Annotated in this window: 57 protein-coding genes (1 of these 57 cut by a window edge); 1 reads left to right on the top strand and 56 read right to left on the bottom strand. The window is 41.2% G+C overall.

Annotated features, from left to right (window positions below):
• Positions 1–669: 669 nt before the first annotated feature.
• From P5G49_RS07730 to yneA, 11 genes are all read right to left on the bottom strand, one after another.
• Positions 670–1,074, bottom strand: coding sequence for a reverse transcriptase family protein (locus P5G49_RS07730; RefSeq protein WP_301242918.1), 405 nt, complete (start codon positions 1,072–1,074; stop codon positions 670–672).
• Between the two features lie 733 nt (positions 1,075–1,807).
• Positions 1,808–1,963, bottom strand: a complete 156-nt coding sequence (locus P5G49_RS07735; RefSeq protein WP_301242919.1) for a hypothetical protein — start codon at positions 1,961–1,963, stop codon at positions 1,808–1,810.
• Positions 1,964–2,032: 69 nt separating this feature from the next.
• Complete coding sequence (locus P5G49_RS17490) at positions 2,033–2,281, bottom strand: tyrosine-type recombinase/integrase (RefSeq protein WP_363322171.1); 249 nt, start codon at positions 2,279–2,281, stop codon at positions 2,033–2,035.
• 46 nt (positions 2,282–2,327) lie between these two features.
• Entirely contained in the window at positions 2,328–2,546 is a 219-nt protein-coding gene (locus P5G49_RS07740; RefSeq protein WP_301242920.1) for a tyrosine-type recombinase/integrase, read from the bottom strand.
• Positions 2,547–2,679: 133 nt separating this feature from the next.
• Positions 2,680–2,907, bottom strand: coding sequence for a hypothetical protein (locus tag P5G49_RS07745; protein WP_301242921.1), 228 nt, complete (start codon positions 2,905–2,907; stop codon positions 2,680–2,682).
• Positions 2,908–3,064: 157 nt separating this feature from the next.
• The gene (locus tag P5G49_RS07750; protein WP_301242922.1) at positions 3,065–3,289 is read right to left on the bottom strand and encodes a YneF family protein; all 225 of its coding nucleotides are present in this window, start codon (positions 3,287–3,289) and stop codon (positions 3,065–3,067) included.
• A gap of 124 nt (positions 3,290–3,413) precedes the next feature.
• Positions 3,414–3,860: a sporulation inhibitor of replication protein SirA gene (sirA, locus tag P5G49_RS07755; protein WP_301242923.1), complete on the bottom strand. Its 447-nt coding sequence runs from the start codon at positions 3,858–3,860 to the stop codon at positions 3,414–3,416.
• A 170-nt stretch (positions 3,861–4,030) separates the two neighbouring features.
• Positions 4,031–6,037 carry a transketolase gene (gene tkt / locus P5G49_RS07760; protein WP_301242924.1) on the bottom strand — a complete coding sequence of 669 codons (2,007 nt, stop codon included), beginning with the start codon at positions 6,035–6,037 and terminating at the stop codon, positions 4,031–4,033.
• Between the two features lie 109 nt (positions 6,038–6,146).
• The gene (locus P5G49_RS07765) at positions 6,147–6,380 is read right to left on the bottom strand and encodes a DUF896 domain-containing protein (protein WP_301242925.1); all 234 of its coding nucleotides are present in this window, start codon (positions 6,378–6,380) and stop codon (positions 6,147–6,149) included.
• A gap of 91 nt (positions 6,381–6,471) precedes the next feature.
• Positions 6,472–7,134 carry a YneB family resolvase-like protein gene (locus tag P5G49_RS07770; RefSeq protein WP_301242926.1) on the bottom strand — a complete coding sequence of 221 codons (663 nt, stop codon included), beginning with the start codon at positions 7,132–7,134 and terminating at the stop codon, positions 6,472–6,474.
• Positions 7,134–7,445: a cell division suppressor protein YneA gene (gene yneA / locus P5G49_RS07775; RefSeq protein ID WP_301242927.1), complete on the bottom strand. Its 312-nt coding sequence runs from the start codon at positions 7,443–7,445 to the stop codon at positions 7,134–7,136. Before yneA ends, P5G49_RS07770 begins: the two co-directional genes overlap by 1 nt.
• A 187-nt stretch (positions 7,446–7,632) precedes the next feature.
• Here yneA and lexA point away from each other — a divergent pair, with 187 nt between their 5' ends.
• On the top strand, positions 7,633–8,253 hold the full coding sequence (lexA, locus tag P5G49_RS07780; RefSeq protein WP_301242928.1) for a transcriptional repressor LexA: 621 nt from the start codon (positions 7,633–7,635) through the stop codon (positions 8,251–8,253).
• 50 nt (positions 8,254–8,303) lie between these two features.
• Here the strand turns inward: lexA and P5G49_RS07785 are convergent, their stop codons facing one another.
• From P5G49_RS07785 to rimP, 45 genes are all read right to left on the bottom strand, one after another.
• The gene (locus tag P5G49_RS07785; RefSeq protein ID WP_301242929.1) at positions 8,304–9,572 is read right to left on the bottom strand and encodes a methionine gamma-lyase family protein; all 1,269 of its coding nucleotides are present in this window, start codon (positions 9,570–9,572) and stop codon (positions 8,304–8,306) included.
• Between the two features lie 163 nt (positions 9,573–9,735).
• Positions 9,736–9,960 (bottom strand): RNA chaperone Hfq, encoded by a 225-nt coding sequence (gene hfq / locus P5G49_RS07790; RefSeq protein WP_301242930.1) that lies wholly within the window; start codon positions 9,958–9,960, stop codon positions 9,736–9,738.
• Positions 9,961–10,001: 41 nt separating this feature from the next.
• Entirely contained in the window at positions 10,002–10,952 is a 951-nt protein-coding gene (gene miaA, locus P5G49_RS07795) for a tRNA (adenosine(37)-N6)-dimethylallyltransferase MiaA (protein WP_301242931.1), read from the bottom strand.
• Complete coding sequence (locus P5G49_RS07800) at positions 10,936–11,868, bottom strand: alpha/beta fold hydrolase (RefSeq protein ID WP_301242932.1); 933 nt, start codon at positions 11,866–11,868, stop codon at positions 10,936–10,938. Before P5G49_RS07800 ends, miaA begins: the two co-directional genes overlap by 17 nt.
• A gap of 20 nt (positions 11,869–11,888) precedes the next feature.
• Positions 11,889–13,382, bottom strand: coding sequence for a glycerol kinase GlpK (glpK, locus tag P5G49_RS07805; RefSeq protein WP_301242933.1), 1,494 nt, complete (start codon positions 13,380–13,382; stop codon positions 11,889–11,891).
• 32 nt (positions 13,383–13,414) lie between these two features.
• Positions 13,415–15,250 carry a DNA mismatch repair endonuclease MutL gene (gene mutL / locus P5G49_RS07810; protein WP_301242934.1) on the bottom strand — a complete coding sequence of 612 codons (1,836 nt, stop codon included), beginning with the start codon at positions 15,248–15,250 and terminating at the stop codon, positions 13,415–13,417.
• A 15-nt stretch (positions 15,251–15,265) separates the two neighbouring features.
• A complete protein-coding gene (gene mutS, locus P5G49_RS07815) occupies positions 15,266–17,821 on the bottom strand; it encodes a DNA mismatch repair protein MutS (RefSeq protein ID WP_301242935.1) in 2,556 nt (851 codons plus the stop codon).
• 126 nt (positions 17,822–17,947) lie between these two features.
• Positions 17,948–18,499 (bottom strand): outer spore coat protein CotE, encoded by a 552-nt coding sequence (gene cotE, locus P5G49_RS07820; RefSeq protein ID WP_301242936.1) that lies wholly within the window; start codon positions 18,497–18,499, stop codon positions 17,948–17,950.
• A 131-nt stretch (positions 18,500–18,630) separates the two neighbouring features.
• Entirely contained in the window at positions 18,631–19,065 is a 435-nt protein-coding gene (locus tag P5G49_RS07825) for a YlbF/YmcA family competence regulator (protein ID WP_301242937.1), read from the bottom strand.
• Positions 19,065–20,600, bottom strand: coding sequence for a tRNA (N6-isopentenyl adenosine(37)-C2)-methylthiotransferase MiaB (gene miaB, locus P5G49_RS07830; protein ID WP_301242938.1), 1,536 nt, complete (start codon positions 20,598–20,600; stop codon positions 19,065–19,067). Before miaB ends, P5G49_RS07825 begins: the two co-directional genes overlap by 1 nt.
• A gap of 201 nt (positions 20,601–20,801) precedes the next feature.
• On the bottom strand, positions 20,802–21,071 hold the full coding sequence (locus P5G49_RS07835; RefSeq protein WP_301242939.1) for a stage V sporulation protein S: 270 nt from the start codon (positions 21,069–21,071) through the stop codon (positions 20,802–20,804).
• A gap of 88 nt (positions 21,072–21,159) precedes the next feature.
• On the bottom strand, positions 21,160–21,957 hold the full coding sequence (locus tag P5G49_RS07840; protein ID WP_301242940.1) for a TIGR00282 family metallophosphoesterase: 798 nt from the start codon (positions 21,955–21,957) through the stop codon (positions 21,160–21,162).
• A 78-nt stretch (positions 21,958–22,035) separates the two neighbouring features.
• Positions 22,036–23,601, bottom strand: coding sequence for a ribonuclease Y (gene rny / locus P5G49_RS07845; protein WP_301242941.1), 1,566 nt, complete (start codon positions 23,599–23,601; stop codon positions 22,036–22,038).
• Positions 23,602–23,836: 235 nt separating this feature from the next.
• On the bottom strand, positions 23,837–24,904 hold the full coding sequence (recA, locus tag P5G49_RS07850; protein WP_301242942.1) for a recombinase RecA: 1,068 nt from the start codon (positions 24,902–24,904) through the stop codon (positions 23,837–23,839).
• A 194-nt stretch (positions 24,905–25,098) separates the two neighbouring features.
• Positions 25,099–26,334, bottom strand: coding sequence for a competence/damage-inducible protein A (locus tag P5G49_RS07855; protein ID WP_301242943.1), 1,236 nt, complete (start codon positions 26,332–26,334; stop codon positions 25,099–25,101).
• A 12-nt stretch (positions 26,335–26,346) separates the two neighbouring features.
• Positions 26,347–26,925, bottom strand: a complete 579-nt coding sequence (pgsA, locus tag P5G49_RS07860; RefSeq protein WP_301242944.1) for a CDP-diacylglycerol--glycerol-3-phosphate 3-phosphatidyltransferase — start codon at positions 26,923–26,925, stop codon at positions 26,347–26,349.
• A 75-nt stretch (positions 26,926–27,000) separates the two neighbouring features.
• Complete coding sequence (locus P5G49_RS07865) at positions 27,001–27,855, bottom strand: helix-turn-helix domain-containing protein (RefSeq protein WP_301242945.1); 855 nt, start codon at positions 27,853–27,855, stop codon at positions 27,001–27,003.
• Between the two features lie 18 nt (positions 27,856–27,873).
• A complete protein-coding gene (locus tag P5G49_RS07870; protein WP_301242946.1) occupies positions 27,874–28,671 on the bottom strand; it encodes a YmfK family protein in 798 nt (265 codons plus the stop codon).
• A gap of 191 nt (positions 28,672–28,862) precedes the next feature.
• Positions 28,863–29,591, bottom strand: a complete 729-nt coding sequence (gene ymfI, locus P5G49_RS07875) for an elongation factor P 5-aminopentanone reductase (protein WP_301242947.1) — start codon at positions 29,589–29,591, stop codon at positions 28,863–28,865.
• 2 nt (positions 29,592–29,593) lie between these two features.
• Positions 29,594–30,892 (bottom strand): EF-P 5-aminopentanol modification-associated protein YfmH, encoded by a 1,299-nt coding sequence (gene yfmH, locus P5G49_RS07880; protein ID WP_301242948.1) that lies wholly within the window; start codon positions 30,890–30,892, stop codon positions 29,594–29,596.
• A 2-nt stretch (positions 30,893–30,894) separates the two neighbouring features.
• A complete protein-coding gene (gene yfmF, locus P5G49_RS07885; protein WP_301242949.1) occupies positions 30,895–32,160 on the bottom strand; it encodes an EF-P 5-aminopentanol modification-associated protein YfmF in 1,266 nt (421 codons plus the stop codon).
• A gap of 133 nt (positions 32,161–32,293) precedes the next feature.
• Positions 32,294–33,259: an ABC transporter permease gene (locus tag P5G49_RS07890; RefSeq protein ID WP_301242950.1), complete on the bottom strand. Its 966-nt coding sequence runs from the start codon at positions 33,257–33,259 to the stop codon at positions 32,294–32,296.
• 1 nt (position 33,260) lies between these two features.
• Complete coding sequence (locus P5G49_RS07895) at positions 33,261–34,307, bottom strand: ABC transporter permease (RefSeq protein WP_301242951.1); 1,047 nt, start codon at positions 34,305–34,307, stop codon at positions 33,261–33,263.
• On the bottom strand, positions 34,297–35,850 hold the full coding sequence (locus P5G49_RS07900) for an ABC transporter ATP-binding protein (RefSeq protein WP_301242952.1): 1,554 nt from the start codon (positions 35,848–35,850) through the stop codon (positions 34,297–34,299). Before P5G49_RS07900 ends, P5G49_RS07895 begins: the two co-directional genes overlap by 11 nt.
• A 261-nt stretch (positions 35,851–36,111) precedes the next feature.
• Positions 36,112–37,173 carry a BMP family lipoprotein gene (locus tag P5G49_RS07905; RefSeq protein WP_301242953.1) on the bottom strand — a complete coding sequence of 354 codons (1,062 nt, stop codon included), beginning with the start codon at positions 37,171–37,173 and terminating at the stop codon, positions 36,112–36,114.
• Positions 37,174–37,334: 161 nt separating this feature from the next.
• Positions 37,335–38,063 (bottom strand): GntR family transcriptional regulator, encoded by a 729-nt coding sequence (locus P5G49_RS07910; protein WP_301242954.1) that lies wholly within the window; start codon positions 38,061–38,063, stop codon positions 37,335–37,337.
• A gap of 163 nt (positions 38,064–38,226) precedes the next feature.
• The gene (locus tag P5G49_RS07915) at positions 38,227–40,602 is read right to left on the bottom strand and encodes a DNA translocase FtsK (protein WP_301242955.1); all 2,376 of its coding nucleotides are present in this window, start codon (positions 40,600–40,602) and stop codon (positions 38,227–38,229) included.
• 75 nt (positions 40,603–40,677) lie between these two features.
• Entirely contained in the window at positions 40,678–42,345 is a 1,668-nt protein-coding gene (locus P5G49_RS07920) for a ribonuclease J (RefSeq protein ID WP_301242956.1), read from the bottom strand.
• 243 nt (positions 42,346–42,588) lie between these two features.
• Positions 42,589–43,473: a 4-hydroxy-tetrahydrodipicolinate synthase gene (gene dapA / locus P5G49_RS07925; protein WP_301242957.1), complete on the bottom strand. Its 885-nt coding sequence runs from the start codon at positions 43,471–43,473 to the stop codon at positions 42,589–42,591.
• Positions 43,474–43,514: 41 nt separating this feature from the next.
• Positions 43,515–44,546 carry an aspartate-semialdehyde dehydrogenase gene (locus tag P5G49_RS07930; protein WP_435877198.1) on the bottom strand — a complete coding sequence of 344 codons (1,032 nt, stop codon included), beginning with the start codon at positions 44,544–44,546 and terminating at the stop codon, positions 43,515–43,517.
• Positions 44,547–44,645: 99 nt separating this feature from the next.
• Complete coding sequence (locus P5G49_RS07935; protein ID WP_301242959.1) at positions 44,646–45,233, bottom strand: dipicolinate synthase subunit B; 588 nt, start codon at positions 45,231–45,233, stop codon at positions 44,646–44,648.
• 13 nt (positions 45,234–45,246) lie between these two features.
• On the bottom strand, positions 45,247–46,026 hold the full coding sequence (locus P5G49_RS07940; RefSeq protein ID WP_301242960.1) for a hypothetical protein: 780 nt from the start codon (positions 46,024–46,026) through the stop codon (positions 45,247–45,249).
• Positions 46,013–46,288: a YlmC/YmxH family sporulation protein gene (locus P5G49_RS07945; protein WP_301242961.1), complete on the bottom strand. Its 276-nt coding sequence runs from the start codon at positions 46,286–46,288 to the stop codon at positions 46,013–46,015. The genes P5G49_RS07940 and P5G49_RS07945 overlap by 14 nt, the downstream gene beginning before the upstream one ends.
• Before the next feature lie 39 nt (positions 46,289–46,327).
• The gene (locus tag P5G49_RS07950; protein WP_301242962.1) at positions 46,328–47,566 is read right to left on the bottom strand and encodes a M16 family metallopeptidase; all 1,239 of its coding nucleotides are present in this window, start codon (positions 47,564–47,566) and stop codon (positions 46,328–46,330) included.
• 124 nt (positions 47,567–47,690) lie between these two features.
• Positions 47,691–49,814, bottom strand: a complete 2,124-nt coding sequence (gene pnp / locus P5G49_RS07955) for a polyribonucleotide nucleotidyltransferase (protein WP_301242963.1) — start codon at positions 49,812–49,814, stop codon at positions 47,691–47,693.
• A gap of 160 nt (positions 49,815–49,974) precedes the next feature.
• A complete protein-coding gene (gene rpsO, locus P5G49_RS07960) occupies positions 49,975–50,244 on the bottom strand; it encodes a 30S ribosomal protein S15 (RefSeq protein ID WP_301242964.1) in 270 nt (89 codons plus the stop codon).
• 155 nt (positions 50,245–50,399) lie between these two features.
• Entirely contained in the window at positions 50,400–51,344 is a 945-nt protein-coding gene (locus P5G49_RS07965; protein WP_301242965.1) for a bifunctional riboflavin kinase/FAD synthetase, read from the bottom strand.
• A gap of 11 nt (positions 51,345–51,355) precedes the next feature.
• Positions 51,356–52,267 (bottom strand): tRNA pseudouridine(55) synthase TruB, encoded by a 912-nt coding sequence (truB, locus tag P5G49_RS07970; RefSeq protein ID WP_301242966.1) that lies wholly within the window; start codon positions 52,265–52,267, stop codon positions 51,356–51,358.
• 64 nt (positions 52,268–52,331) lie between these two features.
• On the bottom strand, positions 52,332–52,679 hold the full coding sequence (rbfA, locus tag P5G49_RS07975) for a 30S ribosome-binding factor RbfA (RefSeq protein WP_301242967.1): 348 nt from the start codon (positions 52,677–52,679) through the stop codon (positions 52,332–52,334).
• 22 nt (positions 52,680–52,701) lie between these two features.
• Entirely contained in the window at positions 52,702–52,980 is a 279-nt protein-coding gene (locus P5G49_RS07980; protein ID WP_301242968.1) for a DUF503 domain-containing protein, read from the bottom strand.
• Positions 52,977–55,472, bottom strand: a complete 2,496-nt coding sequence (gene infB, locus P5G49_RS07985; RefSeq protein WP_301242969.1) for a translation initiation factor IF-2 — start codon at positions 55,470–55,472, stop codon at positions 52,977–52,979. The genes P5G49_RS07980 and infB overlap by 4 nt, the downstream gene beginning before the upstream one ends.
• Positions 55,420–55,797, bottom strand: a complete 378-nt coding sequence (locus P5G49_RS07990; RefSeq protein WP_301242970.1) for a YlxQ family RNA-binding protein — start codon at positions 55,795–55,797, stop codon at positions 55,420–55,422. Before P5G49_RS07990 ends, infB begins: the two co-directional genes overlap by 53 nt.
• On the bottom strand, positions 55,794–56,072 hold the full coding sequence (gene rnpM, locus P5G49_RS07995) for an RNase P modulator RnpM (protein ID WP_301242971.1): 279 nt from the start codon (positions 56,070–56,072) through the stop codon (positions 55,794–55,796). The genes P5G49_RS07990 and rnpM overlap by 4 nt, the downstream gene beginning before the upstream one ends.
• 19 nt (positions 56,073–56,091) lie before the next feature.
• On the bottom strand, positions 56,092–57,303 hold the full coding sequence (gene nusA, locus P5G49_RS08000; RefSeq protein WP_301242972.1) for a transcription termination factor NusA: 1,212 nt from the start codon (positions 57,301–57,303) through the stop codon (positions 56,092–56,094).
• 22 nt (positions 57,304–57,325) lie between these two features.
• Positions 57,326–57,671 carry the 3' portion of a ribosome maturation factor RimP gene (gene rimP / locus P5G49_RS08005; RefSeq protein WP_301242973.1) on the bottom strand. 131 nt of this gene lie beyond the right edge of the window, so only the last 346 of its 477 coding nucleotides appear in the window; its start codon lies off the right edge, out of view; its stop codon occupies positions 57,326–57,328.

Consider the following 57,671-nt stretch of genomic DNA (forward strand, 5'->3'; position numbering starts at 1 on the left):
CGCAATGTGGAAGGGGTGATATTCTTATACTCCTTTTCCACACGTTCCTTGATTCGCATACGGCTGGTACGGAGTATTGATTCAGCATACGGCTTATCGGGAATGTGTCTATAGGGAATCGTATAGGGGTCATGATCGTCACGCTGATAGTATTTCATCGTGTTCATAAACTTCTGTTGACCAATGGTTCTTTAATAACTGTCCTGATAATTGGAGAAATGAGATTAAGGTATCGGATGGGACTTCAAGTGTCGTTGTAGATGCAATGTAAAGGATGCATGGGAACGTCAGTATTTTGTGGAAGTCGATTATAAACAGTCAATGGCTGAAAACAGAAACAAGATAAATCGCTATAAAGAGCTGTTTTCCAACGGTTTAATAGAAGAAAGTCTTGGACATTTTCCCACTGTGATATTTTTATCGACTACAGAACTCAGACGAAAACAACTTATAAATGAATGTCAAAGTTTGCTTGCCGTCATGGTCTATACAATTGAAGACATTAAATAAGAGGAGGAAGATAAATGTTCGGTAAAAGAAATTATGAGGTCTAATACTTTTCCCTCTTCCATAAAGCCGGCTTTTAAAAACTGCTCGATTAGTCCCAATGTGGTCCTGTCCGAGATATATTTCTTCAAGACACCCATTAGTTTCTTATGTGGGATGTTATCAAAGAATGATTTGCAGCGCTCGTTTCACGCCCCGTCCGGGGCGATAACCGACAGACCAGTTATGAAACAGGGTTTCCTCGAACTTAGGTTGAAGGATGTTAACCAGACTTTGTTGAACAATCCGGTCCTCGATGGTCGGGATGCCCAACGTCCTTTTCTTTCCATCCTTCTTCGGGATATATACCCGTTTGACCGGACTTGGCTGGTACTCTTTATTTCGAAGGCTTTCCAGTAAGTTCAGTATGTTGTTTTCCAGATTAGCCTCGTAGCTTTCGATGGTTTCTCGATCTATTCCACCGGCTCCTTTATTGGCCTTCACCTGTTTAAAACTGGCTGTCAGTTTCCTGTCAAACAAGAGCTGTCCATAGACACTATGCAGCTTCATTTTCCATTCAATATTCATTCGGCTATTTCACACCTCTCCGGTTGTTCATTCAGTTAGTGTTACCGCAGTAGCTTTCCCGTTCGCATTACAAGCGGTCCGGTGTAAAACCATAAGGTGGTTCCCCTTCCGTTCATCCTGTGTTTGGTCACAGAACTACTTCCGTACTATGAGAACCTCTGACTTCTCCACTCATTCTCCTTCATTTCGGCTCAGCCTTATAGAAGGGAATCCCAGCCTGGCGGGTAAAATGGAGACCTCACGGGGTCATAAAAAGTGCCTTCCAGACATACCCTGCATCTTCACCAACAAAGCTATGATTCCCCGTTCTGACTTCTAAGGGATTCATCGGTTAGCGGACTTCCTCACTTTTCGAAGAGTCGTCAACTTTATCGGCCGCCACATGCTTCACGTTTTCACATTAGGGTCTGCCTGTTCATCTACGGGTCTCTCGACTATTCGCATCTCCTTCAGACACCGCCTCACGACGATGCCTTAGATTAGACTTCTCAAGTTAGGTCAGTCTCCTTGAGGATGGACTCTCACCACCTGGCATGAATCTTCCTTCCGCATTAACCCAACCGTTTCACCAAGGTGATGTCGTCAGTATCGGCCGAAAGATAAAAGACACGTACCCGTTGGGTACGCATCACTTTTTACTGCCCGTCGCACAAAAAGAAGCTGCTGTATTAGCAACTTCCCCTCATCAACTCAACATCATCTTCAGTTTCCCCAACCAGAGTCAATCTGTCCATTACATAATCCATAATTTCCAATTTAACAGTTGCCCCTGTTGCTGAATCATGTAGTGTAACCGTGTCGAATTGAAGTTTTGCAACGTGTTAGCCTGCGATGAATCATTTCCCATAAAGATTACTTCCATTTTCCCTGTCGGAATTAGTGTTGTCATTTCCCATTTCCCCCGATTGTAGTGCAGGAGCACCCTTTTTTTATATTTTTGTTGATGTTGCTAAGTGGACTAAATAAAATTGCTTTTCTCTTTTTCAGCTGTGGTCATGCTTCTTTGGTATTCCTCAGTGACAAGTACACTTGAATGCCCCAGGAGCTTACTAAGGGTGTTTAAATCCATCCCTGCATTAATTGTCTGCACGCTGTAAAAATGCCTGAATTTGTGAATGTGAGCATCTTTCACATTTACCTTCTGTGCAGTATCCTTGATGACATTGTGGAGCGCTAAATGTGAAAGCCCCCTACCTTGATATGTCAAAAACTAATAATCTTCTTGGATAATCTTGTCGCTGAAATACTGCTTTCTAAGTCGCGTATATCTGATTAGATTTTTTTAAGTGTAGGAGAAATGAAAACAACTCTTTCCTTATCCATTTTCCTTTAATGAGGATTGTGTTTTCTTTAATATCGTCAGGCTTTAAACCTCTAATTTCACCAGCTCTCATACCCGTATCAGCCAACATGGTAATGATTGCCTTGTTGCGTACATCCAAATAGTTTTTATATCCATAGACTCCGATCATTTTAATGACCTCTTTGTTTGTAAATCCTTTGGTTACACGTTTTGGAATTTAGGCAATTCAACCTTTCCCATTAGATTGTCTGTTAGATACTCCTCTCGAACGCACCAATTCATAAATGCTGCAACAACTTTTGCTATTGCCTCCAAGCTGGAAGGCTGTAATCCTGATTTTTGTCTATATCTGAATAAGCTTTCATATCAAATTCCGACATTGAATGAAGTTGACTGATGCCTCTCTTATCCGTCAAAAAATCATAGAAATTACTCAGTTCTTTACGTTTATTGAGCAAAGTCTTCTCGGTTAATCCTACAACCTGACAATGAACCATGTATTCATCCAACAAACCCTTTAAACACAACAAAAAAGCCACCCTCCCTATCAAGTTTCCTCGATAAGAAAGGGGCTTGTCCACTCTAAGTTAATTATGCCATGAAAGATATACCTAATTTGTATGAAGCATAACAATTTGACCGATTGAATAATACCTTTTAAAGCCCGTCATATCAACGTTTTCGGCATTATTTTTTATCATTCAATTTGTTCATCTGATTCATCATCTGGTTAATCTTCTTTTGTGAAGGTTTTTGTCCCATCTGCATCATCATCATACGTAACATTTGCTCATTAATCGGCGGGTTTTCTTTCAAATATTTCATCATATATTGGCGTGCGATGAAAAATCCGAGGGCCACACCAGCTATTAATGCAACGACTGCAATTAGGATTACCCAAGTCGTGCCCATCCGCTATTACCTCCTTCACTTCCCTAAATCAGGTTTACTCTACCAAGTTGGATTATACAACAAAGAGATGGAGGATAGCAATGACTGGCACCAAAATTATTCCATGACTTCCTACAGTTTCTTTCTAAAAAAGGATTGTCCCTTCTGTCATTAACCGATTATCCTGCTTAATCGGCTTTAACCATCCCCATTCTCCACGCTCGTCCATCACTGCGAAAAACCGATCTTCAGAACCGGATAACGCCACAAATAAATCAAGATCCAGCATCCTAGAGCCATCACAGTAAGCCTGGAGAGAATATGGAGTGAGTGAAATGTGAATGGATCCTTTCATTGGGTGGGATAACTTATATTCACCATCATCACTTTCCACTTTTGTAAAGCTTTTTCCCAAACTACCAAGGATTGCCTGGTCAATCGTTGATTCTTCAATTTCATCGCATAGGTATTTCACTTCCTGCAATGGATGCTCCTGTTCATAGTCCTTCAATAAGTTATACAGAAGTCCTTCTCTTCCAAGTATGAATGATTGATATCTCTTCTTCACTTTATAGATATCGTAAGTTCTCATGACCGCCACCTCCTTATTACATATAATACATCAACTTATGTGAAAAGTTTGTCAAAACACGTTAAAAAAAGGCACTATTATTGTCGGATGTTTCCCAATAGTTAAATTCATGGATAAAAAACGCTCCGGTGAAGGTTTTGATTCCTTTCCGAAGCGTTAAATCGAATTTCTTATTTTGTTAAAATATCTTTCATTTTTTTAACAACATTTTCTTCAGTGAAGCCATATTCTGCGATGACTTTTTCACCTGGCGCACTAGCTCCAAACATATCAATCGAAAGGCTCGCACCTTCGTCCCCAACATATTTATGCCAGCCGAGGGAAACACCCATTTCGATGGATAGTCGTTTCTTAACTGCCTTCGGCAAGACACTTTCCTTATAGGCTTCGTCTTGTTCTTCAAAAAGGTCCCATGAAGGCATAGAAACTACTGCCACATCGATTCCTTCTTCGCGAAGTTTTCTTTGTGCTGAAACAGCCAGGTTAACTTCAGATCCAGTTGCAATCAAGATACCATCCGCCAAGTCCTTTTCGGCAGGAGAAACTGTATAGGCGCCACGTTTAACTCCGTCAAAAGCAAGTTCTCCGGAGTTTTCCAGCACATCCAAGTTTTGACGAGAAAGGACTAAAACTGTAGGTTTGTTTTTAGACGTTACTGCAATATGCCATGCCGCTGATGTCTCATTGCCATCAGCAGGTCGAATGACAGTCAAGTTAGGCATAGCACGCAATGATGCAAGATGTTCGACTGGTTCATGTGTCGGACCGTCTTCCCCAACAGCAACGCTATCGTGTGTAAAGACGTATGTCACAGGCACGCCCATGAGAGCCGACAATCTGATTGCAGGGCGAACGTAATCACTGAACACAAAGAATGTACCGCCGAACACATTCACTCCACCGTGGAGTGCCATTCCGTTCAATGCCGTTCCCATTGCAAACTCACGGACGCCGAACCAGATATTTCGTCCTGAGAAGTCCCCAGGAAGGAAATCACCTGCTCCTTTAATTGTAGTCTTGTTTGACCCCGCCAGGTCAGCACTTCCTCCGAAGAATGAAGGTACAGCATTAGCGATTGCATTGATTGCGTCTCCAGAAGCAGATCGTGTAGCATGTGATGAACCCGCTTCATATTTCGGCATTACTTCTTTCAGCCCCTCAGGCATCTTTCCTTCAATCGCCACTTTAAATTGTTGGGCAAGATCTGCATGTGAGCTTTCATATTGAGTGAACAACTCATTCCATTGCTCCTCTTTCTTGACACCTAATTCATCTGTTGCTTCTTTAAATGCTTCATAGACTCCTTCAGGCACATGGAAGTCCTCTTCGAAAGTCCATTTATAATATTCTTTTGTAAGCTTCATTTCATCTTCACCAAGAGGTGCACCGTGAACATCTGCCTTACCGGATTTATTAGGAGAGCCATATCCAATGACGGTTTTGACCTCAATCATTGTAGGACCACCACTATTGCCCTTAGCCTCTTCAATTGCTTTTGAAATGAGTCCGATATTATTTCCATCTTCTACACGGATATAATTCCATCCGTAAGATTCGAATCGTTTTCGGATGTTTTCAGAGAATGACTTATCAAGATCACCATCCAAGGAAATATCATTGCTGTCGTATAGAACAATCAATTTATCTAACTCAAGATGGCCCGCCAAAGAAATAGCCTCAGCTGCAACACCTTCCATGAGATCCCCATCACCGCAAAGTGCAAATGTATAGTGATCGACAATGTCAAACTTAGGTCGGTTATAAACAGCCGCCAAATGTTTTTCAGCCATTGCCATTCCGACAGCCATACCAATCCCTTGTCCAAGTGGTCCTGTTGTTGCTTCTACGCCAACTGTATGGCCATATTCAGGATGTCCAGGTGTTTTGGAACCCCATTGTCTAAAATTCTTCAATTCGTCCATTGGCAAGTCATAGCCACTTAGATGAAGCAAACTATATAACAGCATCGACCCATGTCCTGCTGAAAGAACGAAGCGGTCTCTGTTGAACCAATCTGGATTTGAAGGATTATGATGCAAATGCTTCGTCCAAAGTGTATAAGCCATCGGAGCTGCACCCATTGGCAATCCTGGGTGGCCGGAATTCGCTTTCTCAATTGCATCGATGGACAATGTTCTAATCGTATTAATTGCTAACTGGTCAATCTTCTCGGTCATTATTAGACATCCTTTCCCGCACTATCTCTAATCATCAATATTACCTTCTATAGTGTAGTCAAATTAGGCATGAATTACAATGCGTGCAAATGACTTCTTATATACATATTCAGTTCAAATACTTATTTGTTCGTGCATCTTTCACTTTTTTAGGAGTTACATCATTTCCTTCAGGGTCGATCACCTTTACATGTTCGATTGTGTCACGCATGGATGAACGGAAAGATTCCAAGTACTCCTTCCGTAATTGAGTCTGTTCTTTTGCCTCTTCTATCGACAAGCCTATAGTCTTCGATTTTTTTGATAACTCATTGATCCGCTTGATTTTATCTGGTGTTAACATGAAATTCCTCCAATAATTAAGTACTTGAATTAAAGTACCAAGTATTTTCTATACTTTGAAGGTATACAAAAAAAGCAGGAAGTGCAACCATTCAGCCTTCCTGCTTCATTTCATATTCTTTATATCTTCGATGTACAGTTGCTTTGCTTATATCGTGGCCAAGCCCTCTTAATACACTCGCAATCTCTTCAAATGTAAGACCTTTTGTTCGTAGCGAGATGATTTCCTCAAGCGGGACGTCTATTCTTTCCCGTCCTTCCAAGTTTCCTTTATTCTTCAGATTTTTTTCTGGTCTATAACCTTCCCGTACTGCCCTTTTCATTCCGCGCCTGATTTTGGCATTATGTAATTTTCGTTGATATTCTTCGACAATTGCCAGAATCTCAAGAAGCATTGTGTCCATTTCGTTCAATTTAAATGCCCCATTATCGTGATTCGTAATAATCGTCGTATTTGTTTTTGCCAATAAATGAAGAATTGCAACTCTTGCGTTACCTCTACCCAGTCTCGTTTCATCCTGAATAAGGACAGCATCCACTTTTTCATCTCTTACAAAATCCAATAAATTAAGCAGCTCTTCACGATCCATGTCATAGCCACTATGCTTTTCTTTAAAAACACGTAGTGTTTCCAATCCAAGGCTCTTTGACAGTTTCTTTAATTCTTCCTCTTGCCTTGATAAGGAGGTTTCCTGTGTCTCCTTATCAGTACTGACCCTGCAATAGATAACACACGTCTCATTTTCATCTGCCATTATTTTTCCCCTGCCATTTCTACAAGCCTATCGTTGATGGTTATAGGCGCGGATACCGGCAATTTGAGTTTTTCACCGGTTTTTATCATTGGCGTCTGCAAATTATTTAGCACCATTACTTCATCAATCCATTTATTAGTCCGTTTGTTTTCCGAAAAGTCTTGTGCCAATCCCCATAGTGTATCACCATCAGTTACCGTTATCTCTACAAATGTATTTTTTCTTGACTCTTTTAACACTCCTGCGATGGTGAAAGCTGTGCAAAGAAATACTATTAATAGAATATAGCCGTATTTTTGAAATAAAGTCATGATTTATACCTCCAGGAATATATGTTCGGAATGCTTGTTCCCATTATAGGATAAGACTTTTTAGATGTCAACAAAAATTCGAACCTTTGTTTGCCAACAATCCGAACACCTGTTATACTAATCTCAAGGAACAAGAAACACTTATTCGCTTAAATCCAAACTATTTATTTACTTAAGGGGTGGAAATATGAAGAAAATTTCAAAACGACAGCAGGATATCCTATCATTCATTAAAGAAGAGGTCAAAATCAAAGGTTATCCACCTTCCGTAAGGGAGATCGGGGAAGCCGTGGGATTAGCATCCAGTTCCACTGTTCACGGACACTTAGCACGTCTTGAAAGCAAGGGTTTCATACGACGAGACCCTACTAAACCACGGGCAATCGAGGTTTTAGATCCTGAAGGATTAGAGGCTATGAAGTCCGGTGTAGTTCATGTTCCTCTCGTAGGTAAGGTTACCGCCGGTCTTCCTATAACTGCTATTGAGAATATTGAAGAGTATTTTCCATTGCCAGATTCGTACGGTACTTCAGGCGAAAAACTTTTCATGTTAGAAATTGTCGGAAACAGTATGATTGATGCCGGGATTCTAAATGGAGACTATGTTGTTGTCAAGCAACAGCAAACTGCTGAGAATGGTGAAATCGTTGTAGCTATGACGGAAGAAGATGAGGCAACTGTTAAAAGATTCTTTAAAGAAAAGGATTATTTCCGTTTACAGCCCGAAAACGAATCGATGGAACCTATCATCGTCAATAATGTTTCCATTCTTGGTAAAGTCGTAGGTGTATACAGACAAATACATTAATAGAAAAAGAGGGTGTCCCAGTCTGATAAACTTGACAGGGACTCCCTCTTTTATTTTCTTTCCATCAAATTATCTTCAAATAATTTCTCAACCGAAGACATAACAGCCGCCTTGACATGTTCATACGTCAATCCGCCTTGAACATATGCGGTATAAGGAGGACGGATTGGGCCATCAGCTGTTAGTTCAATACTCGATCCTTGTATGAATGTCCCTGCAGCCATGATTACATCGTCTGTGTAGCCAGGCATATAGGATGGCTCAGGCGCGTAATGGGCATTAATTGGAGAATTTTCTTGTATGGTCCTGCAGAACGCAATCATCTGATTTGCATTGCTAAAATTAACGGATTGGATTAAATCTGTTCGCTTACTCGTAAAATGCGGAGTTGTGTCGAATCCAAAACTTTCAAGAAAGCCCGCAGTAAAAAGTGCTCCTTTTACAGCTTGGCTGACAACATGCGGGGCAAGGAAGAATCCTTGGTACATTTCTAACAATGTGTCTAACGACGCACCAGCTTCAGCCCCTATACCCGGTGAAGTCATACGGTATGCACATTTTTTCACAAGATCTTCACGTCCTGCAATATAACCGCCAGTTCTCGCAAGTCCCCCACCTGGATTTTTAATAAGTGAGCCAGCCATCAAGTCAGCGCCTACCTCAATCGGCTCTGCCGTTTCCACGAATTCACCATAACAATTATCCACAAAAACGACAATATTGGAATCGATTGACTTTATAAATCTAACCATTTCAGAAATTTCACTTATGTTAAACGAAGGTCGGTCGGAATAACCTTTTGAACGTTGAATACCGACCATTCTTGTTTTGCCATTAATGTTCTTTTTAACCTCTTCAAAATCGACAGATCCATCGTCATTCAAATCAATATGCTTGTATGATATCCCGAAATCATTTAGAGAACCTGTATCCTCTCCATTACCAGAAACGATTGAATCGAGAGTGTCATATGGTTTTCCTGTTATATAAAGGAGCTCATCCCCTGGTCTTAGGACGCCGAATAAGCTGAGCGATATTGCATGTGTTCCTGAAATGATTTGATTGCGTACTAAGCATGACTCTGCTCCAAAGACATCTGCATATACTTGTTCAAGTACGTCTCTACCACTATCATCGTAGCCATAGCCAGTAGAACCGGATAAATGGAAATCACTTACCATGTTCTTTCGAAAAGCTGCAAGCACTTTCCTTTGGTTGAAGAAAGCGATCTTTTCAACTTTTTTATAGTAGGGGGCTAACTTTTCTTCCAGCTCTTCAGCCCTTGACTCAATTTCAGTCGTAAATTCATGAATCTTCATTTTTTATCCTCTTTCCTACAAATAGTCACCTCATTATATTATCAGTCTGTCAGGATAGGTCAATCAGAAACATTTACTATGGATACTTGGCCCAAAAAAATAAAAGGAAAGACCCGACAAGGAACAGAGAAATTTGCTCTATTCCTTGATCGGGTCTTATTGATTACTCCTCGTCCTTTAGATGAACTGGTTTTGCAGGAACATACGTTGAAATTGCATGTTTGTAAATCAATTGTTGCTTGCCGTCTGATTCAAGTAGAACGGTGTAATTATCATATGATTTGACAAGGCCTTTTAATTGAAAACCGTTCAATAGAAAAACAGTGACAAATGTATTGTTTTTCCTTAAAGAATTCAAAAATACTTCCTGCATATTACCTTGTGACATACACCCCAGCCTCCAGTTACTTCTATATTTCTCTTGCTCTTTTACTTATTCGATTTGGTTTGATCGAAATCCTTCAAAACTAATAAAATTCCCTCAATAATTTTTTTCTTATCCAAAAGGGCATCAAACCAAAAAATCTCCATTTTATTTCTAAAATAGGTCATTTGCCGTTTAGCATAGTGACGTGTATTCTGTTTTATTAGAACGACAGTATCCTCAAGCGATACTTTTCCCTCTAAATACTGATGAATTTCTTTATAACCGATTGCTTGGACAGATTGGACATTACGGATACCTTGATCCCATAAATCACTTGCTTCTTTAAGCAAACCTTCCTTCATCATTTGGTCTACCCTTCGATTGATCCTTTCATAGAGAATTTCTCGATCCATATCCATTCCAATAATTAAATGGGAGTATACGGGGACCTGGCCCTTTCCTTGTTCATGCTCATTTTTTGTTTTTCCTGTTACTTCGATAATTTCAAGTGCACGAACGAGTCTTCTGTGGTTATTAGGATGGATTTTTTCCGCACTAAAAGGGTCTAACTTAAGCAAACGATTATATAAGCGTTCTGGACCGCCTTCGGTTGCTAGTTCCGCCTCAAGAGTAAGTCTAACGGTTTCATCCGCCGCCTCATCCGTAAATCTGTAATCGAAGAGGACAGACTGTATATAAAGCCCTGTCCCTCCCACGATGATTGGTTGCTTTCCCCTACTCATAATTTCATCGATACATTTTCTAACTGCGGATTGGTACTCGGCAACAGAAAACGACTCAAATGGACTTTTCACATCAAATAAATGATGGGGAATCCCATCCATTTCATCTTTTTTTATTTTTGCTGTTCCGATATCCAAACCTTTATAGACTTGCATGGCATCCCCATTAATTACTTCTCCGTCCAACATTTTTGCAAGCTCAATACTTAATGCAGTTTTGCCTGATGCCGTTGGACCGACTATTGCTATAACACTAGTTGCTTTTTTCATATTTATCGATCCAGCCTTTTATATAATCATAAACTTCTTCACAATTTACTTCTTGTAACATTTCATGACGTCCACCTTCATATAACATGACAGTGATATCTTTTAGGCCTTCATTGCCAAGTTGATGTGCGACCTTCCAAACACCTCTTCCCTTCTCGCCAACAGGATCTTCCACTCCTGAAAGCAGTAAAATTGGCAATTGAGTAGGGGTTTTACGAATTTCTTCCCGTTTGTGGATTTTTGAAATTCCATTAAATAGTTCAAGGAAAAAACCGGTCGATGGCACAAAGCCACAAAGAGGATCATTGATATAATTTTCTACAGTTTCACTTTTGGTCGACAGCCAATCGAAAGGTGTCTTAGGGGATGGAACTGATCTTTTAAACGAACCAAATACTAATTTATTGATAAAGTAATCCGGTGTTTCAAAATCAGTAACTTGACCTTTCAATTTGGCAAGAGCTTGTCCAGCTAAACGACTTACTCCTGAATCCCTTGCAGTACCAGAACATATCAATAAATCGAGTTCGTTTCCAAACATCTGTGAATATCTTCTTGCAATAAAGGAACCCATACTATGGCCGAATAGTATGAAGCGTGGTGCTTGAAATTTTTTCTTGTAAAAACTTGAAACTTCGCGTGCATCTTCAACTATGCGGTCAAAGCCGACGGAATCACCAAACGAGCCCAAGTTCCCATTTAGTAATGCAGTTTGGCCATGGCCACGATGATCATGTCCTGAAACGGCAAATCCATTCTCAACAAGGAAACTGATGAAATCATTATATCTACCAATGTGCTCCGCCATCCCATGAAGAAGATGGATATGGGCTGTAGGTTGAATTGATGGTTTTGCATAGACTGTTTGGATTTTAAACCCATCGCTCATTTCCAATTGAATTTCATTTTTTTCCACTGAGCTTATCCTCCTCCTATTCAAAGCTTGAAAATTCTTGCCGCCTCAACAGCTTTTTTCCAACCGTTATATAGTAAATCACGCTCAGCATGTTCCATTTGAGGCGTATAGGTCCTTTCCTTTGTCCATAACGCCTCAACAGTCTCTTTTGAATCAAAAAAGCCTGTAGCGAGCCCTGCAAGATACGCAGCGCCTAATGCCGTCGTTTCTAAATATGCAGACCGCTCAACTTCTATTTGTAATAGATCACTTTGAAACTGCATAAGAAATGTATTCGCAACCGCACCGCCATCAACCCGCAAGATATTTATCTTTCTCCCTGCATCTTTTTCCATGGTTAGCAAGACATCTTTTGTCTGATACGCTAACGATTCGACTGTCGCCCTGATGAAATGTTCCTTTTCAGTACCACGTGTCAATCCGAATACTGCTCCTCTTGCATCGGAGTCCCAATATGGGGTACCAAGCCCAACAAATGCCGGGACAACATAGACACCGTCCGTCGAAGCGATGCGTGTTGAATACATCTCAGAGTCTTCCGCTTTTTGGATCATCCGCATGCCATCCCTTAGCCATTGGATGGCAGACCCCGCAATGAATACGCTACCTTCCAACGCATAGGTCACTTTCCCATCCAATCCCCAAGCAATCGTTGTGAGTAATCCATTAGCAGATTGAACAGGTTTCTCGCCAGTATTCAATAACATGAAACAGCCAGTCCCATAGGTATTCTTTGCCATTCCCTCATGAAAGCACGCCTGACCGAATAAAGCACATTGCTGATCACCTGCTGCACCCGCGATCGGAATCTCTGCTCCGAAGAAAACTGAAGGGGCTGTATGTGCGTAAATTTCAGACGATCCTCTCACTTCAGGTAACATATCCATTGGGATATCCAATATGTCACATAATTCTTTATCCCAAGTAAGTTCATTTATATTAAAGAGCATTGTCCTTGAAGCATTGGAATAATCAGTGACATGGACTTTTCCGTTCGATAACTTCCAGATTAGAAATGAATCGATCGTTCCGAAAAGCAATTCACCTTTTTCAGCTCGTTCTCTTGATCCATCGATTTCGTCCAAAATCCATTTCACTTTTGTCCCTGAAAAATAAGGATCCAATTGCAGGCCGGTCTTTTCACGTATGCTAGCTTCAACGCCCTTTGCCCGAAGTTCATCAACTATTGATTGAGTTTGCCGCGATTGCCAAACAATTGCATTATAGATAGGTTGACCTGTGTTTTTGTCCCAAACGACTGTCGTTTCCCGTTGATTTGTAATACCTATTCCATCAATATCTTCCGGCTGATGTCCACTTTCAGTAAGAACGGAAGCGATGACGGAAAGGACAGAACCCCAAATTTCATTGGCATTATGCTCGACCCATCCAGGCTTAGGGAAAATCTGACCGAACTCCCTTTGTGCCATATGAACGACTGTCCCCTTTTTATCAAAAAGAATGGCCCTTGTGCTAGTAGTCCCCTGATCGATGGCTAAAATGAATTTCCCCATACCTACTCCACTCCCCGTTTTTCCTTTGAAGTTTACATTACTCTCTTAAACATTTTCTCTATCTCATATGTTGAAAAGTGAACAAGTACCGGCCGTCCATGCGGACATGTATATGGGTTTTCTGCCTGTGATAAATCACGGAGCAATTTTTCCATATCATTAAATGCGAGATGATGATTTGCTTTTATTGATTTCTTACAGCTCATCATGATCGCAGTTTCTTCGCGAAGCTTTCCAATATCAGTTTTCCTTGTGGTTAAGACTTGTTCTATCAGTTCTTCGATAAGGGATGTTACTTCTCCTGCTGGAAACCAAGCCGGATATTCTTTTACTGTGTAAGAAGACGGTCCAAATTCTTCGAGGAAAACGCCGACATCGTGCAATGCTTGCATATTTTCTTCAAGCTTCACCTTTTCATTACCCGAATAATGGAAGATAAGTGGCATCAACAGCATTTGCCTTTCATCTACTTCAACTTTACTCAATTTATCTCTAAAGAATTCATATTTAATGCGTTCTTGAGCGGCATGCTGGTCAATCATGTAAAACCCATCTTCATTTTGTGCGATGATATAAGTTCCATGGACTTGGCCAACGGGGACAAGTGACGGAAATCTTTTTTCCATCTCTTCCGCTTTAGCATAAACAACTTCTTGAGGTGGTTCCATTATCTTTTCTAACTGTGAAGTGCTTATTGCTTCAACTTGTGTTGGAGGAACATAAACGGTTTGAGGCTGATTGATTTCTTCAGCAAGAATCGTTTTTTTTTGTTCAACTACTTGCACTGGTTCTTTCTTGACTGGAGAAATATCATTCCATATTGTTGTTTGTTCTGAATTTATTTTAGTGACAGGCTCTTTACTAATAACATTCGGCACGATAATTGATTGTTTTACTGCTTCACGAACTGCAGATTTAATGATTGAAAGCAATTCACCCTCTTTACTAATACGGATATGCTGTTTAGAAGGATGTACGTTTACATCTGTCAGGAATGGATCGCTTTCTACATTGATGACTGCAATCGGATACCGCCCAATCGGCAAGTATGTATGCAAACCATCAAGGACAGCCTGGTTTACCGCATAGCTTCTCACCCATCTTCCATTGACGATGAGTGTCATATAATTTTTAGAGGCTCTTGTCATTTCTGGTAATGTGATAAACCCTTTTACTTTGAAATCGGCATTTTCTCCACTGAACGGTATCATTTTTTTAGCTACCGCCATTCCATAAATATCATTTAACACTCTTCTTTGGTCGCCGTTACCGGATGTTTGAAGGATGATCTGGCTATGATGAGATAATTTAAAAGCGATATTCGGGTGACTAAGCGCTAAACGATTTACAAGATCAATTGTATGACCAAGTTCGGTCTGTATCGTTTTCATGTATTTCAATCTTGCAGGCGTGTTATAAAAAAGTTGAGCAATCGTCATGTCTGTACCTTTTCTGAACGCAGCATCAGATTTTTCTAAAACAACTCCGCCATCGATTTGGACTGTTGTCCCTTCCGTTTCTCCGTCGGATGTCCATAGGCTAATCTTCGAGACAGAGGCGATAGAAGCAAGTGCTTCCCCTCGGAAGCCGAGAGTCTTTATTCTAAATAGATCATGTTCATTCGATATTTTGCTTGTTGCGTGACGTTCAAATGCGAGGACGGCATCATGTTGGGACATCCCTTTCCCATTATCAGTCACTCGAATGGAGGTAAGTCCCGCTTCCTCTAATGCGATTTCAATCGATGTACTTTCTGCATCGATTGAGTTCTCTACGAGTTCTTTGACAATTGAAGCGGGTCTTTCTACGACTTCACCCGCTGCAATTTTATTTGATAATGAATCATCCATCACCGAAATGATGTCCATAGAATCCCCTCCTTGTTAACTTTTCTTAAGTTCTTTTTGCCAGTCCATGATTAGGTGCATTGCTTGCATAGGAGTTAGGTTCAATAGGTCTGTTTTTTCCAATGCATCGAGTACTGTTTTATCGTTATCTGTCATCAGATCCGATTCATCATGCATGTCAAAGAATGATAGTTGTGTTGCGCTTGTCTCATTAACTGCTGTTTGTTTGCTTTCGAAGTTGTCCAATAACTCCTTTGCCCGGATAACGATTGAATCAGGAAGTCCGGCAAGTTGTGCGACATGGATTCCGTAGCTTTTGTCCGCTGCTCCAGCCATTACCTTATGAAGGAAGACGACTCTCCCTTCCCTTTCCATAGCTGCAACATGGACATTCACTAAACGATCCAAGTCTTCATCGAGCTTCGTTAGCTCATGATAATGGGTAGAGAATAGTGTATTTGCACCAATTTCATCATGGATGAACTCCATCATTGCTTGGGCAAGTGACATCCCATCATACGTTGATGTTCCTCTGCCGATTTCATCGAATAGAAGTAGGCTTTTTTCAGTTGCGTTGGCAATGGCATGTCTAGATTCCATCATTTCCATCATGAACGTGCTTTGTCCTGAAGCAAGGTCATCCGCTGCGCCTATTCTTGTAAATATTTGATCAGTAACGGGGAGTTTAGCGAACTCGCATGGTACATAACAACCGATTTGTGCCATAATGACCGTGAGAGCAACTTGACGCATAAATGTGCTTTTCCCCGACATGTTCGGACCGGTGATTAATAACATATTAGCATCATCAGCTAAGATACAGCTATTTGGAACATAGAGGGATTGATCCATCATTTTCTCAACAACAGGATGACGACCATTCTTGATTTCAAGTGCACGTCCATCATGGAATTGCGGTCTTACATATCTGTATTTTTCCGATACTGTTGCAAAAGATAGTAGTACATCAAGTTCTGAAAGTACACTTGCCAACCTTTGCACCCTTCGAATATGGTCCTTCATTTCATCACGAACATTGCAGAATAAAGTATACTCAAGATCCTGACCTTCTGCTTCGGCATTTAATATAAGATCTTCCTTTTCTTTAAGCTCGGCAGTAATATACCGCTCCGCATTGGCGAGGGTCTGTTTCCGCTCATATCTTGTCAAATCTGCAAGATGAATATTAGACTTCGTAATTTCAATATAATAGCCGAATATGCGATTGTATCCGATTTTCAGGGATTTAATGCCCGTTCGTTCACGTTCATCGCGTTCAAGTCCCGCTAACCACTCCTTGCCGTTTCTTGAAGCATCCCGATACTGATCCAATCTTTCATTAAAGCCGTCTTTAATGATGCCGCCTTCTTTAACCGAAAGGGGAGGATTTTCTGCAACTGAAGCTTCTAATAGTTTTAGTGCTTCTTCACAAGTATCAAGACGTTCCGAGAAGCTTTGCAGACGTTCGTGTCCCGATTGGAAAAGCGCATTTTTCAAATTAGGGATACATCGGAGCGAATTCCTTAATTGTGCAAGATCCCTACCGCTTGCGTTCCCCATTGAAATTCTACCGGATAGTCGTTCAAGATCATATACTTCCTTCAAGGACATCTTTAATTCTTCTCGAAGAAAATAGTCTTCTATCAAGTCGGAAACAAGCTCTAACCTGTCTTCGATTGCAGTCTTGTCTGCAAGAGGCTGATGGATCCATATTCTTAGTTTCCTTGCTCCCATAGCTGTAGCCGTCTCATCTAACAGCCAGAAAAGTGTACCTTCTTTACTTCCATTACGTATCGACTTGATCAGCTCCAAATTCCGCATCGAATTGGCATCAATGGAAAGTTTGTCCGTCTTTTGTATGTATTCGAATGGGCGTAAATGGTCGAGGCTGGACTTTTGTGTGCGCTTTAGATAGGTAATAAGGATTTCACAAGCTTCCTTCATTTCATCTGGAACTTCGGATTCGGTGGCAATTGGGCTGTTTTCTCCTTCTCCATTCTCCATTGATAGAACGATATCCCTTTTTGCCATGCCTTCATTTAATGTAATATGCAGACGTTCACGGACAACGATTTCTTTCATCCCTAACGCCTCGATTTCAGCAATGAGCGTTCTTTCATCACCTGAAACGAATTCCACCTTCCCTTCCCCAGTGGCAAGGTCGACATAGGCAAGTGCATATCGGTCATCTTCTAATTGATCTGCAGCTCCGATGAAGTGATTTGCATTTGCATCAATCGTTTTACCTTCAGTGATAGTTCCTGGAGTTATCACTTTAACGACTTCGCGCCTTACAATTCCTTTTGCAACTCTTGGATCCTCTGTTTGTTCGCAGATTGCAACTTTATGGCCTTTTTGAACAAGTGTTTCAATATATCCCTCTGCGGAGTGATAGGGTATTCCGCACATTGGTATTCTGTCCGCACTTCCACCATCTCTGCTTGTCAATGTGATTTCTAAGATATTGGATGCTTCGATTGCATCGTTGAAGAACATCTCATAGAAGTCTCCAAGGCGGAAAAATAGAAAGGCATCTTCATATTCAGCTTTCACTTGTAGGTATTGTTGTATCATTGGTGTATATGTTGTCATTTTAAACCTCACTGTATCTACGTTTTCCCCTATTATATCAAAACTAACCCTATCACAGTAACAAAGCTCCAAAGTCAATTAATTTCATAAAATAAAAAACAAAAAAAGCCGGATGCTTCTTCCGGCTTAAAATGGTCGTGAATCTTTTCCTCTGTCATCCTGACGGTTTTCTTCGGCTTTGAAATTCGGCTTGTGATCATGATTGTCTTGAGAGGATGACTCATCAGAGATTGCCCACTCCTCTTCAAACTGATGAGGATGAATCGTAATGGCCACCTTTGTTTCCCCAATGACTTCTGCAATCAGTTCCCTTTCAACTTTTATAAGGAACTTTTCACCGTCTTCAGAGATAAGTGCTTCGGTACAATTTGGATGCTGGGCGACGTTGACAATAATTTCTTCTTGACCGGATACTGGCTCGTCACGGTAGTGGAGCCTGATTCGGTCCTTATACGGAACGGTTTCGGAAAAGACAGAAGTCTTTGAGTGGTCATGATGTGAATACCAGACGTTAACATCGAATTTACCTGTCACTTCGATGGTTTTGCCCACTTTCTTTGCTTGATGTGTGTGATTGATGACCCAACAACCTAAAATACTTGATGGGTTATTCGGTGGCCTAAGTGTTACAGTGGATTCCGTTCGCTTTCTCCCTTTCGCGATGACAGTCTTCGTCACAATTTGCCGTATGTTTTTCAGTTCGCTTCCTCCTTCATTGACTTCTACATATCCTATGCAACACGAGCCCAGAAAGTGAAAAAAACCGATAAGGAATTTCTCCTCATCGGTTTTAAAACATTCAGCTTTTCTTATGACAACGGTTTTGGTTTTGTATTTTCAACATAGGATCCGGTTTTGCCGCCACGGACATCGCCCCCCGTGGATTCAAGGATTTCATCCGTTACGCTGTTGGAAATCGTATTTGATACCAATTGTAGAAGATCATTCACTTCAACTTGGGATTGCTTAAACTCCTGTACAATCGGTACTTCGTCAATTTCTTCTTGAATTTTCTCGATTTTCCCTTCGATAATTTCAAGTGCACGTGCTTTTTCATACATTTGGAAATTTACAGCTTGTGTCTGTAATGATCTTAAGCTTGCAATTTTCTCACGGATTTTTTGGTTTTCATTGATTTGTTCTTCCGCACGTTTGAAAAATTCAACTTGCTCTGTGTTAGCGATCATATGCGCAATTTCACGTGCCTTTTCAATGATCTCTTCTTTTGTATATAGTTTTTCCATTACGACATCACCTTATCCTCTTCTACAACGCCGATAAATTCGCCGTCGAGCGACCATGTTTTGGCCTCAGTTATTTTTACATTGACAATTTCCCCTATGACAGATCGTGGTGCTCTGAAGTTTACAAGCTTATTTTTTTCGGTATATCCCGCGAGAACTTCTGGGTTTCTTTTACTTTCACCTTCGACAAGCACTTTTACCACTGTACCTTTATAAGGCTTCATCGCTTCAGCTGACATTTCATTCACTAACTTATTAAGGCGTTGAAGCCTCTCTTTCTTCACTTCCATCGAAATATTATCCACCATTTTCGCAGCAGGTGTCCCTTCGCGCGGTGAATAAATATACGTATAGGCCATTTCAAATCCGACTTCTTTGTATAGAGAAAGTGTTTCTTCAAATTGCTCGTCCGTTTCGTTAGGGAAGCCGACAATAATATCCGTAGTAAGCGTTACATTGGGAATGGCTTTTTTGATCTTCCCAACAAGTTGTAGGTATTGCTCCCGCGAGTATTTACGCGCCATAATTTTCAAAATATCACTGGACCCTGATTGGACTGGTAAATGGATATGATCAAGCAAGTTACCACCTTTTGCAAGCACTTCGATTAAATGATCATCGAAATCTCGGGGATGGCTTGTTGTAAAACGGATTCTTGGAATATTAATCTTGCGAAGATCATCCATTAAGTCTCCCAAACGATAGTCTAAATCCTCAAAGTCTTTTCCGTATGCATTAACGTTTTGACCAAGAAGCATAATTTCCTTGTATCCGTTTGCAGCAAGCTGTCTCACCTCTTGGATGATGTCTTGTGGACGCCTGCTTCGTTCTTTGCCCCTTGTATAAGGTACGATGCAGTATGTACAGAACTTATCACAGCCGTACATGATGTTTACCCAAGCCTTAATATTGCCATGTCGGACTTTTGGAAGGTTCTCAATAATGTCTCCTTCTTTAGACCACACCTCAACAACCATCTCTTTAGACATATATGCTTCATGCAGGATATTCGGCAATCTATGGATGTTATGAGTCCCGAAAATCATATCGACTTGATCATACGTTTGAAGAATCTTTTTGACGACGGATTCCTCTTGGGACATACACCCGCAAACCCCAATAAGCATATCCGGACGTTCAAGTTTTAATGGCTTCAAATGACCCAATTCACCAAACACTTTGTTTTCCGCATTTTCCCGAATCGCACAAGTATTAAGTAATACGACATCTGCGTCATCTACAGTATTAGTCGATTCATAGCCTAAACTAGTGAAAATGCCAGCCATCACTTCAGTGTCATGCTCATTCATTTGACAACCATATGTACGGATATAAAATTTACGTCCATTCCCCATTCCAAGAAAACGTTCTTCAATTTGGAAATCGTCATGATAAGCAATTTCCTCTTTACCGCGTTTTTTTGCATTTTTCAAGGATGGTGGTGTATAGACAGTTTCAAAATATTTACTATAGTCTTTTTCCGCAGCAGCGGTCGATTTCACAAGGCCCGATTGCAGACGTTGTTCTTCATTCATAAAAATTTCCCCTTTCTTCAAACCATGTGGGAATTGTACAGACTCGAGTATATTATACATTAACTTCATTATAGTTTGAAGTAACGGGTTTATAATTTAGGGATTTAAAACAGATTGGGGCAACTGTGTGACAATATGATTTTCAAGTATAAACAATGAAGACCAAGGACTAAGGGAGCCCATGGTCTTCATTCTTTACTATTATTGTCGTTTACGTTTTTCAACGAGCAGTTTCAAAGCTGTCCGTCCCTCGCCATTAATTTCAATATCAGTAAATGCTGGTGCGCATACTAGGTCGCTTCCGCTTGGGGCGACAAAACCACGAGCTATTGCAACTGCTTTGATAGCCTGATTCAAAGCACCTGCACCAACCGCCTGCATTTCCGCATACCCTTGATCTCTGATTACCGCTACAAGTGCTCCTGCGACAGAATTCGGATTAGAGCGGGATGATACTTTCAATGGACTCACCATGTTTCCTCCTTGTTTTCACGATGTCTATGGAATGTACTTTATCCATAAGTCATCTTATGAAAAGAAGGAGATGATTAGACGCAACTCATGATTCGAATACATGATCCTCGTTAATCATGATTCGCTGCATCGAAATGGCCTTTCCTGTTTGGTCATCTATTTCTACGAAAAGACCATTCAATTGACCTCGACCTTTTTTGGGAACTTCAAAACGAACTGGTAGATTTGTTTTAAAGCGATAGATGACATCCTCTTTTTTCATCCCCAATATTTCATCATAAGGGCCTGTCATTCCTGCGTCCGTCAAATAGGCGGTTCCCTTAGGGAGAATGCGGTCATCAGCTGTTTGCACATGCGTATGAGTCCCTACAACTACTGAAGCTTTACCATCAAGATGCCAGCCCAATGCAATTTTTTCACTAGTCGCTTCTGCATGGAAATCAACGAAAATCAGCGGAGAAGTTTTCGCCGCCTCTTCGATTAACTGCTCAGCTTTTTCGAAAGGGTCCGAATGTGGTGGTAAAAACGTACGCCCGTGTAAATTAATAACTGAAAGCGTCACTCCATTTTTTGTAATGGTTGTCATACCCTTTCCCGGCGCCTCATCGGAAAAATTTGCTGGACGGATTAAGTAATCAGTATCGTCTATGAAATCATAAATCTCCTTTTGGTCCCATGTATGGTTACCCATTGTCACCACATCGACCCCTGATCGTAGAAGGTCGTCGAAAATAGCCTTAGTTATTCCTCTACCTGATGCAGCATTTTCTCCATTCGCAATGACTACATCCGCCTGGTACTTCCTTTTCAAGCGTGAAATATAGGTAAATACCATATCTCTCCCGATTGAACCAACAATATCGCCTATAAATACTACCTTCATAAATGCATACCTCTTTCTTTTTTTACACACTGACAAGAAAATGACTCCTGAACCATAATGGACAGGAGTCATTTCTGATCATTTTGCATATTCGACAGCACGTGTCTCCCGAATCACAGTCACTTTGATATGACCTGGATAATCGAGCTCTTCTTCAATCCTTTTACGTATATCCCTTGCTAATCGATGAGCTGTAATATCATCGATTTGGTCTGGACGCACAATAATTCGGACTTCGCGTCCTGCTTGAATTGCGAATGATTTCTCTACACCATCATAAGATTCCGAAATCTCTTCAAGTTTTTGCAGTCTACGAATGTAGTTCTCGAGAGTTTCACTTCTCGCACCCGGTCTAGCAGCAGATAGTGCATCAGCAGCCGCAACCAATACTGCAATAACAGAAGTAGCCTCTTCGTCACCATGGTGGGAAGCAATACTGTTGATAACAACAGGATGCTCTTTGTATTTTGTCGCTAACTCGACCCCGATTTGGACATGGCTTCCTTCAACTTCATGGTCAATTGCTTTTCCGATATCGTGAAGAAGTCCTGCACGCCTTGCAAGCGTAACATCTTCACCAACTTCTGCAGCTAATAACCCAGCAAGGTAGGCAACCTCGACGGAGTGCTTAAGCACATTTTGACCATAGCTTGTACGGAAATGCAATCGTCCAAGAATTTTGATAAGGTCAGGGTGAAGGTTATGGACACCGACGTCAAAAGTGGTTTGTTCCCCTTTTTCGCGGATCAATTCATCCACTTCCCGTCTGGACTTATCGACCATTTCTTCAATTCGAGCTGGATGAATCCTGCCATCTTGTACAAGTTTTTCAAGTGCAAGTCGCGCGGTTTCACGGCGGACAGGATCGAATCCAGAAAGGATGACTGCTTCAGGTGTGTCATCGATGATCAGATCGATACCAGTCAATGTTTCCAAAGTTCTGATATTGCGGCCTTCCCTTCCGATGATGCGACCTTTCATTTCATCGTTCGGCAAGTTCACAACAGATACAGTCGTTTCAGCGACATGATCTGCGGCGAAACGTTGTAATGCTAAAGAAAGGATTTCGCGCGCCTTCTTCTCTGATTCTTCTTTGGCACGTTGCTCTGATTCTTTCGTCATTACTGCAATATCCGTGGAAAGTTCCTTCTCAACATCATCAAGGATAATTCGTTTCGCTTCATCCCTTGAAAGTGCTGAGATTCTTTCAAGTTCCGTCTGTTGGACGGTAACAAGATCTTCCGCCTTGCGTTCCATTTGTTCAATATGCTGTTGTCTACTGGAAAGCGCATCTTCTTTACGCTCCAGTCCCGCTTCTCTTTTATTGAGAGCATCATCCTTGCGGTCAAGATTTTCTTCCCGTTGTAAAAGGCGGTTTTCCTGCTTTTGCAATTCCGCTCTTCTTTCACGGATTTCTGATTCCGCTTCAATTCTCAGTTTGTGATTTTCATCTTTGGCTTCCAAAAGTGCCTCTTTTTTCAAAGCCTCCGCTTCACGTTTTGCATCTTCGATGATTTGCTCCGCAGAGTTTTTGGCACCAGTCACACTTGATTCATTCACCTTTTTGATAACTAAATAGATAACAACTGCACCGACGAATAGACCTACCAAAGCGGAGATGATGTTTATGATGATTTCTGGCATCCAGATCACCTCCTCCTGCTATTCTTTTCGTTTTCAGTCGGCCCGTATATCAACATTCAACATACTGCCATAATGATTTCATTGATGTGAAATTATACAATTCTAATTGTATCTATGAAATTTTCGCATGTCAAGGAATCTAAATAAAACGAGAGGGCCACGTAGGAGCCGTTAAGCCCTTTTAGCCCTATAAAATGAAAAACCGCCTATCTGAATAGATAGGTCGGCTTTTGTCTTATTTTTTCTTTTCTTCTTCAAGGAATAGTTCAAGTTCTTCATCTTCGTCTTCGTTATGCCCTGCAATGACGTAATTAGCAGCAGCCATTCCATATGAACCACGAATCTTGTTCGCGATTTCAGCACGGATATCAGGATTTTCTTTCAGGAATTGCTTGGCATTCTCACGGCCTTGTCCAAGTCGCTCGCCTTCATATGAGTACCATGCACCACTTTTTTGGACAATTTCAAGCTCAGCACCGAGGTCGACAATTTCCCCTTCCCTCGATATACCTTCTCCGTACATAATATCCACTTCTGCAGTTCGGAACGGTGGAGCCACTTTGTTTTTAACGACACGGATACGGGTTTTATTCCCCATTATATCGTTTCCTTGCTTGATCGCTTCCCCACGTCGAACCTCAAGTCGAACGGAGGAATAGAACTTCAATGCGCGTCCGCCCGGAGTCACTTCAGGGTTACCAAACATAACTCCGACTTTTTCGCGGATTTGGTTAATGAAGACAGCAATTGTTTTCGATTTGTTGATCGCACCGGACAGTTTACGAAGCGCTTGGGACATTAGGCGAGCTTGAAGACCGACATGGGCGTCACCCATTTCCCCTTCAATTTCAGCTTTAGGTACTAATGCAGCCACTGAGTCTACAACAATAATATCGACTGCCCCACTTCTTACAAGTGCTTCGGCAATTTCCAAAGCTTGTTCTCCTGTGTCTGGTTGAGATAGGAGCAATTCATCTATATTGACTCCCAACTTTTGTGCATATACCGGATCCAGTGCATGCTCGGCATCAATAAAGGCAGCTTGTCCACCCGATGCTTGAACTTCTGCAATTGCATGAAGCGCTACAGTCGTTTTACCTGAGCTTTCAGGTCCATAGATTTCGATAACCCGGCCTCGTGGATAACCCCCTACCCCTAATGCTGCATCAAGTGCAAGTGAACCAGTTGGAGATGTGGAAATTTCACGGTCCGTCTTCTCCCCTAATTTCATGACAGAGCCTTTTCCAAATTGTTTTTCGATTTGTTTTAACGCTTGCTCCAAAGCTGCTTTACGATCGCTCAAAAATGATTCCTCCCTAATAGGTAATGTTCTTTTTCTTCCTATCTCTACTATACTCCTTTTATGAGAAATACTCAATTAAAAAACGAACGCTTATTCGATTTATTTTATCAAAACTCATTTTTAATTGAGAAAAGGGGGGTGAAAATCATTTTTAAATGAGAAAATCAGCCCAAAAATCATATTTCAATCATTTTCTATTTCAATTCTTTTATTAAGTAATAGAGTGCATATTGGGAAGCACGACGACGGTTTGTATTTCGATTGCCCGATAAATCCAATTTAAATGTACTTACTTCACCATTTTGGAGGGCAATTCCTATCCAAACCGTCCCAACAGGTTTTCCATCATGCGGACTGGGACCTGCAGCTCCCGTTAATCCAATTCCTATATCGGACCCGAACTTCTGTTTCACTTTTACGGCAAGGGCTTCAGCACATTCCGAACTAATAACTCCATATTCATCTAACAATGATTGTGGAATGCCAAGTTGTTCCACTTTCACTTCCTCGTTATAAACGACAACTCCGCCTTTTAAGGAGGAACTGATACCTGGCTCACTCGCCAACTCTGAAAGGAATAGCCCCGCTGTCAGACTTTCAGCAGCAGCAATCGTCAATTGACTCTTTTTCAACAGTTCCGCGGCTTTCGAGGATAATGTATCATCATCCGTTCCGAAGATAAATTCGTCAACAAGATTGCGAATTTCTTTTTCCACTGGAGCAATCATTTTTACTGCTTCATCTGTTGAGTTTGCTTTTGCAGTTAAACGTAGAATGACTGCGTCCTGAGATGAAAGGGGTGCGACAGTCGGATTAGATTGCCTTAGCAAGATTCCTTGAACACGATCTTCAAGCTCTGCTTCCCCAACACCATAGAATTTCAACACACGGGAAACAATTACTTCCTGTTTGCCTAATGCCCCAAGTAAATAGGGAATTGCTTCCTTCTCAAACATAGGTTCCAGTTCATGTGGAGGACCAGGTAATAAAATATATTGTAATCCATTTTTCTCAAGTGCCATACCTGGCGCCATCCCATGATGATTTTTCAAAACAAAAGAATCAGCTAAAATAAGCGCTTGTTTTTTATTGTTCTCAGTCATAATCCTATTAGCTCGTAAAAAATAGTCTTCTATAGAATTTAAGGCATCAACATTATTTTCTAGATAAGTTTCCAAGATCACTGCAATTGTTTCTTTGGTCAAATCATCCTTCGTCGGGCCGAGACCACCTGAAAAAACTATCAGGTCTGCACGTTTCTGTGCAATTCCGATAGCCTTTTTCAATCGATCGGGATTATCCCCGACCACAGTATGATAGTACACATCAATACCTATTTCGGCAAGACGGGCCGAAATGAACGTTGCATTGGTGTTCGTGATTTGACCCAACAGAAGTTCAGAACCAACCGCAATTATTTCCGCCCTCATAATGGTACCTCCTTACATGGAGTCAAGCAAGACTCGACGATTTTTATAAAAATAATCTGCTCCGGACCAAATGGTGAAAAATAGTGCAATATAAAGCATGATTGAACCAAACGGGATATTTATCGATTCAAAAAAGATGTTATTCATAAGAAGAAAAGTTATAGCTACTAACTGAGTAGCGGTCTTAATCTTCCCTAATTGCTGTGCAGCGACCACTTCACCGCCTCCTGCCAACACTAATCGCAGACCGGTAACAGCAAATTCCCTGCTGATAATAATGATTACAATCCATGAGGCCGCTGAACCAAGTTCAACAAGAACGACCAATGCGGCTGAAACAAGTAACTTGTCCGCAAGTGGGTCAAGGAATTTCCCCATATTCGTCACAAGATTATGTTTTCTTGCTAGATGCCCATCGAACCAATCCGTCAAACTGGCTATAATGAAGATGATAGCTCCTATTAAATGCTCAATCGAAAGTGTAGTTCCACCAATATTCAATTTTCCCATTCCAAAATCGACGAGCATGAAAATGATGAATATCGGAATTAAAAAAATTCGGGATACCGTAATTTTATTAGGTAAGTTCAAACTGTCTCATCCTTCCTTCAAAATAAGCGTGTATGTATGATGAATGAAAATAGTCATCCATATAGATGACTATTTTCATTTCTTATATTCAATGTAAATATTTTGTGGTGATAAATTTGAATGATACTCTAACTTTTCCCCATTTACATAGATATTGGTATAATCGGGTACGGCAACACGGATCCGGACAAATTCAACATCTGAAACATCAAGTTCAATTGATTCCCCATTTTTCATCACACGGGCCATTGGTGTCAGTTCCTCTTTCTTTTCATTCTGCACACCGATCCATGTATCTCCGAATGTATCAATTTTAAGCTTGAATTCATCCACATCTGTTAATGTGTACGTAGAATCTCTTCCAGCTGTACTTTCATAAGCAAGTACCTGTTCCTTTACTTCCGGTTCAGGATCCGGCTCCACCGTTTCTTCCTCAATTGGATCATCAACAACTTCTTCTTCAGTATTTCCTGGTTTTTGATTGTTATCCATTGTCACTAATTTATCATCAGGCTCTACATCAATGCCTGTTTGCTTCGATGCTGCTTGTTGTGAAAGAACCCAAACTACAACAATGATGACAATTATGAAAAATGCCACGATGATTTTCGGTATTGTTTCATTCAGACGACTGTTGCCCTTTAAGCCTCGGCTCCTTGTCAGTGGAGGGGCTATAGTTTCTTCTTCGAGATTATCATGATTCGCTGATTCTTTATATAAAGCCAACATTTCATCGGCATCTAGACCGACTGCCTCCGAATATTGTTTGATAAAAGCACGAACGTAGAAAGCTCCAGGCATCATACTGTAATCTTCATTTTCAATACCGGAAAGGTACCGTTTCTGAATTTTTGTTATGGTTTGCAAATCATCCAATGAATAGCCTTTCGCAGTTCTGGCTTCCTTTAGACGATCACCTAATCCGGTCATTCTAATCACCTTCCTTGTTTAAAAGTTGAAATTTCCAAATCCACCCATCGGCCCTGTATCGGACATCATATGGTTCTTTTCCATCATTTCATATGTGATTTCCTGATCAATATCTGTTCGTAGTTCGATAATATAATCAAAATCCTCCATGTCGTATTCGGAATGCTGAACAAACATGTCCGGATGTTCGACAACCTTGATAGAAGGCATGCCCATCATTTCACGAACAAGCTGCATATGCCTTTCATCACCCGATTTGCGTGAAACAATGCCATCCAAGATGAAAATATTATCCTTCGAAAATTCATCTCCAGCCAGAGTGCTTCTGACAGTTTGTTTAATCATAGTGGAAGAAAGGAAAATCCATTTCTTATTCGCACATACGCTTGCAGCAACTACAGACTCTGTCTTGCCGACGCGCGGCATTCCACGTATTCCGATCAATTTATGACCATCCTGTTTAAACAATTCCGCCATGAAATCAACAAGAATACCTAATTCACTTCGAAGAAATCTGAACGTTTTTCGATCATCAATATCACGTTGGATATACCTTCCATGCCTGACCGCTAATATATCACGTAATTTCGGCTCACGAATCTTCTTTACTTGAATGGTTTCCATAGTTGATGCAATCAATTCAAAACGTTTGATTTGATCATCATTTTCCGTCCTTACTAACATGCCACGATGCCCGCCGTCCACTCCGTTTATCGTAATGATATTGACGCGTAGCATCCCCAAAAGAGAAGCGATATCCCCAAGCAAGCCCGGCCGATTTATTTGTATCTCGTATTCGACATACCATTCACCCATTCGACACACACCCCTTCGTTCCCTTTGACAAAACATGGACGCCAAACAGTATAGAAACCAATCATATGCAACCTTCTAAACCGATACAGAGTATAGGACGCACGACTAACAACTTAGTTCTATAATAGCGGATTAATGAGGCGATGAAAAGTAAAAAAGAAAAAGGGGAACAATATCTCCCCTTTTTAAATTTAAATATACCATCCGCCATTCAAATTTACTATTTCTCCGGTCATATAATCTGCTTTCCCACTAATTAAGAAACTCGCAAAATCCGCAACTTCCTCAGGTAAACCTGTTTTCTGCAAAGGAATTTGGTGAATTACCATCTGTCTATCCTCATCTGATAATTCATTGTTCATTTGTGTCTCTATCCATCCGGGAGCTATCGCATTCACCCGTGTACCCGTGTATGCAGCCTCTTTGGCATAGGCCTTAACGAAGGCATGCTGAGCTCCTTTTACAGCTGAATACATGACTTCGTTAGCAGCGCCTGTATTTCCCCATATCGAACCGATAAAGACAATATATGAGACTGGATGACTTCTTAATTGTGATGATATGTAACTGATGAACAAAGCTGGATTTTGCAAATGCACTCGCCATAAAGCATCCATATCTTGTCCGGTTGTATCCGTCAATAGCTTAAGCATCGATTGACCGGACGCGACGATTACAGCCTGTACATGACCAACTTGAGCGGCAAGGATTTCTGCACCTTCTTGTTTTGAGAAATCCGACTGGACGATGTGAAATTCTCCATTCGGGTATAATGCGGATAATTCTTTTTGTAGAAGAGATACTCGACCATTATTTTTGTTGAAATGAAGGTATAAGGACCAGCCATCAGCTGCCAGTTTACGGCTGATGGCTTCTCCAATACCTCCGGATGCCCCAAGGATTACTGCGAAGCGCTTCATGGTCAGTTTTCCTTTGCTCCAGGCACGATCGTCATGACTGTATGGCTTGCTTCACTCGAAATAGTAGAAAATGCTTCTTTCAAGTGGTCAATGGTCATCTTTTCAAGGGTCGGGACAACGTCGAATAAATTCATATCATTAAAATTATACGTTGTGAATTGGTTGGAGATAAATTCAATCGAATTCAGCGAGCGCATGAATTGGCCGATTCTCCGCTTTCGTGCACGTTCCAAGTCTGATTCAGCAATAGTCCAATTTTCGACCTGGGAGGATAGTGTTTTTCGGATTGCAGCTTCCAAATCTGTTGGATTTTCTGTATCTGACTCAACCGTTGCAAACCCAAACCCTTTTTCCAAAGTGAAATCATAATGGAAGGTTTCATCAATCAAATTATCTTTGTAAGCCCTTGTGTAAAATTCGGAAGTCCTACCGAAAAGGATATCAAGAACAAGATTGACTGCCAAATCTTGACGAAGCATTTCTTCACCATTAAGATCTGTGCGGTTACATTTCATGCCGAAATTGAATTTAGGTCTCAGTACATCCATTTCAAGAACAGTTTTCTTTGTTGCAGCCTCTATCGGTTCTTCAGGAAATTGTCTTAAAATTTCCTCAGGCTCAGAAAACTCCTTCCCTTTTTGGTCTTCTTTTATGAAATTCATCATCTCATCAGGGTCAACTGCCCCAATTACAAAAACCGCCATATTTGAAGGGTGGTAAAATGTTTCGTAGCATTCATACAAATGTTCGGCAGTTATTTCCTCTATTGTTTCAATAGTTCCAGCAATATCGATTCTGACGGGATGTTCTTTGTATAAGCTTTCAATCGTTCCGAAATAGTTTCGCCAATCAGGATTATCATCGTACATCGTAATCTCTTGGGCAATAATCCCTTTTTCCTTTTCAACTTTTTCCTCTGTAAAATATGGCTCTTGTACAAAGTCCAACAGAACTTTTGTGTTTTCATACAGATTTTCAGTTGTAGAGAATAAGTAAGATGTTCGGGTAAATGAGGTGAAAGCATTCGCACTGGCACCAAGAACCCCAAACTTCTGGAAAACATCTCCTTCTTTTTTATCGAACATCTTATGCTCTAAAAAGTGTGCGATGCCATCCGGAACTGTTACGAGCTCCTTTTTCCCTCTTGGGATGAATGTTCTATCGATTGAACCATACTTCGTTGTAAAAGTGACATATGTTTTAGAAAATCCACGTTTAGGCAAAATATATACACTTAACCCATTATCGAGCTTTTCATGGAATAATGTTTCCTGTAAATTTTCAAAGACAATTTTCTCCATTATTATGCCTCCCTTCCCGATAACAAGTAGATAAGTTCCATATTAATCTGCGAGGCCATCTGCTTAATATCTTCGATTGTAACTGCTTTCCATTTTGCAATCCATTTATCTGCCGAGAAATCTTCATCAAAGTATTTATATTGATCGTATATTTCAATCTGCCCTCTTGCAGAATCAAAAGCACTCCGAATGCTGTTAGATAACAGAGCGACCGTCTGTTCAAGCTCCATATCCGTCACATTACCATTCCTTAACGCATCAATTTGTTCACCGATCAATTTAACAGCTTTCTCTTCAAGCTCCGCATCAATCCCCGCCATTACATACACAACACCATAATATGCGGCATAGGCGCTATTTACAGTGTACGCCATGCTTTCTTTTTCACGGACATTCATAAATAGCTTACTATGTGCAAATCCCCCGAACAAACCATTGGTAACTTGCATTTTTGGATAATCCGGATGATAGAAGGATACAGGTGTACTATAGCCCACTTGTAACTTCCCTTGCTTCATATCCTGCTTTTCAAAAACCTTGCGGACTTCCTTCACTTCATTGGTCTCAAGTTCAAGGGACTGACGAATAAATTCCCTCTCCTCAAAATTAAACATCTCTTTAATCTTTTCAACTAATTCTTCCTCTTTGACATCTCCGACAATATAAATGTCAATCGCATCATTCTTCAACATTTTCTCATATGTATCGAGAAGCGTTGTACCCGTAATGCTTTCTACACCCTCTTCAGTACCATTAGCTGATACGGAGGCAGGATTATTTGGGCGCATCAAATCGAACATGCGTTTATGAGCATATCTTGCTTTATCATCATAAATTGAACGGATCCGTTCAATAACTGTCCTTTTTTCACGGCTAACAACAGATTCATCGAAAGAACCGTCTTGCAAATTCGGATTAAAAATAACAGTCTGCATCAATTTCAAAGCATCATTAAAAACTCCGTCTGTCGATAGATACTCGTCATTCACGCATTCCATATTCAAAGAAATCATATGAGTGTTATCACGTTTAGCAGCATCCATGTAAAATACGGTGCCATAAAGTTCATCCAATGCTTTACGCAATTCACTTTGCTCTCTATACTCAGCATTTGAATCTTGAAGTACATTCGATAATACGGCGCGATGCGCAGCTTGCTTTGCATCTAAATCGGAAATCCATTTGATTGACATCGTAATTGTCTTAAATTGTTCAGTCTTCCGAATATATAAATTGACGCCCTTTTGCAGCACAACTTTCTTAAACATATGAACACCTCGTTTTTCCTTTATTATACGAATACCTTTCTACACTATACATTCCACAGCGTTGGCAAGGCAAAATAAACGCATTAAAAAACCGCTTGGAATCCTTTATGGAATCCAAGCGGCATATTTAAGTTTATCTGCTGCCTTTAATATACGGAACACCGTTTGCCTTTGGAGCGTTCGCTTTACCGATGAATCCAGCAAGCGCTAAGATCGTCAAGACGTATGGTAGTATATGGAAGTAAACAGCTGGTATTTTTTGAATGAAATCTATATCTATTGAGCCTGCACTGATAGCGAGTGTTTGAGCAAACCCGAAGAACAAGGCAGCCCCCAATGCTCCAATTGGATGCCATTTACCAAAAATCATTGCAGCCAACGCCATGAAACCTTGCCCATTAATCGTTGCATGACCAAAGTCGCCTGTCATCGTCTGTGAGTAAATTGCCCCACCGATACCCGCAAGTCCGCCAGAAATGATAACCGCAGCATAGCGAATTTTTGCTACATTGATCCCCATCGTATCAGCAGCCATCGGATGTTCCCCTACCGAGCGTAGGCGTAGACCAAATGGTGTCTTGTAAATGACGAACCACGCAACAAAAGCTAACGCAATGGCCAATACTGAAGTTCCATATAACGATTTGAAGAACATTGGACCGATAATAGGAATGTCCTGTAAGATTGGAACGTTGATACGCGGAATCTTTTGCTGAATAAAATCAGTCTGCCCTTTTCCAAACATCAATTTTACAGAGAACAAAGCAATTGCAATCCCTAACATATTGATCGCTACCCCGGAAACAACCTGGTCAGCCCGGAAAGAGACAGAAGCGACAGCATGCATGATTGAGAATATTGCAGCAACAAGCATCGCAGCAAGCAGGGCAATCCATGGTGTCCAACCGCCAAATACATTCACAAAAGCTAAATTAAAAACAATACCGACAAACGCACCCATTACCATAAGACCTTCAAGTCCAATATTGACAACACCGGAACGTTCAGAGAAAACGCCACCAATTGCTGTGAAGATAAGAGGAGCGGCATAAGCAATCGAAGTTGGGATGATAAAATAAAGTACTTCTAAAAAGCTCATGTCATTTCGCCTCCTTTTTCTTATTCAAACGTTGCAGTCCAACGCGGATAATATACCCTGAAGCAACAAAGAAAATGATGAGAGCAACGACGATTGAAACGATTTCAAGTGGTATATTTGCAGCGTTCGGCATATTGTTCGCGCCATACTTTAATGAGCCAAACAAAGATGCCCCAAAAATGACGCCAAGTGGAGTGTTCGCACCTAATAACGCAACCGCGATTCCGTCGAAACCAATACCCGTGAATCCACCTTGACTTGTCATGCTACCAAATGTCCCCAAACCTTCCATTGCACCCGCAAGCCCTGCGAACGCACCAGAGATGACCATTGATAGAACAATATTCTTCTTAACATTCATCCCAGCATATTGGGATGCATTTTCATTGAAACCTACCGATTTTAACTCGAATCCTGTTTTAGTTTTTTCCAAGATGAACCACATTACGATAACCATTGCAAGTGCTACAAAAATACCATAATGAAGGGTGGAGTAATCTGTTAAATTTGAAAGGAAATCTGAACGCAACGATGCAGTTGGTTGGATTTTCTCTGTTTTATAACTACCACCTGAAACGGTTTTGATCAATGCATTAACAACGTGTAGGGCAACATAGTTCATCATAATTGTAACAATAACCTCATGAACCCGAAGAGTAGCTTTCAAGATTCCAGGGACTAGTCCCCAAATGGCACCCGCTAACGCTGCAGCCAAAAGTGTAATTGGTAAATGGATGATCATAGGGAGTTCAAATGCAGCCCCTACATATACAGCCGCAAACCAACCAACCATCAACTGACCTTCAACACCAATATTGAATAGACCTGTACGGAATGCGAAAGCTACAGCAAGACCAGCAAGGATATATGGGCTAATCTGCCGAATCGTTTCACCAATGGCATAGCTGTCTCCAAATATTCCATTCCACAAAGCTATATATCCATTCACAGGATCATAGCCACTGAATAGCATAACGATTGCTCCGACAAGTAAACCAAGTATGATCGAAATGACCGGAACTAAAAGACTTACAACTCTATTTGACATCTCGATCCACACCTTCTTTCAACGCATCTTTTCCTTTTATCGCATGACCCGCCATTAATAGACCCAATTCCTGTTCATTTGTTTCTGACGGAATTACGGTGTCTACAATCTGTCCATCGTGAATTACCGCAATGCGATCCGAAACATTCATGACCTCATCAAGCTCGAATGATATTAGGAAAACCGCTTTACCATTATCACGCTGTTCAATTAACCTTTTATGGATAAATTCAATCGCTCCGACATCAAGTCCCCTCGTCGGCAGTGCTGCTATTAGCAAGTCAGGATCCCGGGATACTTCTCGGCCGATAATGAGTTTTTGTTGATTACCTCCGGATAGCGCACGGGAGAGTTCCCATTCTCCTTGAGTACGAACATCATATTCTTCTATGATTTTATTAGCCTTTTCGGAGATTACCTTATAATTCATAATACCGTTTTTCGAGTATGGCTCGTGGTAATATTCTTGTAAAGCGGCATTATAGCCAACAGAGAAATTAAGAACAAGTCCATGCTTATGTCGGTCTTGTGGGATATGTCCTAAGCCTGATTGCGTTATTTCTCTTGGACTTTTACCAGTAATGTCTTTCGAATTTATTGTAATTTTACCGCCTTTCACCTTTCGCAGGCCAGCAATAGCTTCTATTAACTCTGTTTGTCCATTACCATCAATACCGGCTAATCCGACAATTTCACCTCTTCGGATAGAAAGGTTCAAACCTTTTACCCTTTCAATCCCTCTATTATCCGTAACGACAAGATCTTGAACGGACAATACTTCGTCAGTGGGATTCGCTGGTCCCTTTTCTGTTTTAAATGTAACTTGTCTCCCTACCATCAACGTTGCCAATTCCTCTGGATTCGTTTCGGAAGTAACAACAGTCCCGATTCCTTGACCCTTTCGGATGACAGTGACTCGATCAGATACATCCATTATTTCCTGTAGCTTATGAGTAATCAAAATGATTGACTTGCCTTCAGTTATCAACTTCTTCATGATGGCAATCAGTTCCTGGATTTCCTGAGGTGTTAGTGAGGCCGTTGGTTCATCAAAAATAAGAATGTTTGCTCCGCGATAAAGAGTTTTTAATATTTCAACACGCTGCTGCATACCTACCGAAATATCTTCTATTTTCGCATAAGGGTCCACATTCAAACCGTAAAGTTTTGAGATTTCCGCGACTTTTTTCGCAGCATCCTTAATGTTGACAACACCCATTTTTTTAGGTTCACTGCCAAGTATGATATTTTCGGTAATAGTCAAATTTTCAACAAGCATGAAATGTTGATGAACCATGCCAATGCCTAAATCATTCGCGACATTCGGATTCGAAATATTGACTTTTTTCCCATTGACACGTATTTCTCCCTCTTCAGGTTGATATAGTCCGAATAATACGTTCATCAATGTAGTTTTTCCTGCGCCATTTTCGCCTAATAACGCATGAATCTCCCCTTTTTTGAGTTGCAGGGTGATGTTGTCATTCGCCCGGAATTCACCGAATTTCTTTGTAATGTTCAACATCTCAATGACATATTCCAATGGATTCACTTCCTTGTATAATAATTAAAGGTTGATTATAAGGAAAAAAATTAATACAATAAAAGATTCTCGTATATCCCAAACAAAGGAATTACCTGAACAAAAAAAGCCTTATGTCTCAGTCATAAGTCCTTCTACATTGGTGGTAAAGAACCTTTTACTCTATTAATTTCTACAAATTATCGATAAGTATAAAACCCACATTACTCATATCCACAACAAAGGCCGGACTAAACCGGCCCTAATTGCTGTTTATCAAAATTATTTCAGAGATTCAGAAACTACGATTTCACCATCAGCGATTTTTTTAGCATATTCGTCAATTTTCTTCAGAACATCTTCAGGAATCGCGCCACGGGAATCTGCAAGGGCTATTCCATCATCATGAAGGCCGTAAACTTTTGTTTCCCCGCCAGGGAATTTACCATCCTTAGCAAGTGCAGAAATGTCTTGAACAGCTACGTCAACACGTTTAAGCATTGAAGTCAATGTAACGTTGACATCACCAACTTGACCTTCGTCGTATTGGTCAGAGTCAACACCAATTACCCATACATTTGCATTTTTATCAGCTTGTTTACGTTCCTTCGCTTCAGAGAATACACCGTTACCTGTTCCACCAGCTGCGTGGAAGATAATGTCAACGCCTGAAGAATACATACGAGCCGCTTCAGCTTTACCAAGTTCAGCTTTGTCGAATGCTCCAGTGTATTTAACGTCTACTTTAATTTTAGGGTTTACTGCTGCAACACCCTCAACAAATCCAGCTTCAAAACGATTGATAACTGGGATATCCACACCGCCGACAAAACCGATTTTATCGGATTTTGTCATTAAAGCAGCAGCAACACCCGCAAGGAATGCACCTTCTTGCTCTTTAAACAGGATGCTTGCAACGTTCGGCTCATCAACAACACCGTCAATAATTGCAAATTGTTTGTCAGTTTGTTGACTTGCGATTGTTCCAATTGCGTCTTCCATCATGAAACCAACACCGAAAACCAGGTTGAAATCGCGACGAACGAGAGCATTTAGGTTAGTTGTATAGTCAGCTTCACCTTTTGATTGAAGGTATGCATAACCATCTCCTTCAGCTAATCCATTGTCTTTCCCGAACTTTTGGATCCCTTCCCAAGCCGATTGGTTGAAGGATTTATCGTCAACACCGCCGACATCCGTAACCATCGCTACTGAAAAGTCCGATTCATTCCCACCTTTTGATGATGTAGAATCTTTTTTGTCTTTGTCCGTACCACATGCACCAAGTAATGTACCTGCTGCTAGAACCAATGATAATGCAAGTCCGTATTTACGTTTGCTCACTGATTGGACCTCCCTGTTTTTTATTTTGGTATAAAAATATTGACGTATGAACGTCTATTAAAAGACACTTGGAATGCGAGCAACCGCTTACAGAAAAACCACAGGTGAGCATTCTCACCTGCAATTGAATGAAGGATTGCCTGACAATTTTCCAATTGACCTTATACCCTTTTTCGAACTACATGAAAGCTGAATTTATCGGCCCTAAAATAATTTTTGGAGTATAGGACCATTTCGCCTTCTTCACTATAATGGTACTGAATTAAAACAAGCAATGGAATGTCCACCCCACACCGTAGAATCGATGAGGCTTCATCATCATATCCGACAGGTTCGATATTCGCTATAGCTTGGGAGATTTTAATCTTACCTGATTTTTCGAGTGAATCGAAAATCGATTCATTCAATAAGTCTTCTGCGCCAGCATTTAAATTCTTGGATAGGACGTTATCAATACAGTATACAACTGGATCTCCATCTGCTGTTCGAACCCTCTTAATTGTAACAAGACTATCTTCCGTTCCGCAATCAAATTTTCCCACCATCTCATCATTTGGAGGATTCTCCTGAACCTCCATAAATATGGTGCCTGGTTCCATTCCTGCCTCACGAATCATTGAGGAGACGCTTGTTAGTTGTTCAATACCAGACGAAAATAATGGGCGCGGGTTGACGAATGTTCCTACTCCATGTTTACGAATAATCACTTTTTCTTCTTCAAGGACACGCAAGGCTTCCCTTAGTGTAGCCCTGCTGACACCTAAGTTCCTGGCAAGCTCAAATTCCGAGGGGAATTTCTCATTTTCTTTGAAGATTCCGGAGGCGATATCATCTTTTAAACGTTCAATCACTTGTACGTATAAATGCCTATGATCCGTCTTAACCAACATACTCATCCCCCCTTTATGAGGTTAGACCTCAGACGTGTTACATCTTACCTAATCATTCATACTATATCATCTTCATCCTACAAAATAAACAGTAGATTTTATAAAAAACAAGATTTCTATATAGGAAATTAATACAAATTCAATTCGGTATTCATAAAAATCATTAATGAACATCCATTTCACTTCGAGAGACGAGCACTTGTCTTGGCTTACTTCCTTCCGGAGGACCTACGACCCCCCGCATTTCCATTTGGTCCACAATTCGGGCTGCTCTTGAATATCCTACTCGGAATCGACGTTGCAACATAGAGACAGATGCAGTCTGCATCTCAAGGACCAATTGAACGGCATCGTCATATAATTCATCTGTTTCCTCGTGAGGTTGTACTTCCTCTATATCCGTCGGTATCATTTCTTCCTGGTATTGTGCCTTTTGTTGTTCGATGACAAAATCTACAATACTTTCGACCTCCTGATCGGATACGAAAGCTCCTTGAATTCGAACCGGTTTTGATGCACCTGCCGGTAAGAATAACATATCTCCCCGACCTAAAAGTTTCTCGGCACCAGAACCATCTAAAATTGTCCTTGAGTCCACTGCGGATGACACAGCAAAAGCAATTCGCGAAGGAATATTCGCCTTAATAATCCCCGTAATGACATCTACACTAGGGCGTTGAGTTGCGATGATTAAATGGATTCCTGCCGCCCTTGCCATTTGAGCAAGACGAGTAATAGAATCCTCGACATCACTTGAAGCAACCATCATTAGATCAGCAAGCTCATCAACGATGACAACGATATATGGCATTTTCGGGTGCTTCTCCCCATTTTCTTCATTCCATTTTTCAATATGCTCGTTATATCCTTCTATATTTCGGGTTCCTGTATGAGAAAACAACTCGTATCGACGTTCCATTTCAGACACGACCTTCTTTAGAGCTTGGGAAGCTTTCCGAGGATCGGTAACAACAGGCGCCAATAAATGGGGAACGCCATTGTATACATTCAATTCAACCATCTTAGGGTCGATCATCATCATTTTAACTTCATGTGGCTTAGCACGCATAAGAATACTAACAATGATGCCGTTTATGCAAACACTTTTTCCGCTACCAGTCGATCCGGCGACAAGGACATGAGGCATTTTATTCAACTCAGCCATCATCGCTTGTCCGGTTACATCCCGACCAAGTGCAATCATCAATTTAGAATCAGGGCGATTATTTTCCTTTGCCTCAATCACTTCCCGCAAACTAACAATAGCGACCGAACTATTTGGAACTTCTATCCCGACAGCCGATTTCCCTGGAATCGGTGCTTCGATTCGAATATCACTTGCTGCAAGGGCAAGAGCAATATCATCTGATAGACTAACGATTCTACTTACTTTCACACCTGTGTCCGGTAGCACTTCATACTTTGTTACTGCAGGGCCTAAATGGACTTGTTCAACTGTTGCTTTCACACCGAAACTTAAAAACGTTTTCTCTAGCTTTTCGGCATTGGCTTGGATGGAAACAAACTCAGCAGATTGGTCATTTGAAGGCGTCTGGCGTAGTAATGAAGGCGGCGGAAGATTATATGAAACATTCTCCTCCTCACCCGCAACACCAGAATACGTGTCCATCTGATTTTGATCAGGGCTACTCGTTTCTTCCCTTTTCTGCTCTATAGGTCTTTCCATCTCCGCCACAGCGGCTTGTTCATCGTGGGTTGACTTATTTACATTTTCCATGAAATTAGAAATAATCGGTTTAGAGATAATTTCTACCTGTTCACCCACATCAGGTGTAAATTCTTGCTCATTATCAATATCAGCTTGTTTCCCTTTTTTGGAACGGGACATTCTTGATGGTATAGGTGAATCTTGTTTTTCTTTTGGTTTTTTTTCTTTCTTTCTGTTCTTTTCGTCCCTTTCGAATTTCGACTTAAAGGATTCTGCTATTTTTGGATACATTTCCAATATATACGGAACAAATGCTTTTCCGGTTAATAGAATAATACCGACCAATAATAGAAGTACCCCTGCAACAGTCGCGCCGGAGGAATCGAATAATGTATGGAATAAAGCAAAAAGGATGGCACCTGTTATTCCCCCACCGAGCGCCCCACTTCTGGAAGTTATTCCTCCATTAGTTACAAGGACTTTCCATGTCTCTTTCAAAGCCGAATTTGTCATAAGTACTTTGCTTTCATATAGTTCTTTGAATAAATGGATATGGCTAAAGAGTAATAAACTTGCAAGTATGAACAGACTACCCCCGACAATACGATTTTTCCATCCTACTGTTTTACGATTGATCATGAACAGAAGTGCTTGTACGATCAATAAAAATGGGACAGCTCCATGCCAATTACCAAACAGCAGTCTCGCAAATGAGGACAGACCCCTCCCTACCATTCCAAATTCAAAAATAATAATAATAGCGAAGCCAATCATTGTTAAACCTGAAACTTCATACACTAATGGATTTAAGCCATCTTTCTTTTTCCGTGAAGCACTGGTCCTTTTTCTTTTCTTCGATTTTTTGGACATGTTTTCTCCTCCTTTCACAAAAAGGATTTCCCGCCGTCCGGTCGGCATGGAAATCCTTTTTTGTTTTTAGTTGAATTAGTATTCCATAATAATTGGGATGATCATTGGTCTTCTTTTTGTTTGTTGGAACAAATACGAACTCAACGTATCACGGATCTCTTGTTTTATGTTTGTCCATTCGAATGTATCTTTATTCACATACTTTTCGACAATCTTATGAACGAGCTTTCTGGACTCTTCCAACAGCTCCTCTGATTCACGGACATAAACAAAGCCCCGTGACACAATTTCAGGACCTGCAGCTATTTTTTTCTGTCTACGGCTTAGTGTAATTACTACTGTAAATATCCCATCTTGTGACAGTAGCTTTCTGTCTCTTAAGACAATATTGCCGACATCACCGACTCCAATACCGTCGATAAGAATGTTTCCAGCCTGTACCCGGCCACTCATCCTCATTTTATCATTTTTATATTCAACGATATCTCCCTTATCCGCAATAAAGATCTGAGATTTCTGCAAACCTACCTGCTGGGCAAGCTTGGAGTGGGCAATCAGCATCTTGTATTCACCTTGGATTGGGATGAAATATTTAGGTTGCATTAGATTCAGCATAAACTTCAAATCCTCTTGACTTCCATGTCCGGACACGTGAACGTTTCGAGATGCAGTTAGGACATTCGCCCCCGCTTTCGACAATTCATTTGCCATCTTAAACATGGAAACTTCCATGCCTGGAGAAGGAGTAAAAGTGATTAGGACTGTGTCAGTCTCTTTGATCTTTATGTCCTTATGATATTTTCGCACGATTTTTTCAAGCGCATCGAGTGGCTCGCCTTTATTTCCAGTTACGATAATAACGATTTGGTCATCAGAATATTTTCCAATATCCTTCACCGAAATGACCATATCTTCGTCTATTTGTAAATAGCCTAAGCGCATTCCCACCTCGAAATAGCTTTCCAGACTTTTACCAACAACTGCGACTTTTTTTCCGGTTTCAAGTGCTTTATCAAATACTTGTTGAATTCGTATGAAATTGGATGCATAAAGCGCAACAAGGATTCGCCCCTCTGCCCCATGGAACGTTGTAGATAGCCTCTCTTCAATAACCAGCTCTGAAGTTGTATACCCCGGGCGTTCCGCTTCATTGGAGTCAGACATGAGTATGAACACACCTTCTTCTCCAAGAGCAGCCATTTTCGCAATGTCCGGACGGTATTTACCTTTAGCTGACTGGTCGAATTTAAATTCTCCTGTGTGTACAATTGCCCCTTCGCTTGTATGGAATACGATACCAAGGGAGTCGGGAATACTATGGGTAGTATGGAAGAACGTCACATACGTCCGTTTAAAATTCATACGGCTTTTGTTTGTGACCTCGAAAAACTTCACACCCGCAGGCGCTGGCATATCTTTCAAATGCTCTTTTGCAAGTGCCAAAGTCAGTTTCGACCCATATACAGGCGCCTGCACTTTTTGGAGAAGATAAGCGATGGAGCCGATTGCATCCTCATGACCGTGAGTCAGGAAGATCCCTTTAACCCTCTCCTTATTCTCCTCTATATATGTCAAATCAGGAATGACAATATCAATTCCTAGCATTTCCCCCTCCGGGAACATAAGCCCCGAATCCACTATGAATAGCTCATCATCTATTTCAATGACGTACATTGCTTTTCCAATTTCCCCAACTCCTCCGAGGGGGATTACTTTTATTACTTCATTTTTTACTTTTGTCACATTATTTCCTCCTATACTTGTTTATAAAAGACCGATGTTAGATGATCGTCCGTCTATGTATGCCTTTTAAGGGATTAGTGATTTGATATTCAATAAATACTTGCACTCTTTTATCCCGAATAACATTATCCATCAAACTTATCATATATGTTGATTACCCGTCCAGAACGACTATGTTTCATTATACGTGAGAATGCCCTTACTACACAAACAAAAAAAGCCGGGTGTGTATCCGGCTTTATATTATAGAGAAATTTTATTTTTGAATTCATTCCAAATGGCATCGAACGCCACGGACTCCTTACCGAATTCCGTTAATGGCATTCTTACTCCTCCTGTGTCGATTCCTATTTTTCTTAGGGCATATTTGATAGGAACAGGATTTGGAGCGGAGAAGATAGCGTGGAATAACGGAAGCAGTGCACGATGCAATTCCGCAGCCTTTAGAGTGTCACCCATTTTGTATGCATTCATCATCTGTTGCATTTCTAAACCGACGACGTGTGATGCGACCGAAATGACACCGTCTCCGCCTACTGATAATACAGGTAAAGTTAGAGCATCGTCACCACTGTAAACCTTGAATCCAATATCCGTGCCCGAAATGATTGATGAAATCTGATCCAGGCTTCCGCTTGCTTCTTTTACAGCACGGATATTCTTGATTTTCGACAATTCAATTACTGTTTCCGCCTGCATATTGACAGCGGACCTTCCAGGGATATTATAAAGCATGATGGGAAGACTCGTTTCATTCGCAATATGAGAAAAGTGTGCGACAATCCCTTTCTGATCAGGCTTATTGTAATAAGGGGTGACGAGCATAATACCGTCCGCCCCGAGTGATTCTGCCTGTCTCGTCAACTTGACGGTTTCCGCAGTATTGAAAGTTCCAGTACCTGCAATGACCGGAATTCTTTTATTTACGATTTCAATTGTATATTTAAATAGGTTTGATTTTTCTTCATGATTGAGAGTAGGAGACTCCCCTGTTGTACCACATACAATCAGGGAATCTGTCCCAGTTGCTATGAGATGTTCAATTAGCGTCTCCGTTAAGTCATAATCGATGTATCCTGTTTCGGAAAAAGGTGTGACCATTGCCGTTCCTATATATCCAAGATCCATACAGATCATTCCTTTTCGTAGTTAAATCTTGATGCAAATTCTTACTTAACCAATTCCTCAGCAATTTGAATTGAATTCAAAGCCGCTCCTTTAAGTAGATTGTCCGCTACAATCCATAGATGGAATCCGTTTGGATGATTTGGGTCTTTACGAATTCGACCAACAAAAACCTCGTCTTTTCCTTCTGAATATAAAGGCATCGGATAGACTTGTGTTGATGGGTCATCTTGCAAGACAACACCGGATGCATTCTTTATCGCTGATCGGATTTCTTCGATTGTTGCATTCATATCAGTTTCAATATAGACGGACTCTGAATGTCCTGTTACAACAGGTAATCTGACACAAGTTGCTGAAACCGCCAATTCTTGATCCCCGAATATCTTTTTAGTTTCGTTCATCATTTTAAGTTCTTCCAATGTATAGCCTGAATCATCAAATAAATCGATTTGAGGAATTGCATTGAAAGCAATCGGGTAATGACGGTCTGCAGAAGCTGAAGGAAGTAGTTCAGCCTTAATGTTCGACCGCCCTTCGAATTGGTTGCTTTGTTGCTGGAGTTCATCTATTGCTTCTGCTCCCGCGCCAGATACAGCCTGGTACGTCGATACGATAATCCGACTAATTCCAAACTTTTCCTTCACGGGTTGAAGTGCTGCAACCATTTGGATCGTTGAACAATTTGGATTTGCGATGATCCCTTTATGTTCTTTCAAAGCAAGTGGATTGACTTCAGGAACAACTAATGGCACTTTTTCATCCATCCTGAATGCACTTGTGTTATCTATGACAACGGCCCCTCTTTTTACGGCCTCATATGCTAATTTCTGGGAGATGGATCCACCAGCGCTAAAGAAGGCGATATCGATACCTTCAAAAGATTCGGGGACAGTTTCTTCTACGATGTATGTTTGCCCACCAACGGAAATTTCTGTTCCCGCAGAACGTTTTGAAGCAAGCATTTTAATGGTTTTTGCCGGAAACTTGCGCTCTATAAGCTTTTCAAGTATTTTCGAACCGACCGCTCCAGTTGCCCCGACAATTGCCACATTTAAGTTTTCATTCTTCATCATTTCTGTCTCCCTTTCATTGCAATTGATAAATTCTCTTGAATAAATATACAAGAGATCATTGGTGAAATTATATCATATACTTTACTATTCTGCTTTGTATTATTTTTCATGAATGATCAAGAGAGGTTGAAGTTGCTTATGCTCTAGAGCTGCCGCCGCTGCTGGTACCATCTTTGTGAAGTCAGAGATAAGGGAGTTCGGTTTTTTGAATGGGTCATCCTGTCCGAATGGGATGAAAAACACATTTTTCATATTTAGAAGTTTCATAACGTTTTGTCCGTTCAAACCTAAAGCGTCGTTCGTTGAAATACCTAATAGAACCGGGCTGCCATTACGTAATGTTGCTTTTGCGGCCATTAAGACAGGAGAATCTGTTGCGGCATTCGCAAATTTACTTATGGAATTTCCAGTCATCGGAGCGATGATCATAATATCTACCGGAGAAGTCGGGCCAAACGGCTCAGCACCTACAATTGTAGAGATTACTTTTTCGCCTGTTGCCTCTTCAATTCTTTTTATCCACTCTTCCCCTGTACCGAACCTCGTAGCTGCTGTCAAAACTGAATGGGTAATCACCGGAACAACAGTGGCCCCATTTTCCTGCAATTCACTTATCATTGGTAGAATTTGGTCATACGTGCAATGTGATGCCGTTATACCAAGGCCAATCCTTTTACCTTGTAGCATCTATTTTCCCCTTTCATCTACTATTCATCCTCAGTAATGCATCAGCAAGTGCTTTTGCTGCATCCGCCGGAAAATGCTTACCGGGTAATCCGAGGTGTATTGTATAGTATTCAACAGGGTCATTGTCCTTTAGGCAGCCCGGTGCTGAAGCCAAGTCAAAAATGCGAATTTCGGCATTTTCGCTTGGCTTTAACCATTTGGCTGGAATCGTATTAATGAAGTTCCCTTTCAAATTCACTTCATCAGATTTTAAAGGGATTGTCTTATAGCCCATTGCAGCCGCTTCGCCTAATTGGTCATGAGAACGGGCCAATATTGTAACGGATCCCCCAAGAGAAGAAAGTACATCTGCTGTCATCTTGGCCACTTTTCCAAAGCCTGCAATATAAAAGTGCTCGCCGGATATTCGGCGTTTTGTGGAAGAATAGTATTCGATTAAAAACCCTTCCGCTGTTAATCTTGCATTCTCCCAAACGAACTCAACTTCTTTTAAATAGGGCTTAGTTGTAATCCCGGCATCAACGAGAGGACTTAACCAACTTTCAGAAGCCACCCCGGGATAAAGGATTGCGCCCTTTTCGATTTTTTCCACGGGAATGGAACCTTCCATTTGAAGAATTGGAAAGACAATATGGGTCGGTGCGAAACTTACAAGCGTACTTGATAATTCCTCTGAATATGCATTTGCGTTATAATGATGAGTTTCGGCACCTAATTCTCTCATAATTCGACAACATTCGGATAATCGTTTATCCGTTCCGATGAACAACCATTTTCCGTCAATTATCGTCAATGTCAAAGTCCCCCATACTGTGTGTTTTACCAAAAAGGATACGATGTTCGCCTATTAACACAATTTCACTCCATGGAATAAATTCAGATGTTTCCTGTTCCCGATTTCTAAATGGGAAACGCCCAAATTTTTTCTTCACTTCAAACCCGATTATTTCACCAGTTTTTCGATTGAAAATTAAATCCGTATCCGCTAAAAACCCATAACGGATTCCTTCCTCAACCTGGATAAGCTCTTTTTGCGCCATTTCAGATAGCAGCATATCCTTCCCCCTTTTAACAGTCCTTTTCCATCATATGATTCAAAGTGGCAAAGCTGCACTTTTTGGTGCGATAATGGAAATGGCTCGATCATCTGTGAACGTTTCATACGCCATTTGATTGACGTCAGTTAACCTAACGTTGTCAATCAAGCTAACTACTTCATCTATTGTTTTATGTTCATTAAGGACCAATTCATTTTTACCGTTCCTGTGCATCCTGGATTCCGTACTTTCAAGACCAAGCAAAAAGCTCCCTATTAATTGTTCTTTCGCATTCGATAGCTCCAATTCAGTAACACCATCAGATTTTATCTGTCCTGTGATTCTATCCATTGTGGCTACCATTTTCTCCAATTGTTCGGGACTCGTTCCACCATAAATAACGAATGAACCGACCATCGTATAAGATGAATAATAGGAGAAGACTGAATAAGCAAGCCCCTGTTCTTCACGGATATCCTGGAACAAACGCGATGACATTGTGCCGCCAACAATACTGTCAAGGAGGATTAAATCATGAAGTCTCTTATCTTTAAGGACCAATCCAGGATAACCGATACATATATGTGCTTGTTCAATATCTTTATGTTTTATTGTAAACCCACTTTTATAAACGGGTTGCTCTTCCACCGTAAAGTTAGTCACTTCTTCATTTCCTTTAAACACCCCAAATTGATGCTCAATGAAATCGATTAACTTTTCATCATAATTGCCCGCAATCGATATGACAATATTTTCGGGAACATAAAGACGGGACATATAATCGCCAATCATTTCCCGATTGAATTTGTTTAAAGTTTCTTTTATCCCACCGATGGATCGACCGATTGGATGGTCAGGGTACATGATGGACCAAAGCCTTTCATCGACATCGTCATCAGGTGTATCTTCAACAGATGCAATTTCATCCAAAATAACGGACTTTTCTTTTCGAATATCAGCTTCATCAAAAAGTGAATGGAAGAACATATCCGCAAGAATCGCTATCGCTTTCTCAGCATGATAATCAAGAACCGTAGTATAAAAACAGGTCATCTCTTTTGATGTATAGGCATTTATATCTCCCCCAATACGATCAAATTGCTCTGCTATTGCTTTTGCACTTCGGTTGGTTGTTCCTTTGAAAAGCATATGTTCAATGAAATGGGATAGCCCCCACTCAGCTTTAGTCTCATCTAAAGAGCCAGCTTTAATCCATATGCCAATCGCTACAGAACGGCTGTATGGCATCTTCTCATGAACAATTCTTACACCGTTCCCACATATTATTTTTTTCATATAAATGATTCCCCCGTTTTTTAGTCGCCGAATATCTTTCAAATTAGAATGAACAAAAAGCCTCCATCTTCACGTATCGTAAAAGAGGGGCTTTCTATTTTGTCGTTCAAATTTAATTGTAGGTTTATTCGTTCTTTTCTTTTTCAGCAGCTTCTTTTTGCTCTTTAAGGACAATCTTTCTTGACAGGTTTACGCGGCCTTGGTTGTCAATTTCGATAACCTTCACAAGAAGTTCATCGCCCATTTTCAACACATCCTCAACAGCCTTCGTGCGTTCTTCCTGGATTTCAGAAATATGGAGGAGACCATCTTTACCTTGGAAAATCTCAAGGAATGCGCCAAACTTCTCAATCCTTTTCACTTTCCCCAAATAATACTCTCCAACTTTTGCCTCGCGGACAATATTTTCAATCATTGTTTTCGCTTTTTCATTCATATCGGAATCAGGGGATGAAATGTAGATTGTTCCATCTTGTTCAGTATCAATCTTAACATTTGTTTCTTCGATGATCTTATTGATCACTTTCCCGCCTGGTCCAATTACATCACGAATTTTATCAGGATTAATGCGGATCATGATAATTTTCGGTGCATATCTCGATAGTTCAACGCGTGGTGTTGAGATTGTCTCTAACATATGATTGAGGATTTTCATCCGACCTATCTTAGCCTGAGCCAATGATTCCTCTAAAATTTGTCGGGATAGCCCTTCGATTTTGATATCCATTTGCAATGCTGTAATTCCCTTTTCAGTACCTGCAACTTTAAAGTCCATATCGCCTAAATGGTCTTCCATACCTTGAATGTCAGAGAGGATGGAATAGTTGTCCCCTTTTTTCACAAGACCCATTGCAATTCCAGCAACAGGAGCCTTAATCGGGATACCTGCATCCATCATAGCCATTGTTGACGCACAGATAGAAGCTTGTGAGGAAGATCCATTAGATTCAAGTACTTCTGCAACGAGGCGGATTGTATATGGGAATTCCTTTTCGTCCGGAATGATTGCTTCAAGAGCACGTTCTCCTAACGCTCCGTGACCGATTTCGCGACGTCCAGGCGCACGAATAGGACCCGTTTCCCCTACGCTGAAATTCGGGAAATTGTAATGGTGCATAAAGCGTTTCGATTCCTCAAGTCCAAGGCCATCGATGATCTGAACTTCACCAAGGGCACCAAGTGTACAAACGCTTAAAGCTTGAGTTTGTCCACGTGTAAACAATCCGGAACCATGTGTACGTTGTAAAATGCCGACTTCTGACGAAAGCGGACGGATTTCATCCAATCCACGGCCATCCGGACGGACCTTTTCATCTGTGATGAGTCTACGCACTTCCTCTTTCACAAGGTGATCCAATATACTCTTGACTTGTTTAAGGGTTACTTCGTCCGCCTCTTCTGTTGTATAGTGTTCCATCACTTCGTTTTTCACTGCATTGATTGCATCCTCACGGGCATGCTTCTCTTCCGTTTGGATTGCGTTAATTAGATCAGCTTCACATTTGTTCTTCACTTCAGCAAGTAAAACTTCGTCAAGCTCGAACAAAGTGATTTCCATTTTTTCCTTACCGACTTCCGCTACAATCTTCTCTTGGAATTCGATAAGCTTAATGATCTGCTCGTGACCGAACATAATTGCTTCAAGGATTATATCTTCTGCAACTTCTTTGGCACCAGCTTCAACCATATTGATGGCGTCCTTAGTTCCCGCCACCACAAGATCCAAATCACTGATTTCCTGTTGTTCCGGAGTCGGGTTAATGATGAATTCACCGTTGATACGTCCGATTTGAACACCAGCAATTGGACCTTCAAACGGGATATCGGAAATGGATAGCGCAAGGGATGAACCGAGCATAGCTGCCATTTCAGATGAGCAATTCTGGTCGACTGACATGACTAGCGAAATGACTTGTACATCATTTCGGAAACCATCCGCAAATAATGGGCGGATTGGTCGGTCAATTAGACGGCTCGTTAATACTGCTTTCTCTGACGGACGTCCTTCACGTTTAATAAACCCACCAGGGATTTTACCGACTGCGTACAATCTTTCCTCGTAGTTTACAGTCAATGGAAAGAAATCAAGTGCTTTGGGATTTTTCGAAGCTGTAGCTGTTGATAACACTGTTGTGTCACCGTATCTAACAAGTACTGCACCATTTGCCTGTTTAGCAAGCTGCCCAGTTTCAACGGTCAGTTGTCTCCCAGCCCAATCAAATGTGTAAACTTTTTTCTGTTCTGTCATTATGGTACTCCTCTCTAATTCAAGCATGGACATCATACGTAGTATTAAGTATGTATTAAATAGTAGTGTATCAAAAAAGACGGACATATGCGAAAAATATCACTATAAAATTGATACAATAAAAAAAAGCGGGCGAGGCCCGCTTTTCGTATACATCTTATTAACGGCGAAGGCCGAGTTTAGCAATAAGATCACGGTAACGTTGAACATCAGTTTCGCGCAAGAACTTAAGAAGTCTTTTACGAGTACCGACCATTTTCATCAAACCACGACGTGAGTGGTGGTCTTTTTTGTGAGTTTGTAAATGGTTGTTCAAGTTGTTGATCTCTTCAGTAAGGATAGCGATCTGTACGTCTGCAGATCCAGTATCGTTTTCGTGAATTTTAAATTCGTTGATCAATTCATGTTTACGCTCTTGTGTAATAGCCATCCTTTTCACCTCCTAATAGATTAATGTTAAAGATATCCCCGAATCCCGAGCAATCGTTGGTGATTCGAAATGCCAAGGAAAGGTTTGTGCTGTTGCACTGATTTATCATAACATATGTGGAAATGGGATACAACAAATATATCCCACCTGCCTATTTAATAACCATTAAGAATTTCTTTCGCGGTTTCTTTGTCCTTGCTGATTTGCTCGACTAATTCGTCGACTGAGCCGAATTTCTTTTCCGCACGGATTCTTGCTATCCAGTCGATGGCGACTTTTTTTCCGTACAGATCTCCATTAAAGTCAAGGAGGTGGACTTCGACGCTTGGTTTACTGACGGACGGGTCGTGGAAGGTTGGTTTGACGCCTATGTTGCATACGCCATCGTATGATTGGTCCGATAATAGGAATTTGACCGCGTATACACCATTGGCTGGAATTATCGACTCATCGTCATGTTGAACATTAGCGGTTGGAAATCCAAGTAGTCTTCCCCTTTTCTCTCCATCGACGACGGTTCCAACTGTTCTAAAAGGTCTCTCTAACAATGATGCTGTCTTTTCGACATCACCTTCCGAAAGAAGCTTACGTATTAATGTTGAAGAGACCTTTTCATCTATGTCTGTTACTTTTCCAACGACTGTTGTGCCATACTCTCCATTCGACAGTGTATCCATTTGTTCCATTGTTCCAGAACCTTTGGAACCGAATGTGAAATCGAATCCGGCTGATACGTGTTTTACTCCTAAGCCTTTAATAAAGATTTCAATAAATTGCTCGGGTGAGAGTGAAGCAAGTGACCAATCGAATTTCACGATGAACAGAACATCTATTCCTATCTCTTCAATTAGTCTGGATTTTTCAGGGTATTGGGTGATATAGCCGACTTTGTTTTTGCCATCACTGAAAAGATGTGATGGATGAGGATCAAAAGTCATGACTGCAGATTTGATACCAAGGCGGTCCCCATTTTTCAATGCCTCTCCTATTACTGCTTGGTGTCCTTTATGCAATCCATCAAAAAAACCGATAGCAAGCGAAAAAGGACCTTTTTCATCGATTGTAATATGTTGTGGATATTGCAAATGATAGATTTCCATGTATTTCTCCCCTACCTGTTAAATGGAAACATTTTCTCAGGTTTCATTAATCCTTTTTTTTCTGGATGGTTACAGTAAACGGCAACAGCTTTTAAATCTTTTGTGAAAACGACTCTTTCCTGGCATTCAAGTGAAGGATGCTTGGGTAAAACTTGTCCGTTAATTATTTTATCATATAATTCGTCATCCAGTTCTTCAAATGTGAATTCTGTTAGTGCATCTTCCAGAGGCCTCACATACGAACTAAGATTTCCGTTATCTTTCAATTCCTGAACTTTCCCGAGTGTCAAGCAATCTTGCTGACGAAACTTACCTGAAGAGGTTCGGACTAACGAAGCCATATGTGCTGGATAGCCGAGGATTTCGCCGATTTGAACGGATAAAGTTCTGATATATGTACCTTTTCCACAACGGACACGAATGTTAAATTGGATTTCTTCCCCTTCAAATAGTTCACGGTCATCCAATAATTCAATTTCATGAATATGAACTTTTCGAATAGGTCGTTCAACTTCAATCCCTTTCCTAGCATACTCGTACAGCCTTTTTCCATTTACCTTTACAGCAGAATACATTGGAGGAATCTGAATAATTTCTCCGGTCAATTTTGAATGGGCTTGAAGAATTTGTTCTCTCGTTAAAATTTTGATTGAATCGTCTACTTGAACAACTTCCCCATCCGCATCTTCCGTTTCCGTTGCACGCCCTATTGAAACTGTTGCAACATACTCTTTACCGGAATCGGTTACATACTCTGCCACCTTTGTCGCTTGACCAAGGCAAATAGGCAGAACACCTTCCACACTTGGATCTAATGTACCTGTATGTCCTACCCTTTTCATGCCCAATATTTTTCTTAGCTTGAACACGCAATCATGCGAAGTCATCCCTTTTTCTTTCCATAAAGGAAGAATTCCATCCATGTATATCCTCCTAAAAAAGAAAGAAGCCGGAAAGTCCTTTTGGACACCGACTTCCTCCGTTTTGTTAATCTTCTTCTTTGTTAACTTGGCGTAATAATGATTCAATACGATTTCCGTATTCAACTGAATCATCAAAAGCAAATTCTATCTCAGGTGTTTTTCGAAGCCTGATCCGTTGGCCAATTTCCGTACGGATAAACCCTTTAGCTTTTGTCAAGCCCGCAAGAGTTGCTTCTTTTTCCGAATCTTTTCCTAATACTGAAATGAAAATGGTAGCTTGCTGAAGATCTCCCGTCACTTCAACGTCAGTTACTGTGACAAAGCCAATACGGGGATCCTTCAATTTTTGGCCAATGATACCGCCTAATTCCTTTTTCATCTGTTCAGCGACACGATTCGCACGCATAGACATGGATGGTCACCCCGATTCCGCATCAATAATAGTCAAATAGTTGTTCTGTCATTTCCCACTCCGGATTCGATTCCAAAAAACGGATGGCTCTTCTGACTTCCCCCTCTGATGCTTCTTTCGAGGAAGCAACAGAAACGAGGGCTAGTGTCGTTCTTTGCCAAAGGTCTTGGTGATCGATTTCAGCGATGGAAACATTAAATTCATTTTTAACACGATCCGTCATCCTTTTTAAAACGGATCTCTTTTCTTTCAACGAATGGACATCGGGAATAAAGAATGTACACTCAGCATAGACAATCATGCCCGTTTAATTTCCTCCATTACAAAGGCTTCGAAAATGTCGCCTTCTTTAATATCATTGAAGTTCTTAACGGTAATTCCGCATTCATATCCTTTTGCCACTTCTTTAACATCGTCCTTGAAACGTTTCAACGTATCAAGCTCACCTTCAAAGATGACGATATTATCACGTAATACACGAACACCTGCATCACGTGTAATTTTTCCATCTGTTACATAACTTCCTGCGATTGTTCCGATTTTCGAGACTTTGAATGTTTCGCGAACTTCGGCCTGACCAATTACTTTTTCCTGATATTCAGGATCCAGTAGCCCCTTCATCGCAAATTCAATTTCCTCAATCACTTTATAAATAACACGATGCAATCGAATATCGACGCCTTCCTCTTCAGCGGCACGCTTAGCATTGACATCTGGACGCACATTAAACCCAATGACAATCGCATTTGATGCTGCAGCCAAGGAAATATCCGATTCATTAATCGCACCGGCACCTGTGTGGATGATCTTAACGTTAACGCCTTCCACCTCAATTTTCATTAAGGAAGCTGCCATAGCCTCAACAGTACCTTGAACATCGGCCTTGACAATAAGATTCAGTTCTTTCATTTCGCCTTGTTTCATTTGATCGAATAAGTTATCAAGTGTTACACGCGTTTTTTCGACACGTTGTTCCTGCAATGCTTCACCCGCACGAGATTCACCGATTTGTCGTGCTGTCTTTTCATCCTCGAAGACAACAAAACGATCGCCCGCCTGTGGCACATCACTTAAACCTGTAATTTCGACTGGTGTCGATGGACCAGCTTCCTTTACCCGGCGTCCCAAATCATTGATCATTGCACGCACTTTACCGAATGTATTTCCGACAACAATCGGATCTCCGATTCGAAGTGTTCCATCCTGAACGAGTAACGTCGCAACAGATCCACGACCACGGTCAAGCTGCGCTTCGATGACAGTACCTCTTGCACGGATGTTTTTGCTCGCTTTCAACTCACCGACTTCAGCGACTAATAATACCATTTCGAGCAATTGATCGATTCCTTCACCTTTCAGTGCAGAAATCGGTACAAAGATTGTATCTCCGCCCCAAGCTTCCGCAAGTAAGCCGTGTTCAGTCAACTCTTGCATAACACGATCAGGATTTGCAGATGGTTTATCCATCTTATTGACTGCTACTATGATTGGCACTTCTGCTGCCTTCGCGTGATTTATCGCTTCTACTGTCTGCGGCATTACACCGTCATCTGCTGCAACAACAAGAATTGTAATATCAGTAACCTTCGCTCCACGTGCACGCATTGTTGTAAAAGCAGCATGCCCTGGGGTATCAAGGAACGTTATTTTCTTACCTTCAACTTCGATCTGATATGCCCCGATATGCTGAGTAATACCACCTGCTTCGCCCTGTGTCACTTTTGTATCGCGAATGGAGTCTAACAGAGTTGTTTTACCATGGTCGACGTGACCCATTATCGTTACGACTGGTGGACGCTCAGTTTGAGTTTCCTCAACTACTTCATCCTCTTCGAAATAAATCTCAAGATCTGTTACATCAATGCGGATTTCTTCTTCCACTTCAACACCGTAATCAGCACAAATCAGCTCGATTGCATCCTTATCCAATTCTTGGTTAATGGTTGCCATAACACCAAGCATGAAGAGTTTTTTGATGATTTCAGAAGGCTCTCGACCAAGTTTGTTAGCAAGTTCACCAACGGAAAGGGATTCATAGAAAGTGATTTTTTCTGGTAGTGGTTTTTCCACTTTCGGCATTGGAGCTGGACGGTGTCTTCTACGTCCTTGGTTTATGCCCCGTGCTGGGGGTCTTCCACCACGGTTAGCTGGACGTCCGCCACCTTGCGCGCCTCCTTGGCCTTGACCCTGGCGTTGTTGACCTGTCGCAGGACGGTTGCCGCCTTGTGTACCTTGACCTTGGCGTTGTTGGCCAGTAGCCGGACGGTTGCCGCCTTGTGTACCTTGACCTTGACGTTGTTGGCCAGTAGCCGGACGGTTGCCGCCTTGTGTACCTTGACCTTGGCGTTGTTGACCTGTCGCAGGACGGTTGCCGCCTTGTGTACCTTGACCTTGGCGTTGTTGACCTGTCGCAGGACGGTTGCCACCTTGTGCACCTTGACCTTGGCGTTGTTGGCCAGTAGCCGGACGGTTGCCGCCTTGTGCACCTTGACCTTGACGTTGTTGGCCAGTAGCGGGACGGTTACCGCCTTGTGTACCTTGACCTTGGCGTTGTTGGCCTTGTGCATTTCCACTTGGCCTTGAAGAAGGCTTACGTTCATGCTGTCCTGTCGGCTTATCAGATGGAGTTGATCCGCCTTTACCAAATCTTTGGTCCAATTTAGATGTTGCATCCTTATCCAGCATAGACATATGGTTTGTTACATTCACATTTAATTTTCCAAGCTCCTCGATGACTTCTTTACTCGTCCGATTCACTTTTTTCGCGTATTCGTGTACACGTATCTTCGTCATTAGCCCACCCCCGGTTATATTCGTTGAGGAGCCCGGACAATTTTCCGGCAAAACCGGTATCCGTTAACGCGAGTACGACCCGCGACTCTTTTCCGATTGCATGGCCGAGAGCGTCTCTACTCCCAAACACATGCTTCTCAACGTTATAAAAATCACATTTATCATTTATTTTCTTCAATGTATTTTTTGAAGCATCCTCGGAAACAATCACTATCCGTGCGTTCCCTGCTCGTACTTCTTTTATGACGAGTTCTTCGCCTGTAATCAGTTTCCTGGCCCTTGCTGCCATCCCTAACAATTGGAAAACTTCTTTAGGATGTTTCATTTCAAAGCCTCACGACGGATTGCATGAAGAAGTTCTTCATATACTTCCTCTGGCACTGATGCTCCAAGCTGACTTTCAATCGACCTGTTGCGCTTGGCTGTTTCGACAGCCGCTTCAGTTTTCGAAACGTATGTACCACGTCCCGATTTTTTGCCTGTCAGATCGACTGAAACGTCCCCTTCTTTCGTGCGGACAATGCGAATCATTTCTTTCTTTGGTAACATTTCACCTGTCACAGCACATTTACGCAAAGGGACTTTCTTCTTGCTTGTCATGGGCAATCATCCTTTCAACTCAATTGTTTTCGTCAGTTTCTGAATATAAATCGATTTTTTCGTATTCAGATTCCTCTTCAGATTCGTTGTCGAAATATGGATCATCCACATACTCATCTTTTCCATTTTCGGTAACGACATATACACCATTTCCAAACGGACCTTCGGATGAATGGGTAGGCGGATAAATACCCAATTCTCTGGCATCCGTTTCGCTTTTAATATCAATTTTCCAACCTGTCAATTTAGCTGCAAGTCTGGCGTTCTGGCCACGTTTGCCAATTGCCAAGGAAAGTTGATAGTCCGGAACGACAACCCTTGTCGATCTTTCTTCTTCATTCACTTGCACATCTAACACTTTCGATGGACTTAATGCATTCGCGACAAAAACGACCGGATCTTCCGACCATTCCACGATGTCGATCTTTTCACCGTTTAGTTCGTTGGAGATAGATTGAACCCTAGCACCACGCGTTCCTACACATGAACCAACCGGGTCAACTTCATCATTTGTCGTGTGAACCGAAATTTTAGAACGGTCTCCCGCTTCTCTTGCAATCGATTTGATCTCAACTGTACCGTCATATATTTCAGGAACTTCCATTTCAAACAACCTACGCAAAAGACCTGGATGTGTACGAGATACAAATACTTGAGGTCCACGAGATGTACGCTCAACTTTGGTAATATACACTTTTATGCGATCATGCGGTTGGTAGGATTCCGTGGTGATCTGTTCGCTTGCTGGCAAGACCGCCTCCACTTTCCCTAATCCGACATATAGGTTTCTTGCGTCCAAACGCTCTACAATGCCATTGACAATGTCGTCTTCACGATCCACGTATTCATCATAGATTAAACCACGTTCGGCTTCACGCACACGTTGAGTAACTACTTGCTTAGCTGTTTGTGCAGCGATTCGGCCAAAATCTCGTGGAGTCACTTCTTCTTCAATGATATCACCCACTTCATATGCGGGATTAATGACTAAGGCGTCCTCTAAAGACATTTGAAGTCTTTCATCTTCAACTTCTTCAACTACATCTTTGCGTGCGTAAACTTTCATGGTTCCTTTATCTAAGTTCAAATCGACCCGCACATTTTGAGCTTGGTTGAAATTCCGTTTATAAGCCGTAACAAGGGCGGCCTCAATTGCTTCAACAATTACATCTCTTGAGATACCTTTCTGTTTTTCAAGAGCCGTCAATGCATCGAGTAGATCACTACTCATAATTAATCACTCCTATATTCAATTATGCGGAAAAATCAATCGCCAATCTTGCAAAAGCGATTTTTTCTTTGTGGATCTCGACTTGCAATTTTCTAGTCTTGATACGAATTTCAACTTCTGCGAATTCAGGACCGTAGGAAAGCAAGTACCCTTCAAATTCCTTCATGCCATTGATCGGTTCATATGTTTTTATAAAGACATATTGACCGACTGCCTTATAAAAGTCCTCTTCTTTTTTCAAAGGTCGTTCAGCACCTGGTGAAGATACTTCGAGGAAATAGTTTTGGGTGATGGGATCAGTCCGGTCAAGTTCTTCACTAAGTCTTTCGCTCACTTGTGCACATTGTTCAATATCGATATTCCCTTCC

The sequence above is a fragment of the Sporosarcina highlanderae genome (assembly GCF_030433715.1).
Lineage (GTDB): Bacteria > Bacillota > Bacilli > Bacillales_A > Planococcaceae > Sporosarcina > Sporosarcina highlanderae.

What these genes read in the sequence shown, in the direction of transcription:
- P5G49_RS07825 (WP_301242937.1), bottom strand. Translation starts at nt 19,065, where the DNA reads ATGGAAAAACTATATACAAAAGAAGAGATCATTGAAAAGGCACGTGAA.
- miaB (WP_301242938.1), bottom strand. Translation starts at nt 20,600, where the DNA reads ATGAATGAAGAACAACGTCTGCAATCGGGCCTTGTGAAATCGACCGCT.
- P5G49_RS07870 (WP_301242946.1), bottom strand. Translation starts at nt 28,671, where the DNA reads ATGGGTGAATGGTATGTCGAATACGAGATACAAATAAATCGGCCGGGC.
- dapA (WP_301242957.1), bottom strand. Translation starts at nt 43,473, where the DNA reads ATGGATCTTGGATATATAGGAACGGCAATGGTCACACCTTTTTCCGAA.
- hfq (WP_301242930.1), bottom strand. Translation starts at nt 9,960, where the DNA reads ATGTCACAAGGTAATATGCAGGAAGTATTTTTGAATTCTTTAAGGAAA.
- tkt (WP_301242924.1), bottom strand. Translation starts at nt 6,037, where the DNA reads ATGACCGAGAAGATTGACCAGTTAGCAATTAATACGATTAGAACATTG.
- truB (WP_301242966.1), bottom strand. Translation starts at nt 52,267, where the DNA reads ATGGATGGAATTCTTCCTTTATGGAAAGAAAAAGGGATGACTTCGCAT.
- mutL (WP_301242934.1), bottom strand. Translation starts at nt 15,250, where the DNA reads ATGGACATCATTTCGGTGATGGATGATTCATTATCAAATAAAATTGCA.
- rny (WP_301242941.1), bottom strand. Translation starts at nt 23,601, where the DNA reads ATGCCAGAAATCATCATAAACATCATCTCCGCTTTGGTAGGTCTATTC.
- pnp (WP_301242963.1), bottom strand. Translation starts at nt 49,814, where the DNA reads ATGACAGAACAGAAAAAAGTTTACACATTTGATTGGGCTGGGAGACAA.
- P5G49_RS07930 (WP_435877198.1), bottom strand. Translation starts at nt 44,546, where the DNA reads ATGATGAAGAATGAAAACTTAAATGTGGCAATTGTCGGGGCAACTGGA.
- P5G49_RS07895 (WP_301242951.1), bottom strand. Translation starts at nt 34,307, where the DNA reads ATGTCAAATAGAGTTGTAAGTCTTTTAGTTCCGGTCATTTCGATCATA.
- infB (WP_301242969.1), bottom strand. Translation starts at nt 55,472, where the DNA reads ATGACGAAGATACGTGTACACGAATACGCGAAAAAAGTGAATCGGACG.
- P5G49_RS07945 (WP_301242961.1), bottom strand. Translation starts at nt 46,288, where the DNA reads ATGCTGCTATCTGAAATGGCGCAAAAAGAGCTTATCCAGGTTGAGGAA.
- P5G49_RS07855 (WP_301242943.1), bottom strand. Translation starts at nt 26,334, where the DNA reads ATGAGGGCGGAAATAATTGCGGTTGGTTCTGAACTTCTGTTGGGTCAA.
- lexA (WP_301242928.1), top strand. Translation starts at nt 7,633, where the DNA reads ATGAAGAAAATTTCAAAACGACAGCAGGATATCCTATCATTCATTAAA.
- rbfA (WP_301242967.1), bottom strand. Translation starts at nt 52,679, where the DNA reads ATGTCTATGCGTGCGAATCGTGTCGCTGAACAGATGAAAAAGGAATTA.
- glpK (WP_301242933.1), bottom strand. Translation starts at nt 13,382, where the DNA reads ATGGGGAAATTCATTTTAGCCATCGATCAGGGGACTACTAGCACAAGG.
- P5G49_RS07980 (WP_301242968.1), bottom strand. Translation starts at nt 52,980, where the DNA reads ATGATTGTCTATGCTGAGTGTACATTCTTTATTCCCGATGTCCATTCG.
- nusA (WP_301242972.1), bottom strand. Translation starts at nt 57,303, where the DNA reads ATGAGTAGTGATCTACTCGATGCATTGACGGCTCTTGAAAAACAGAAA.
- P5G49_RS07765 (WP_301242925.1), bottom strand. Translation starts at nt 6,380, where the DNA reads ATGTTAACACCAGATAAAATCAAGCGGATCAATGAGTTATCAAAAAAA.
- P5G49_RS07770 (WP_301242926.1), bottom strand. Translation starts at nt 7,134, where the DNA reads ATGGCAGATGAAAATGAGACGTGTGTTATCTATTGCAGGGTCAGTACT.
- P5G49_RS07915 (WP_301242955.1), bottom strand. Translation starts at nt 40,602, where the DNA reads ATGTCCAAAAAATCGAAGAAAAGAAAAAGGACCAGTGCTTCACGGAAA.
- P5G49_RS07735 (WP_301242919.1), bottom strand. Translation starts at nt 1,963, where the DNA reads ATGACAACACTAATTCCGACAGGGAAAATGGAAGTAATCTTTATGGGA.
- P5G49_RS07840 (WP_301242940.1), bottom strand. Translation starts at nt 21,957, where the DNA reads ATGAAGGTAGTATTTATAGGCGATATTGTTGGTTCAATCGGGAGAGAT.
- yneA (WP_301242927.1), bottom strand. Translation starts at nt 7,445, where the DNA reads ATGACTTTATTTCAAAAATACGGCTATATTCTATTAATAGTATTTCTT.
- ymfI (WP_301242947.1), bottom strand. Translation starts at nt 29,591, where the DNA reads ATGAAGCGCTTCGCAGTAATCCTTGGGGCATCCGGAGGTATTGGAGAA.
- P5G49_RS07785 (WP_301242929.1), bottom strand. Translation starts at nt 9,572, where the DNA reads ATGAAGATTCATGAATTTACGACTGAAATTGAGTCAAGGGCTGAAGAG.
- mutS (WP_301242935.1), bottom strand. Translation starts at nt 17,821, where the DNA reads ATGACAACATATACACCAATGATACAACAATACCTACAAGTGAAAGCT.
- P5G49_RS07990 (WP_301242970.1), bottom strand. Translation starts at nt 55,797, where the DNA reads ATGAAACATCCTAAAGAAGTTTTCCAATTGTTAGGGATGGCAGCAAGG.
- yfmH (WP_301242948.1), bottom strand. Translation starts at nt 30,892, where the DNA reads ATGGAGAAAATTGTCTTTGAAAATTTACAGGAAACATTATTCCATGAA.
- P5G49_RS07935 (WP_301242959.1), bottom strand. Translation starts at nt 45,233, where the DNA reads ATGCTACAAGGTAAAAGGATTGGCCTTGGTATAACGGCATCACATTGC.
- P5G49_RS07730 (WP_301242918.1), bottom strand. Translation starts at nt 1,074, where the DNA reads ATGAATATTGAATGGAAAATGAAGCTGCATAGTGTCTATGGACAGCTC.
- P5G49_RS07910 (WP_301242954.1), bottom strand. Translation starts at nt 38,063, where the DNA reads ATGTTGGTTAAGACGGATCATAGGCATTTATACGTACAAGTGATTGAA.
- P5G49_RS07950 (WP_301242962.1), bottom strand. Translation starts at nt 47,566, where the DNA reads ATGAAAAAAATAATATGTGGGAACGGTGTAAGAATTGTTCATGAGAAG.
- rnpM (WP_301242971.1), bottom strand. Translation starts at nt 56,072, where the DNA reads ATGACAAGCAAGAAGAAAGTCCCTTTGCGTAAATGTGCTGTGACAGGT.
- miaA (WP_301242931.1), bottom strand. Translation starts at nt 10,952, where the DNA reads ATGAAAAAAGCAACTAGTGTTATAGCAATAGTCGGTCCAACGGCATCA.
- P5G49_RS07965 (WP_301242965.1), bottom strand. Translation starts at nt 51,344, where the DNA reads ATGGAAATCTATCATTTGCAATATCCACAACATATTACAATCGATGAA.
- P5G49_RS07740 (WP_301242920.1), bottom strand. Translation starts at nt 2,546, where the DNA reads ATGATCGGAGTCTATGGATATAAAAACTATTTGGATGTACGCAACAAG.
- yfmF (WP_301242949.1), bottom strand. Translation starts at nt 32,160, where the DNA reads ATGTTTAAGAAAGTTGTGCTGCAAAAGGGCGTCAATTTATATATTCGG.
- sirA (WP_301242923.1), bottom strand. Translation starts at nt 3,860, where the DNA reads ATGAGAACTTACGATATCTATAAAGTGAAGAAGAGATATCAATCATTC.
- P5G49_RS07750 (WP_301242922.1), bottom strand. Translation starts at nt 3,289, where the DNA reads ATGGGCACGACTTGGGTAATCCTAATTGCAGTCGTTGCATTAATAGCT.
- rpsO (WP_301242964.1), bottom strand. Translation starts at nt 50,244, where the DNA reads ATGGCTATTACACAAGAGCGTAAACATGAATTGATCAACGAATTTAAA.
- P5G49_RS07890 (WP_301242950.1), bottom strand. Translation starts at nt 33,259, where the DNA reads ATGAGCTTTTTAGAAGTACTTTATTTTATCATCCCAACTTCGATTGCT.
- P5G49_RS07865 (WP_301242945.1), bottom strand. Translation starts at nt 27,855, where the DNA reads ATGACCGGATTAGGTGATCGTCTAAAGGAAGCCAGAACTGCGAAAGGC.